This is a genomic window from Kitasatospora sp. NPDC004289, from assembly GCF_053602875.1.
The window spans coordinates 1-55,269 of sequence record NZ_JBSGEL010000042.1; the positions used below are offsets into that span (position 1 = coordinate 1).

The 55,269-nt window shown below is 74.0% G+C and carries 56 protein-coding genes (1 of these 56 only partly in view); 35 read left to right on the forward strand and 21 right to left on the reverse strand.

Features of this window, described 5'->3' with window-relative positions; translation table 11 throughout:
• The 4 genes from ACWEPF_RS25710 to ACWEPF_RS25725 all read right to left on the reverse strand — a co-directional run.
• On the reverse strand, positions 1-1,195 hold a 1,195-nt coding region (locus tag ACWEPF_RS25710), incomplete at its 3' end, for a sensor histidine kinase (protein ID WP_452174361.1).
• Between the two features lie 4 nt (positions 1,196-1,199).
• Entirely contained in the window at positions 1,200-1,988 is a 789-nt protein-coding gene (gene cseB, locus ACWEPF_RS25715; protein WP_452174362.1) for a two-component system response regulator CseB, read from the reverse strand.
• Between the two features lie 71 nt (positions 1,989-2,059).
• Entirely contained in the window at positions 2,060-3,133 is a 1,074-nt protein-coding gene (locus ACWEPF_RS25720; RefSeq protein WP_452174363.1) for an endonuclease/exonuclease/phosphatase family protein, read from the reverse strand.
• Complete coding sequence (locus ACWEPF_RS25725) at positions 3,130-4,191, reverse strand: D-alanyl-D-alanine carboxypeptidase family protein (RefSeq protein ID WP_452174364.1); 1,062 nt, start codon at positions 4,189-4,191, stop codon at positions 3,130-3,132. The genes ACWEPF_RS25720 and ACWEPF_RS25725 overlap by 4 nt, the downstream gene beginning before the upstream one ends.
• 274 nt (positions 4,192-4,465) lie before the next feature.
• Between ACWEPF_RS25725 and ACWEPF_RS25730 the strand changes: the two genes are divergently transcribed.
• The 3 genes from ACWEPF_RS25730 to ACWEPF_RS25740 all read left to right on the forward strand — a co-directional run bounded on the left by ACWEPF_RS25730 (position 4,466) and on the right by ACWEPF_RS25740 (position 6,941).
• The gene (locus tag ACWEPF_RS25730; protein ID WP_452174365.1) at positions 4,466-5,008 is read left to right on the forward strand and encodes an EF-hand domain-containing protein; all 543 of its coding nucleotides are present in this window, start codon (positions 4,466-4,468) and stop codon (positions 5,006-5,008) included.
• Between the two features lie 113 nt (positions 5,009-5,121).
• On the forward strand, positions 5,122-5,877 hold the full coding sequence (locus ACWEPF_RS25735; protein ID WP_452174415.1) for a helical backbone metal receptor: 756 nt from the start codon (positions 5,122-5,124) through the stop codon (positions 5,875-5,877).
• On the forward strand, positions 5,874-6,941 hold the full coding sequence (locus ACWEPF_RS25740; protein WP_452174366.1) for an ABC transporter substrate-binding protein: 1,068 nt from the start codon (positions 5,874-5,876) through the stop codon (positions 6,939-6,941). Before ACWEPF_RS25735 ends, ACWEPF_RS25740 begins: the two co-directional genes overlap by 4 nt.
• A gap of 7 nt (positions 6,942-6,948) precedes the next feature.
• Here ACWEPF_RS25740 and ACWEPF_RS25745 read toward each other — a convergent pair whose 3' ends face one another.
• Complete coding sequence (locus tag ACWEPF_RS25745) at positions 6,949-7,674, reverse strand: hypothetical protein (protein WP_452174367.1); 726 nt, start codon at positions 7,672-7,674, stop codon at positions 6,949-6,951.
• A 96-nt stretch (positions 7,675-7,770) separates the two neighbouring features.
• On the opposite strand from ACWEPF_RS25745, the gene ACWEPF_RS25750 reads away from it, so the two are divergent.
• On the forward strand, positions 7,771-8,397 hold the full coding sequence (locus ACWEPF_RS25750; RefSeq protein ID WP_452174368.1) for a DUF4328 domain-containing protein: 627 nt from the start codon (positions 7,771-7,773) through the stop codon (positions 8,395-8,397).
• A gap of 22 nt (positions 8,398-8,419) precedes the next feature.
• Here the strand turns inward: ACWEPF_RS25750 and ACWEPF_RS25755 are convergent, their stop codons facing one another.
• The gene (locus ACWEPF_RS25755) at positions 8,420-8,854 is read right to left on the reverse strand and encodes an SSI family serine proteinase inhibitor (protein ID WP_452174369.1); all 435 of its coding nucleotides are present in this window, start codon (positions 8,852-8,854) and stop codon (positions 8,420-8,422) included.
• A 156-nt stretch (positions 8,855-9,010) separates the two neighbouring features.
• Between ACWEPF_RS25755 and ACWEPF_RS25760 the strand changes: the two genes are divergently transcribed.
• The 3 genes from ACWEPF_RS25760 to ACWEPF_RS25770 all read left to right on the forward strand — a co-directional run bounded on the left by ACWEPF_RS25760 (position 9,011) and on the right by ACWEPF_RS25770 (position 11,840).
• The gene (locus ACWEPF_RS25760) at positions 9,011-9,877 is read left to right on the forward strand and encodes a GNAT family N-acetyltransferase (protein WP_452174370.1); all 867 of its coding nucleotides are present in this window, start codon (positions 9,011-9,013) and stop codon (positions 9,875-9,877) included.
• A gap of 348 nt (positions 9,878-10,225) precedes the next feature.
• Positions 10,226-11,245 carry a hypothetical protein gene (locus ACWEPF_RS25765; protein WP_452174371.1) on the forward strand — a complete coding sequence of 340 codons (1,020 nt, stop codon included), beginning with the start codon at positions 10,226-10,228 and terminating at the stop codon, positions 11,243-11,245.
• Positions 11,246-11,465: 220 nt separating this feature from the next.
• Complete coding sequence (locus ACWEPF_RS25770; RefSeq protein WP_452174372.1) at positions 11,466-11,840, forward strand: peptidase inhibitor family I36 protein; 375 nt, start codon at positions 11,466-11,468, stop codon at positions 11,838-11,840.
• Between the two features lie 279 nt (positions 11,841-12,119).
• On the opposite strand, the gene ACWEPF_RS25775 is transcribed toward ACWEPF_RS25770, so the two are convergent.
• The gene (locus ACWEPF_RS25775; protein ID WP_452174373.1) at positions 12,120-13,253 is read right to left on the reverse strand and encodes a hypothetical protein; all 1,134 of its coding nucleotides are present in this window, start codon (positions 13,251-13,253) and stop codon (positions 12,120-12,122) included.
• 370 nt (positions 13,254-13,623) lie between these two features.
• Here ACWEPF_RS25775 and ACWEPF_RS25780 point away from each other — a divergent pair, with 370 nt between their 5' ends.
• A complete protein-coding gene (locus ACWEPF_RS25780) occupies positions 13,624-14,025 on the forward strand; it encodes a hypothetical protein (RefSeq protein ID WP_345284517.1) in 402 nt (133 codons plus the stop codon).
• Between the two features lie 185 nt (positions 14,026-14,210).
• Here ACWEPF_RS25780 and ACWEPF_RS25785 read toward each other — a convergent pair whose 3' ends face one another.
• A complete protein-coding gene (locus ACWEPF_RS25785; RefSeq protein ID WP_452174374.1) occupies positions 14,211-14,942 on the reverse strand; it encodes a tyrosine-protein phosphatase in 732 nt (243 codons plus the stop codon).
• Between the two features lie 189 nt (positions 14,943-15,131).
• On the opposite strand from ACWEPF_RS25785, the gene ACWEPF_RS25790 reads away from it, so the two are divergent.
• The 3 genes from ACWEPF_RS25790 (at position 15,132) to ACWEPF_RS25800 (ending at position 17,606) form a co-directional block, all read left to right on the forward strand.
• A complete protein-coding gene (locus tag ACWEPF_RS25790; protein ID WP_452174375.1) occupies positions 15,132-16,649 on the forward strand; it encodes a LamG domain-containing protein in 1,518 nt (505 codons plus the stop codon).
• Between the two features lie 95 nt (positions 16,650-16,744).
• Entirely contained in the window at positions 16,745-17,242 is a 498-nt protein-coding gene (locus ACWEPF_RS25795) for an FBP domain-containing protein (RefSeq protein ID WP_452174376.1), read from the forward strand.
• A gap of 151 nt (positions 17,243-17,393) precedes the next feature.
• The gene (locus ACWEPF_RS25800; RefSeq protein WP_345284509.1) at positions 17,394-17,606 is read left to right on the forward strand and encodes an EF-hand domain-containing protein; all 213 of its coding nucleotides are present in this window, start codon (positions 17,394-17,396) and stop codon (positions 17,604-17,606) included.
• Between the two features lie 59 nt (positions 17,607-17,665).
• Here ACWEPF_RS25800 and ACWEPF_RS25805 read toward each other — a convergent pair whose 3' ends face one another.
• The 5 genes from ACWEPF_RS25805 to ACWEPF_RS25825 all read right to left on the reverse strand — a co-directional run bounded on the left by ACWEPF_RS25805 (position 17,666) and on the right by ACWEPF_RS25825 (position 22,381).
• Positions 17,666-19,297 carry a condensation domain-containing protein gene (locus tag ACWEPF_RS25805; protein WP_452174377.1) on the reverse strand — a complete coding sequence of 544 codons (1,632 nt, stop codon included), beginning with the start codon at positions 19,295-19,297 and terminating at the stop codon, positions 17,666-17,668.
• Positions 19,294-20,187, reverse strand: coding sequence for a hypothetical protein (locus ACWEPF_RS25810; protein WP_452174378.1), 894 nt, complete (start codon positions 20,185-20,187; stop codon positions 19,294-19,296). The genes ACWEPF_RS25805 and ACWEPF_RS25810 overlap by 4 nt, the downstream gene beginning before the upstream one ends.
• Positions 20,188-20,269: 82 nt before the next feature.
• On the reverse strand, positions 20,270-21,058 hold the full coding sequence (locus ACWEPF_RS25815) for a hypothetical protein (protein ID WP_452174379.1): 789 nt from the start codon (positions 21,056-21,058) through the stop codon (positions 20,270-20,272).
• 3 nt (positions 21,059-21,061) lie between these two features.
• Positions 21,062-21,349, reverse strand: a complete 288-nt coding sequence (locus tag ACWEPF_RS25820; RefSeq protein ID WP_345284502.1) for a phosphopantetheine-binding protein — start codon at positions 21,347-21,349, stop codon at positions 21,062-21,064.
• Between the two features lie 99 nt (positions 21,350-21,448).
• Positions 21,449-22,381 (reverse strand): 3-oxoacyl-[acyl-carrier-protein] synthase III C-terminal domain-containing protein, encoded by a 933-nt coding sequence (locus tag ACWEPF_RS25825; protein WP_345284500.1) that lies wholly within the window; start codon positions 22,379-22,381, stop codon positions 21,449-21,451.
• A 106-nt stretch (positions 22,382-22,487) separates the two neighbouring features.
• Between ACWEPF_RS25825 and ACWEPF_RS25830 the strand changes: the two genes are divergently transcribed.
• The 3 genes from ACWEPF_RS25830 (at position 22,488) to ACWEPF_RS25840 (ending at position 25,605) form a co-directional block, all read left to right on the forward strand.
• Positions 22,488-23,723, forward strand: a complete 1,236-nt coding sequence (locus tag ACWEPF_RS25830; RefSeq protein ID WP_452174380.1) for a glycosyltransferase — start codon at positions 22,488-22,490, stop codon at positions 23,721-23,723.
• A 147-nt stretch (positions 23,724-23,870) separates the two neighbouring features.
• On the forward strand, positions 23,871-24,809 hold the full coding sequence (locus ACWEPF_RS25835) for an ATP-binding cassette domain-containing protein (RefSeq protein ID WP_452174381.1): 939 nt from the start codon (positions 23,871-23,873) through the stop codon (positions 24,807-24,809).
• A gap of 40 nt (positions 24,810-24,849) precedes the next feature.
• Complete coding sequence (locus ACWEPF_RS25840) at positions 24,850-25,605, forward strand: ABC transporter permease (RefSeq protein WP_380150019.1); 756 nt, start codon at positions 24,850-24,852, stop codon at positions 25,603-25,605.
• 62 nt (positions 25,606-25,667) lie between these two features.
• Here the strand turns inward: ACWEPF_RS25840 and ACWEPF_RS25845 are convergent, their stop codons facing one another.
• The 3 genes from ACWEPF_RS25845 to ACWEPF_RS25855 all read right to left on the reverse strand — a co-directional run bounded on the left by ACWEPF_RS25845 (position 25,668) and on the right by ACWEPF_RS25855 (position 28,780).
• Entirely contained in the window at positions 25,668-26,954 is a 1,287-nt protein-coding gene (locus ACWEPF_RS25845) for an aminotransferase-like domain-containing protein (protein ID WP_452174382.1), read from the reverse strand.
• Positions 26,951-27,883 (reverse strand): alpha/beta hydrolase, encoded by a 933-nt coding sequence (locus ACWEPF_RS25850; protein ID WP_452174383.1) that lies wholly within the window; start codon positions 27,881-27,883, stop codon positions 26,951-26,953. The genes ACWEPF_RS25845 and ACWEPF_RS25850 overlap by 4 nt, the downstream gene beginning before the upstream one ends.
• A gap of 81 nt (positions 27,884-27,964) precedes the next feature.
• Complete coding sequence (locus ACWEPF_RS25855; protein WP_345279880.1) at positions 27,965-28,780, reverse strand: class I SAM-dependent methyltransferase; 816 nt, start codon at positions 28,778-28,780, stop codon at positions 27,965-27,967.
• A 370-nt stretch (positions 28,781-29,150) separates the two neighbouring features.
• On the opposite strand from ACWEPF_RS25855, the gene ACWEPF_RS25860 reads away from it, so the two are divergent.
• From ACWEPF_RS25860 to ACWEPF_RS25920, 13 genes are all read left to right on the forward strand, one after another.
• Positions 29,151-30,569, forward strand: coding sequence for a class I adenylate-forming enzyme family protein (locus ACWEPF_RS25860; protein WP_452174384.1), 1,419 nt, complete (start codon positions 29,151-29,153; stop codon positions 30,567-30,569).
• A 119-nt stretch (positions 30,570-30,688) separates the two neighbouring features.
• Positions 30,689-30,952 (forward strand): acyl carrier protein, encoded by a 264-nt coding sequence (locus tag ACWEPF_RS25865; protein ID WP_345279884.1) that lies wholly within the window; start codon positions 30,689-30,691, stop codon positions 30,950-30,952.
• Positions 30,949-31,191: an acyl carrier protein gene (locus ACWEPF_RS25870; protein ID WP_345279886.1), complete on the forward strand. Its 243-nt coding sequence runs from the start codon at positions 30,949-30,951 to the stop codon at positions 31,189-31,191. The genes ACWEPF_RS25865 and ACWEPF_RS25870 overlap by 4 nt, the downstream gene beginning before the upstream one ends.
• Before the next feature lie 2 nt (positions 31,192-31,193).
• Positions 31,194-32,264, forward strand: a complete 1,071-nt coding sequence (locus ACWEPF_RS25875; RefSeq protein ID WP_452174385.1) for a beta-ketoacyl-[acyl-carrier-protein] synthase family protein — start codon at positions 31,194-31,196, stop codon at positions 32,262-32,264.
• The gene (locus tag ACWEPF_RS25880) at positions 32,261-32,740 is read left to right on the forward strand and encodes a beta-ketoacyl synthase chain length factor (protein WP_452174386.1); all 480 of its coding nucleotides are present in this window, start codon (positions 32,261-32,263) and stop codon (positions 32,738-32,740) included. Before ACWEPF_RS25875 ends, ACWEPF_RS25880 begins: the two co-directional genes overlap by 4 nt.
• Positions 32,741-32,842: 102 nt before the next feature.
• On the forward strand, positions 32,843-34,498 hold the full coding sequence (locus ACWEPF_RS25885) for a class I adenylate-forming enzyme family protein (RefSeq protein WP_452174387.1): 1,656 nt from the start codon (positions 32,843-32,845) through the stop codon (positions 34,496-34,498).
• Positions 34,495-35,769 (forward strand): beta-ketoacyl-[acyl-carrier-protein] synthase family protein, encoded by a 1,275-nt coding sequence (locus ACWEPF_RS25890; RefSeq protein ID WP_452174388.1) that lies wholly within the window; start codon positions 34,495-34,497, stop codon positions 35,767-35,769. The genes ACWEPF_RS25885 and ACWEPF_RS25890 overlap by 4 nt, the downstream gene beginning before the upstream one ends.
• Positions 35,766-36,743: a 4-hydroxyphenylpyruvate dioxygenase gene (gene hppD, locus ACWEPF_RS25895; protein WP_452174389.1), complete on the forward strand. Its 978-nt coding sequence runs from the start codon at positions 35,766-35,768 to the stop codon at positions 36,741-36,743. The genes ACWEPF_RS25890 and hppD overlap by 4 nt, the downstream gene beginning before the upstream one ends.
• Before the next feature lie 15 nt (positions 36,744-36,758).
• Positions 36,759-37,679, forward strand: coding sequence for a phytanoyl-CoA dioxygenase family protein (locus tag ACWEPF_RS25900; RefSeq protein ID WP_452174390.1), 921 nt, complete (start codon positions 36,759-36,761; stop codon positions 37,677-37,679).
• A complete protein-coding gene (locus tag ACWEPF_RS25905) occupies positions 37,676-38,656 on the forward strand; it encodes a thiamine pyrophosphate-dependent dehydrogenase E1 component subunit alpha (protein WP_452174391.1) in 981 nt (326 codons plus the stop codon). Before ACWEPF_RS25900 ends, ACWEPF_RS25905 begins: the two co-directional genes overlap by 4 nt.
• Positions 38,653-39,621 (forward strand): alpha-ketoacid dehydrogenase subunit beta, encoded by a 969-nt coding sequence (locus ACWEPF_RS25910; RefSeq protein WP_452174392.1) that lies wholly within the window; start codon positions 38,653-38,655, stop codon positions 39,619-39,621. The genes ACWEPF_RS25905 and ACWEPF_RS25910 overlap by 4 nt, the downstream gene beginning before the upstream one ends.
• 46 nt (positions 39,622-39,667) lie before the next feature.
• The gene (locus tag ACWEPF_RS25915; RefSeq protein WP_452174393.1) at positions 39,668-40,471 is read left to right on the forward strand and encodes a DUF3050 domain-containing protein; all 804 of its coding nucleotides are present in this window, start codon (positions 39,668-39,670) and stop codon (positions 40,469-40,471) included.
• 194 nt (positions 40,472-40,665) lie between these two features.
• Positions 40,666-42,228 carry a M4 family metallopeptidase gene (locus ACWEPF_RS25920; protein WP_452174394.1) on the forward strand — a complete coding sequence of 521 codons (1,563 nt, stop codon included), beginning with the start codon at positions 40,666-40,668 and terminating at the stop codon, positions 42,226-42,228.
• On the opposite strand, the gene ACWEPF_RS25925 is transcribed toward ACWEPF_RS25920, so the two are convergent.
• Both ACWEPF_RS25925 and ACWEPF_RS25930 read right to left on the reverse strand, forming a co-directional pair.
• Complete coding sequence (locus ACWEPF_RS25925) at positions 42,162-42,335, reverse strand: hypothetical protein (protein WP_345279907.1); 174 nt, start codon at positions 42,333-42,335, stop codon at positions 42,162-42,164. The two genes, ACWEPF_RS25920 and ACWEPF_RS25925, sit on opposite strands and share 67 nt — an antisense overlap.
• Before the next feature lie 123 nt (positions 42,336-42,458).
• Positions 42,459-42,860: a pyridoxamine 5'-phosphate oxidase family protein gene (locus ACWEPF_RS25930; protein WP_452174395.1), complete on the reverse strand. Its 402-nt coding sequence runs from the start codon at positions 42,858-42,860 to the stop codon at positions 42,459-42,461.
• 140 nt (positions 42,861-43,000) lie between these two features.
• On the opposite strand from ACWEPF_RS25930, the gene ACWEPF_RS25935 reads away from it, so the two are divergent.
• From ACWEPF_RS25935 to ACWEPF_RS25950, 4 genes are all read left to right on the forward strand, one after another.
• A complete protein-coding gene (locus ACWEPF_RS25935; RefSeq protein ID WP_452174396.1) occupies positions 43,001-44,437 on the forward strand; it encodes a DUF2252 domain-containing protein in 1,437 nt (478 codons plus the stop codon).
• A 206-nt stretch (positions 44,438-44,643) separates the two neighbouring features.
• Positions 44,644-45,837: a cytochrome P450 gene (locus tag ACWEPF_RS25940; protein ID WP_452174397.1), complete on the forward strand. Its 1,194-nt coding sequence runs from the start codon at positions 44,644-44,646 to the stop codon at positions 45,835-45,837.
• A complete protein-coding gene (locus ACWEPF_RS25945; RefSeq protein ID WP_345279915.1) occupies positions 45,834-46,073 on the forward strand; it encodes a ferredoxin in 240 nt (79 codons plus the stop codon). Before ACWEPF_RS25940 ends, ACWEPF_RS25945 begins: the two co-directional genes overlap by 4 nt.
• Positions 46,074-46,130: 57 nt before the next feature.
• Positions 46,131-46,556, forward strand: a complete 426-nt coding sequence (locus ACWEPF_RS25950; protein WP_452174398.1) for a TIGR03618 family F420-dependent PPOX class oxidoreductase — start codon at positions 46,131-46,133, stop codon at positions 46,554-46,556.
• 22 nt (positions 46,557-46,578) lie between these two features.
• Here the strand turns inward: ACWEPF_RS25950 and ACWEPF_RS25955 are convergent, their stop codons facing one another.
• From ACWEPF_RS25955 to ACWEPF_RS25965, 3 genes are all read right to left on the reverse strand, one after another.
• Complete coding sequence (locus ACWEPF_RS25955; protein WP_452174399.1) at positions 46,579-50,868, reverse strand: nSTAND1 domain-containing NTPase; 4,290 nt, start codon at positions 50,866-50,868, stop codon at positions 46,579-46,581.
• Positions 50,869-51,007: 139 nt separating this feature from the next.
• Positions 51,008-51,772: an ATP-grasp domain-containing protein gene (locus ACWEPF_RS25960; RefSeq protein WP_452174400.1), complete on the reverse strand. Its 765-nt coding sequence runs from the start codon at positions 51,770-51,772 to the stop codon at positions 51,008-51,010.
• Complete coding sequence (locus ACWEPF_RS25965; RefSeq protein ID WP_345279922.1) at positions 51,769-52,629, reverse strand: ATP-grasp domain-containing protein; 861 nt, start codon at positions 52,627-52,629, stop codon at positions 51,769-51,771. Before ACWEPF_RS25965 ends, ACWEPF_RS25960 begins: the two co-directional genes overlap by 4 nt.
• Positions 52,630-52,901: 272 nt before the next feature.
• Between ACWEPF_RS25965 and ACWEPF_RS25970 the strand changes: the two genes are divergently transcribed.
• The 4 genes from ACWEPF_RS25970 to ACWEPF_RS25985 all read left to right on the forward strand — a co-directional run.
• Entirely contained in the window at positions 52,902-53,588 is a 687-nt protein-coding gene (locus ACWEPF_RS25970; RefSeq protein ID WP_380150023.1) for an AAA family ATPase, read from the forward strand.
• Between the two features lie 169 nt (positions 53,589-53,757).
• Complete coding sequence (locus tag ACWEPF_RS25975) at positions 53,758-54,540, forward strand: hypothetical protein (RefSeq protein WP_452174401.1); 783 nt, start codon at positions 53,758-53,760, stop codon at positions 54,538-54,540.
• 89 nt (positions 54,541-54,629) lie between these two features.
• Positions 54,630-54,755: a hypothetical protein gene (locus ACWEPF_RS25980; RefSeq protein ID WP_345279925.1), complete on the forward strand. Its 126-nt coding sequence runs from the start codon at positions 54,630-54,632 to the stop codon at positions 54,753-54,755.
• 82 nt (positions 54,756-54,837) lie between these two features.
• On the forward strand, positions 54,838-55,269 hold the beginning of the coding sequence (locus ACWEPF_RS25985; RefSeq protein WP_452174402.1) for a ketopantoate reductase family protein. The gene runs 492 nt beyond the window's last position; only the first 432 of its 924 coding nucleotides appear in the window; it begins with the start codon at positions 54,838-54,840; the stop codon falls past the right edge of the window.

A 55,269-nucleotide genomic window follows, 5' to 3' on the forward strand; every position in this document is an offset into this window, starting at 1 on the left:
CGAGGACGGCGGCCTGGCCGGTGGCGATGGTGAGGCCCAGGCCGTGGCCCTGGCCGCGTTCGGCGGCGCCGGTGCGGAAACGCTGGGGTCCTTCGGCGAGCAGGGTCTCCGGGAAGCCGGGGCCGTGGTCGCGTACGGCGATCCGGCTGCCGGTGACGCTCACCTCGACGGGGGCGCGGCCGTGGCGGCGGGCGTTGGCCACCAGGTTGGTGACGATCCGTTCGACCCGCCGCGGGTCGGTGCGGACGGTGGCGGGCTCCGTCAGGAGGAGCCGGACGTCGTCGCCACCCTGCCCGATCACCTGGGTGATGAGGTCCGCCAGTGGGACCTCGTCCAGCCGGGCACTCTCGGCGCCGGCGTCGAGGCGGGAGATCTCCAGCAGGTCCTCCACCAGGGCGCGCAGGGTGCTCACCTGGGTGCGGACCAGATCGGTCGCCTCGTCGTCGTCGGGCAGCAGCGTGGCGGCGGTGACCAGACCCATCAGCGGGGTGCGCAGTTCGTGGGCGACGTCGGCGGTGAAGCGCTTCTCGGCGGCGAGCCGTCCTTGCAGCGTGGCGGCCATCGCGTCCACGGCCGCGGACATCTCGGTGATCTCGTCACTGGCGCGGCCCCGACGGCCGATCCGGGCGTCGAGGTCGCCGTCCGCGATCCGGCGCGCGGTCCGGGAACCGTGGCGCAGGCGCCGGTTGAGCCGCCCGGTCGCCAGCGCGGTGACGGGGACGACGACGGCGAGCGCGGCGAGGGCGGCCGTGACCATGCTGCGGTCCAGCAGTTGGAGGCTGCGCACCGTGGCGCTCAGGTCGGTGCGGACGGTGAGCACCTGGCCGTCGCCGACCGGGAGGGCTGCCCACATCCAGTACCAGTTGGGCGCTTTGACGTCGTACCAGAGGGCGTACTCACCCGGGGCCCGCAGGTCCTGGACGGCCCGGGCCAGCGGCCCCGGCAGGGTGGTCGCCGGTTGCAGGGAGGCGTTGTCGGGGCGGCGGCCGGTCCGCGTGAACTCCTGCTCGGCGGCGCTCAGTTGGGCGACCGCCAGGTCGCGGCCGGTCCGGTCGCCGCGCTGCTCGGTCGCCCGGTGGACGAGCAGGCCGATCACGACGGCGACCGCGCAGCAGGCCAGCGCGACCAGCGTGGTGATCTTCCAGCGCAGGGAGCGCGGGTCGAGCAGGCGCCGGCCGGTGCGTCGGGTGGTCACCGCGTCAGTTCCGCACGAGCTTGTAGCCGAAGCCGCGGACGGTTTCGATGCGGTCCGCCCCGACCTTCTTGCGCAGCCGCACCACGCACAGGTCGACCACCCGGGTGTCGCCCTCCCAGCCGTAGTCCCACACCTCCCGCAGCAGCCGGCGGCGGTCCAGGACCGTGCCGGGGCTCTCCGCGAAGGCCAGCAGCAGGCGCAGCTCGGTGGGGGTGAGGGGCACGGCCCGGCCGTCCAGGCGGACCTCAAGGCCGTGCGGGTCGATGGTCAGGCCACCGAAGGTGAGCAGCTCCGGCTCCCCCGGCGCGACCGGCTCCTCCGGCACGGGCCGCGCGGCCTCCACGGGCTGCGCGTCCCGCTCCTGGTGGAAGGTGGCGCGGCGCAGCAGGGAGCGGATGCGGGCGACGAGGACCGTGATGTCGACGGGTTTGACCACGTAGTCGTCGGCGCCGGCCTCCAGCCCGGCCACGACGTCGAGGGCGTCGCCGCGGGCGGACATCATCAGGACGGGGGTGAGGGTCTCCTCCCGGACGCGCCGGCACAGGCTGATGCCGTCGATGCCGGGCAGCATCACGTCCAGGATCAGGACGTCGTGCGCGCCGCTGCGGACGGCGTCCAGGCCGTCGAGCCCGTCCCCGGTGACCTCGACCTCGTACCCGTAGCGCTGCAGGGCCAGTTGGACCGAGCGGCGGATGACCGCGTCGTCCTCGACGAGCAGCACGCTGACCGCGTCGGGCACTCGGGTTGCGGACAAGGGTTCTCCGATGTCGTCGTCTCGGGGTGGAAGGTCCATTCCAGCACGTCGGGGGCGGTTCCCGGTCCCCGGGGGCGGCGGCGCGGAGGCCGCGGCCGGACGGGGGCCGGTCACAGGCGCAGGGACGCCGCGACCGGGAGGTGGTCGCTGCCGGTGTCGGGCAGGGCCCACGCGGAGCGCGGGGTGACGCCCTTCACCAGGATCTGGTCGATGCGCACCACCGGGAAGGACGCGGGCCAGGTGAAGCCGAAGCCGGCGCCGGCCTCCTCCTGCGCGGACCGCAGCGGACCGGTGAGGGTGCGCAGTGCCGTGTCGTCGAAGGAGCCGTTGAGGTCGCCCAGCACGACGACCCTCGGCAGCGGCTCGCTCCCGACGGCCGCCGCGAGCCTGGCGGCCGCCCGGTTGCGGTCGGCGGTGGTGAATCCGGCGTCCAGGCGGACCCGGACCGAGGCGAGGTGCGCCGCGTAGAGGGCCACCGGGCCCTTGGGGGTCAGGACGGTCGCGCGGACGGCCCTGGTCCAGGGCATGATCTCCACCGGCTCCACGGCCTGGAGCGGGTACTTGCTCCACAGGCCGATGCCGCCGTTCACCTGCGAGTAGGGGTAGGCGGCGGCGAGCTCGCGCCGGAAGGCCTCCTGCGCGCGGCTCGCCAGTTCCTCGACCGCCACCACGTCGGCCCCCGAGCCGGCCAGGGCGCGGGCCGTCCGGCCCGGGTCGGGGTTGTCCTCGTTCACGTTGTGGCTGACGACCGTGAGGTCCCCGCCGCCCTCGCGCTTGTCGAGGAGGGCCGGTGCGAACAGGCAGGTCCACACCAGGGCGGGCAGCAGGACGGCCACCGCCGCCGGGACGGAGCGCCGCAGCGCCGCCAGGAGGAGCAGCAGTGAAATGCCCAGGCCCGACCAGGGCATGACGGTCTGCCAGAGGCTGGCCAGGTTGACCGGGCCGTTCGGCAGCCAGGGGGCCAGGGCCATCAGGGCGGCGCACACCGCGGCGGATCCCGCGATCAGCCGCCCGCCCGGCCCCAGGGCACCGCGGGCGCGGCGGAGGAGGAGGTGGCACAGACCGGCTCGGCGGCGCGGCCCGGGCCGGTCGACGGCGGCGGACCCGGCCGGGGGTGCCGTCGGAGCCGGGCCGATGCCCGCCGCGATACCGGTGCCCGTACCGGTCTCGGTGTTCGTGCTCACGCCCACTCCCGCTGGCCGCCGTCGAGCGTCGGAAGGACACCGGGCAGCTTCTGCCGCAGGGCGTCGACGAGCCGGCCACTGCTCTCCAGGGCGGCCCGGATCCCCTCGGTGGGGGTGGTTCCGGCCCGTTGGCCGAGCACCACGCCGTAGACGAGCCGGCGCCCCGAGCCGCTCCGGCCGTCGGCGACCTCCAGGGCCCACATCAGGTTCCCGCCCGCCGCGGTGGTCGAACCGGTCTTCAGGCCCACCACCCCGGGCCGGTCGAGCAGCGCGTTGGTGTTGCGCAGCGGTGCGGCGCGGCCCGGCAGCGTGGTGTCGCGCAGCGCCACGATGACCCGCAGCGCCGGGTCCTTCATCGCCTCGCGCGCCAGCTTGAGCTGGTCGGCGGCGGTGGACACGGTCGTGGCCTCCAGGCCGCTGGCCCCGGTGTAGGTGGTGCCGGACATGCCCAGCCGGGCGGCCTCCGCGTTCATCCGGGCCACGAACGCCTCCTCGTTGCCCGCGTCCCACCGGGCCAGCAGCCGGGCGACGTTGTTGGCGGAGGGCAGCAGCATCACCTCCAGCAGCTTGCGCTGGGTGAGCCGCTGCCCGGCGGTGACGGGGGCGGTCGACTCGTCCGTCGAGCCCGCCTCGGCGGCGGCCTGCGCGTCGACCGTGATCACCGGCCCGTCCTCGCCCTCCTTGAGCGGGTGGTCCCGCAGGACCACGTAGGCCGTCATCACCTTGGTGACGCTCGCGATCGGCACCGGCTGCTGCGGTCCCTTCACCCCCAGCACGCCGACCCTCGCCGCGGCGACGGCCGCCTGGCCCTCCTGCGGCCACGGGAGCCCGAGGGCTGCGACCGCCTCGGGCGCCGGCAGGAGCAGCGCCGCACCGGGCCGGCCGTCGCCGCCCGCGTGCGCGGAGCCGCCCGCCCGGGTGGCCAGCGTGCCCCCGCCGGCACCGGCGGCGGCGAGCAGGACGGCGGCCAGGGCCCACAGCGCCGTGCGGCGGGCCGGTGGGATCCGGCCGGGCGCGGTACGAGGGTCTCGGTCTTCAGGGTGCACGGGCACGGACACGACGGCTGCCTCCCGGAGCCAGAGGGACGAATCTCCCCGGCGGCCTCGGTCGCCGGGTGTGCCCACAGACTCCGCGACCGGCACTTCCGCCCGGTCGTGGCGGCGCTTCCGCCGACGCGCAGTCGTGTATCAGCCGTGTACCGGGACCGTCCGCGGGCCGGGCCGTACCACACCGGTCCCCCGCGCCGGAGGATTCCGACCGAACCCCTCTGCCGCCCCGATGGTGCGAACTAGCTTGGCCGCCAGACCGGTTCCGCACAGAGGAGGCCCGTCCATGGCCAACGACTTCCAGCGGCGCAAGCTCCGCAACGTCTTCCACGCCTTCGACGCGGACGGGGACGGCTACCTGCGGAAGGCCGACTTCGAGTCCCTGGTGGTCCGCTGGAGCCGGCTCCCCGCCGTGCGGGGGAACGCCGAACTGCAGGCCCGCGTCGAGGCCTTCCTGCTCGGCTGGTGGGACCACCTGGCCGCGGTCGCCGAGACCGACCGCGACGACCGCGTGGACATGGACGAGATGCTCGCCCTGGTCGACCGCCTCCCCGCCCTGCGCGACACCGTCCTCGCGACCGCCGACACGGTCTTCGACGCGGTGGACGAGAACGGCGACGGCCGCATCTCCCGCGAGGAGCACCGCCACCTCGTCGACCTCTGGCACGGCCGACCCGTCGAGACCGAGGACGTCTTCCCCCTGCTCGACCTCGACGGCGACGGCTACCTCGGCCGCCCCGAATTCGCCGCCCTCTGGGCCCAGTTCTGGATCAGCGACGACCCGGCCGAGCCGGGCAACCTGATGTGCGGCCGCATCCCCGACCAGTGACGGGCCGTCAGCCCCCCGGCCCCGTGCGTCTCCGCACGCTCTCCGGCTCCTCGTCGAAGGGACCCCTCGGACGGTCGTCCGGCTCGGCCCCCCGGTAGCGTGGCGGCATGACGATGCGGGTGGTGTCGCTGGTGCCGTCGCTGACCGAGGCGGTGGCGGCGACGGGGCGGGAGCTGCTGGTCGGGGTCACCGACTGGTGCAGTGAACCGGGCGACCTCCAGGTGCCGAGGATCGGGGGCACCAAGAACCCCGACGTGCCGCGGATCCTCGGCCTGCGCCCCGATCTGGTCGTCGCCAACGAGGAGGAGAACCGCGAGGCCGACCTCGCGGCGCTGCGCGCGGCCGGCGTGACGGTCCGGGTGACCGAGGTGCGGTCCGTGCCGCAGGCCTTCGTGGAGCTGCGGCGCCTGCTGACGGAGGATCTGGAGCTGCCGGAACCGGGCTGGTTGACGGCGGCCGAGGCCGCCTGGGACGGCCTGGCCCCGTCCCCGGCCCCGCTCCGTGCCGTGGTGCCGATCTGGCGGCGGCCATGGATGGTGCTGGGGCGGGACACCTTCGCCGGGGACGTCCTGCGGCGGATCGGCGTGGAGCCGGTCCACGCCGCCCACCCCGAACGCTACCCGGCCGTCCCGGTCGAGCAGCTGCGCGCCGAGCGGCCCGATCTGGTGGTCCTCCCCGACGAGCCCTACCGCTTCACCGCCACCGACGGCCCCGAGGCCTTCCCCGGAGTGCCCGCCGCCCTGGTGAGCGGCCGTCACCTCACCTGGTACGGCCCCTCCCTGGCCGAGGCACCGGCGGTCCTCTCCGCCGCGCTGCGCGACGCCCGCCCCCACCCCCACCCGGACGCCCGAGGAGGCACCACCCCGTGAGCACGCCCGCACCCATCGGCATCGGCGCCCTCGCCCCGCTCTCCCGCCCCGGCTGGGTCGAGGCCGGCCGGCACCTGCTCGCCGGGATCGAGCTGGCCGTGGGCGAGGTGAACGCGGCCGGCGGAATCCACGGCCGCCCGCTGGAGCTGACGGTCCGTGACACCGCCGGCGATCCGCAGCGGGCGGAGGCCGCCGTGGAGGAGTTGGCCGCGCTCGGGGTGGCCGCCGTGGTCGGCGAGTACCACAGCGTCGTGGCCCGCGCCGTCGCCGCCCGGGCCGAAGCCCTCGGCGTTCCGTTCCTCTGCTCCTCGGCCGTGCTGGACGCGCTCACCGAGCGGCCCGCCGACCACGTCGCCCGCATCGCACCGGCGCAGTCGCACGGCTGGCGCGTCTACGCGGACTTCCTGCTCGCCGCCGGCCACCGCACCGTCGCCGCCGCGGTCGACCCCAGCGTCTACTGGACCTCGGGCATCGCCGTCCTCCGCACCCACCTCGCGCCGCACGGCGGCACGGTCACCGAGTGGCCGGCCGCCGGGCTCGACCCGGCCGCCCTCGCCGACAGCGGTGCGACGGCGCTCCTGCTCCTGACCAGCGTCCCCGACCGGGCGGCCGAGCTGGTCCGCACCCTCCGTCATGCCCCCGGTCTCGCCGGTCTGTTGATCGGCGCCCCGGCCGGGCAGCCCGAGTTCTCCGACTGGGCGGAGCAGCTGGGCCCGGACGGCGACGCGGTCCCGTTCCTGCGCTACCTGCCGGAGCGGCCCACCCCGCTCCAGGCCGACCTCGGGGAGCGGCTCCGGGAGCACCTGGGCGCCGCCCCCTCCTTCGTGGCCTTCGAGGGCCACGACAGCGTCGCCGTCCTGGCCGAGGCGCTGCGCACCCACGGGACCGACCGCGCCCGCCTCGCCGCGGCCTGGCCGCACCTGGTGGTGGAGGGCAACCGGGGCACCGTCCGCTTCTCCCGCGTGCCGGACACCGGCCTCCACCAGTGGGCCTGGCCGCCGGTCCAGGTCGCGCAGCGGGATCCCGCCGCACCGGACGGCTTCCGCGCCCTCCACCAGGGCTGACCGCCCGTCAGGAGGCGTCCGGCCCCGCGCCGCGCCCGGCTGCCCACGCCCGCAGCCGGGCGGCGGCCTCCTCCGTCGTCAGCGGTCCGAACTCGACGTGCAGCTCCTTGAGGTGCCGGGTCGCCGCACCGACCAGCGGCCCGGGGCCCAGCCCGAGCACCTCCATGACCGCCCGGCCGTCCAGCGCCGCCGGGACGTCCCGCAGCCGCCGCTCCAGGTCCGCCTCCGCCGCGGCCCGTTCCGTCCGCTCGTGCTCCGCGTACCACTCGTCGTGGTCCGCCGCCCACCCGGCGGCCCGACCGGCCGTCAACCACCCGTCCAGGTCCCGCTCCCAGCCGAGCCCCACCTGGTGGAACAGGTCGTACCGCACCGCCTCCCCGGTCCCGGCCGGGACGACGCCGAGCCGCGCGAGCGCCGCATTGATCGGCCACTCCTGCCTCGGTCCGTCGAAGTCCCGGTCGCTGACCGGCCCCCACACCCGCCTGCCCGCCCGCCACACGGCCGCGGTCTGTTCGCCCTCCCCGCCGAAGAACTCCGCCTCCACACGGGCGAGCGGCCCCCGGTGCGACCACGCGCACAGCCTCTCCGCGGGTGCGAGGCCGCCCGGCGGCCCGGGGACGGGCAGGAGCCCCAGGCCGTGCCGGAGCGGGGCGACCACCGCTCCGTCCGTCCCGGCGGTCAGGCTCCGGAGCAGGTCGAACCCTCCGATGACGGCGTTCAGTTCGTACGACATCCCCGCAGGCTAGCCGCACAAGAACGGACTCGACCCGAGCCGACCATGATCGCTATGCTCCGGCGAGCTTTCGAACACCCCAGGGGGCGGACAGACATGACCAACGAGACCGACCGGCCGACGACGGACCAGCAGCACGCCCCTTCACCGGACCTCCGGCCGGTGGCCGACCCGCGGCGGCTCGCGCTCTGGGCACAGGGCCTGATCGCCGCAGCCTGCCTGGTCGAGCTCCTGCTGGCGGTGGCCGGTGGCACGGGGACGTGGCTGTTCCGGGCGGCCTCCCTGCCGTACGGCGCCGTCACGCTGGCGGCGGCCGTGCTGTTCCTGCGCTGGCTGTCCCGGGTCCGTCACAACGCGGAGCACCTCGCCCCCGACGCCCACCGGTACGCGCCCTCCTGGGCGGTGGGCGCCTGGTTCGTGCCGTTCATGATGTGGTGGGCGCCCCGCCGCATCGTGCTCGACGTCGACCGGGCGAGCGGCGGAGCCGGCACCCTGCTGGTGAACCTCTGGTGGGTCGCCTGGCTCGGCAAGACGGTGGGCGTGCTGATCGCCCGCCAGCTGGCACCGGACCTGCCCGTGTACACCCCGGCGGGCGAGGCCGTGAACCTGCTGGCCGGCGCCCTGGCCGTCCTGCTGGTCCACCGGATCACCGCGGCCCAGTGCGCCCGCTTCACCTCGTCCACCGCCGCGGTGGAGGGCAGCGGTGAACGGGTGGACACGTGAGGACCGCCGCCACGCGGCCCGGTCAGCCGGCCGCCGGTACCAGTGGCGCGGTCAGCCGTTCCAGGTGGCAGGGGTTCGGGTAGCCCTCCTCGAACTCCCGGAACTCCCCGTTCCAGTACCCGCTGATCTCCAGCGTGCGCGGATCGTAGTCACGCGGGCAGTCGGCGACCGGCCCGTTCCGCAGCGGGGTGAAGTCCCCCGCCAGCTCGACCAGTCGGCCGCACGCCGCCTCCTGTCCGGGATGGTTGCCCCCCGTCGGCCCGGTCGGACCACAGCGCAGCGTCCAGTGCCGGACGGTGCCGTCGATGCCGTCCCGGACGGTGATGCCGAGACCGGCGGACGGGCCCGCCTCCCGCGGCTGGGCGGCGGCGGGCAGCACGGGGACGAGCGCGGCCAGGACGGCGGCGAGGACGGCCGAGCGACGGGCGAGACGGGCAGGGCGGAGGACAGGGCGCACGGCAGGGGCTCCGTTCGATCACTGACGGATGATCACGACCATGCCGAGTATCAGGGCCTGACGGTCCGTAGCGCGGGACGACTCGCCACGGCGGACGGGCCAGGCCCGGCGCTATCGGGTTGCGGAGCCCCGGAGCACCGGTGTCAGATCCCGGACATGACGATTGTGCTGGGGACACCGACCGTCCACGCGGTCCGCGAGGCCATGGCCGCGCTGCGGGAGTGGCAGGACGACGGGGCACCGATGCAGCTCCATCCGGGGGACGTCGGCTGGAACCACCGCTTCGGGACGGCCGAGACGGCCGCCGTGGTGCGGACCTGGAGCCGGGGCGGACGGATCCTCGCCGTCGGGATGCAGGACACCCCGACGCTGCTGCGGATGACGGTCGCCCCCGACGCCTTCCAGGACGAGGAGTTGGCGCGGCGGCTGGTCGAGGACTGCTCGCTGCCCGGGCGCGGCGTGCTGCCGGAGGGCGAGGTGGCCGTCGAAGCCCCGCAGGACCTGCTCCTCCACGAGCTGCTCACCGCCGAGGGTTGGGGCGTCGACGAGCCGTGGACGCCGCTCTTCCGCGACCTCACCGAGGCTGTGCAGGATCCCGGCGTGCGGATCGAACCGATCGGCCCCGAGCGGGCGCAGGACTTCGCCGACGTCCTGCGGTCGGCCTTCGACACCCAGCGGCCCACGCCCGCGTACTGGCACGCGATGTCGACGGCGCCGTTCCACACCGACGCCCGTTCCCTGGCCGCCTACGACGACCGGGGCACCCCGGCAGCGGTGGTGACGGTCTGGTCGGCCGGCCCGGGCAGGCCGGGACTGATCGAGCCGATGGGCGTCCACGCGGACCACCGCGGCCGCGGCTACGGACGGGCCATCACCCTCGCGGGGGCGGCCGCACTACGGCAGTTGGGCTCCTCCAGCCTCCGCGTGTGCACCCCGAGCTCCAACACCGGCGCCGTCGCCACCTACCGGTCGGCCGGCCTCGTGCCGCAGCCCGCGATCGGCGACCGGATCCGCCACCCCTGACACCACGTCAGCCCGCACCGCTGCCCCCGCAACCGCTCACGGCCGGCCCGGCGTCAGCCACCACGCGAGGGAAGCTGCAGGGCCCGTCATTCCGCCGCCGTGCCGATCAACGTCCGTGCGCTGGACTGCGCGCAAAGGCGGCGCTCGATCCGCTGCCTGAGCTCCGCCGGGGTGCGGTGGTGGAGCTACTGGGGGACCCAGCCCGCTCACCGCCCCTTTCAGCTCGCCGTGTCCGTCCGGCAGAGGTCCGGTGCGGAAGTCGCGCCAGTGCCGAGAGCCCTGCCCCGGCCAGCTGCCTCGCGCCGAAATTCGATCATGCCCGTCAGTCGTCTGGGTTAGCCTCCCCGCGTGACTCTGCTGACCGCCGCCTCACGCGGATACCTGCCGCCGCTGTCCTTCGGCCCCGCCCTGGGTGACACCGCACTCGTCAAGGCCGGCGATGCGCTCGCCAAGGACGGAGACTGGCGCCCGGCCAAGGACCTGCTCGCGGCCGCCGACGGCGACTGGGCCCTGAAGGACCATCAGGTCCAGTACCTGGGCGAACGCAAGCGCTGCACCCGAGCCCTGGAGACGTGGGCGGCGGCCGAGCCCGAGAACGCGGACGTATGGACCGTACTTGCGGTGACCGAGGTGATCGCCGCCTGGAAGGCCCGCGGTGCCCGCTACGCATGGGCCGTCAGGAAGAAGGCCTGGCCGGTGTTCTTCGACCGGCTGCGCCAGGCCGACCTGCTCGCCGGCCGCGCAGCCGGGCTCGCCCCGCACGATCCCACCCCACTCGCCTTGGCCCTGCTCGTGGCACGCGGACTCCAGCACTCCCGCCGTGTCTTCGACGCACGCTGGGCGGCGCTGGCCGCCGTCGACCCCGCCCACCGCACCGGTCACCTGCACGCACTCCAGTACCTGTGCGCCAAGTGGTCCGGCTCCCACGAGGAGATGTTCGCCTTCGCCCGCGACAGAGCCCACCGCGTACCCGACGGGCACCCCCTGGTGCTGCTACCGCTCATCGCCCACCAGGAACTCCTCATCATCGACTCGCGATGGCGAACGAGCGAGCTGTTCCTCGCGGACCTCGCCCATGCCCGCCAACGGTGGTCCGACGCCCCGCCACAGCCCCACCCCCGCATCGCCGAGGACCACTCCCTGATGGCGGCCATGCTGGGCCTCGCCAAGCACCGCAGCGAGGCACACCCGCACTTCCACGCGATGGGCCGACACGCCTCCGCCTTCGGCTGGCAGTACTTCACCCGCCCCCGCCCCCTCATCCGCCGCGCCCGGGCCAACGCCGCCCTCTGCGCCCTCTTCACGGCCAGCCGGCCACGCACCGCCTTGGTGCCTTCTCCGCCGAACGAGCCGACCAGCACACCCTGAAGTCCGCACTTCCGGCCCGGAGTAGCCCCGCTTCGAACGGGGCTGGTCAGTCGTCGCCGGGCGTCATGTCGTATTCGCCGACATCCAGATCTGCGCCGGTTGCGGCGAGGAAGTCCACCACCAACGGCCGACGGGCCGTCAGCTACGCGTTGCGCGCACACCTGATGTCATGTCAGCATCAAGAGCACCAGTAGCACCACCGCTCCCGGAAGGAACTGCCATGCTCCGCCGCGCCGTTGCCGCCCTCGCCTCTTCCGCCGCCCTCGCGACCGTCCTGGTTGCCGCACCCGCGGCCTCCGCCGAGCCCAACCCGGCCGACTGCCCCAAGGGCTACTTCTGCGCCTGGGAGGGGCCGGACCAGACGGGCCGCCAGGTCGTCCGCACCGCGGGCAACTGGACGGGCTGGGCCTGGTACCAGTCCTACTTCAACAACGGGTACGTCTCCCCCGGTGCCGACCACGTCGACCTGCACTACAACTGGCAGGGCCTGGACGGCAGCTTCTGCGTCCACTACAACCCGGGCCCGGGCAACTACAAGGGCAGCGTGTCCCCCGGCGTGGTCATCACCGGGGTGGTGTGGCGCGGGGAGTGCTGAAACCCGCCCGACTACCAGGGCCGTTCCCCAACTGACGTCGGAGGAACGGCCCTTGGCGTTCGCGGGGCGTCCGGCAACCGTGTGCGGCCCAGGGACCCGTGGAGCCACCACCAACCCCCACGGCACACTGCCGGAGGCAGAAGGACGGCGCCTTCGACCAGCTCAACGGCCTCCTCCGCCGACCGGTCCGGGAAGCCGCAGGCCAGGAAGCGGAGCCGAGCGCGTGTGTCCTCGACCCGCAGAGCGTCGGCCGCAACCGAGTCGGTTACGGCCGGAGGCCTACCGCGACGGGGCAGGGGCCGGCAGGCGCAGGCCCTCCGGGTAGGTGCGCCACTTCCAGACGCCGTCGACGTCGCGCACCGCCAGCCCCGCCCCGGGGTAGTGCGCGATGACGGTGCTGCCGCGCGGACCGGCGACCGTCGCGAGTTCCATGACGGTGCCCGGGAGTTCGCGGTACCCGGCCACCGACCGCCAGACCGGGGACCAGTCCTGGTGCCCGTGGATGCTCTCCTCGACCACCCACCGGTCGACGGTCTCCTGCCCCGGTCCGAGCGTGGGCCCCTCGGTGGCCCAGCTGCCGGGGGCGCTCCGCGCGGGACGCGGGGACGTCTCACCGGGGGCCATGACGCCCGGAGCCGGCGAGCCCGGCGGTTCACCGCGGGTCAGGCGGTAGCAGCGCTCCGGCGCCTTCGGGAGGCAGACGGTCCGCCCGGGCGTTCCCTCGACCGAGGTGAACGGTGCCGCGTCCTCCGAACCCGCTTCCAGCCGCTTCCAGTTCAGGCCCCCGTCCGGGGAGGTCCAGTACCCGCCGGACGTCTCCAGGAACGCGCCGTCGGCGTCGACGCCCAGGTGGAGGGAGGTCGTCGGGGCCGGTGGTACGTAGCCGTCTCCCTCCTGCCGCCGCTCTCCGGTGGCCACCATCGCCGCGACCGCCACCGGAACGACCACCAGGCCGACGTACGGCGCCAGTCTCAGCTCCCGGCCCCGCCGCCACAGCCACCAGCTCGCCACCAGCGCGGGCAGCGCCATCAGGTCGGTCGGATCGCCGACGATCCGGCTCGGCACACCGCCCGACGACCAGACGCCGGAGGCGAGTTCGCCCCCGGCCGGGCCGGACTTGGCGACCGCGAACGAGACCGCCGTCACGGCCAGCCCGAGAACCGCCGGCCAGTGCCCGCGCAGCCGCAGCACGGGCGTGAGCAGCAGCGCCAGCACCGGCGGCGCGACCAGCATCCACGCCACGTCACTGACCTTGCCCGTCACCGGCCCCGGCCAACTCCGCTTCCCCACGTGGTCGTTGAGCAGCAGCACCAGGACCGCGAGCACCGTCCCCGGATGCCCCGCCCACCGCACCACCCTCCGCACCGACCCGCCGGCGACAACCCGTTCCCCCTGCTCCCCCTGCTGCGGCATGGCGACCAGTCTGGCGGACAGCCACCTCGGCGGGACCGCCGTCGGGGTCGGTCAAGCACGGAACCGGCCATCGCACGCACACCGGCACCGTCCGGGGCCGAACCTTCCGCCAGCATCGCGTCTGCACGAAGGGAACATGCGTAACACCGTGCTCCACATGACCAACTCCCCCTTGGACAGCGCTTTCTCCGCGTACGAGAGTTCCGGGCCTTTGTCCGGTTCGAGCGGTCTGCCGGGCGGTCGCCCCGGACTAGATTCCTCGCCGGTGAACGCCCCACCACGGGGGTGCATGGGCGGTGACGGGGAATGCCCGGCCGGCAAGTCGCGGCCGGAGCTACCCCGTTCTCACCTTTGACGAAGGGACATGGCCATGGCCACGACTTCGATGCGACGCCTGGCCGCATTCGGCGCAGCGGCGGCGATGAGCTCGGCGCTGCTGATAGCCCTGCCGACCACGGCCCACGCGGCCGGGTACTGCAACGGGGACGTCCTCATCACGAAGAACGCCAACGGCATGAGCTCCCGTCTGATCCGCTCCTACGACGGCGCCAGCCTCTGCGTGAACACCTGGAACCAGACCGGCGGTTACGCCTGGACCCGGGCCGTCATCACGAAGCAGGTCGGTGGCCCCGACGCGGCGAAGGACTACGGCTGGTACTCCCAGTACGCCTCGACCGGCTGGGTCGGCAAGGGCAACGGCTGCTGGTGGTGGGGTGGTACCCCCACCTCCCCGGGGTCGAGCACTTTCAGCCTCTGGTACGACTGCGTGTGAGTTCCGACCGGCCGGTCACGGATGGCTTGACGCTTCCCGGGTGGTCGACCACCGCACGTGCCTCGTGCGCGGTGGTCGACCACCCGGTCGGACTTCCGAACCGCCTGCCAACGGCCGTTGCTCAGCAACACAGGGACTGCGAGCACCGCCCCCGCGACGTCCTGCACTCCTCCCGACAGGGTCCGTTACGGGACCAGCAGCCGCTCCCGCAGCGCCACCACGTACGACTCACCGAGGCCCAGCTCACCCTCGACGTACCCCGCCACCGATCCGTGACGCTCCGTCAACTCCCGTAGGAAGGACCGGATCAGCGCCTCGGGGGCCTGCCCGTAGCCCGGCCAGAGCTTGCCGGGGCCGTACTTGGCCTGCCAGTCGGCGACCAGCGAGGCGGTGGCGAGGTTGGTGAGTGCGAAGTCCTCGGCCACGGTGGCCTCGGGGACGCCGAGCAGGGTGAGCACCAGGGCGCCCACGATGCCCGTCCGGTCCTTGCCGGAGGCGCAGTGGAAGACGGTGCGGCCGGCCGACGGGTCGGCGATCACCTCCATCACCCGGCGCAGCTCGGCGGTGCCGTCCTGCGCGACCTCCAGGAACTTGTCGACCAGGTAGACCGCCGGGTCCACGTCCTCGCCTAACGCGGCCTGGTCGTACGGGCGGTGCTCGATGCTCAGGTTGTGGAAGGCGAGCCCGGGCAGCTCGGGGACGCGGCCGCCGCGCTCGATCTCCCAGGGGTAGCGCAGGTCGATCACGGTGCTGACGCCCAGATCGGCGAAGCGGGCCAGGTCGGCCTCGGTGCGCAGCTTGCCGAGCGAGTCGGAGCGGTAGAGGGTGCCCGTCCTGACGTCGCGACCGTCCTCGGTGCGGTAGCCGCCGAGGTCACGGAAGTTGTGCAGCCGGTCGAACTCCAGGTGTCTGGTCATGGCCGCCACTCTAGGAGGTGACCACCGGCGCCCGGCGTCCGGTCCTGGTGGCCTCGAACGGTGACCTCGAACTGGGGGCTTGCCAGGTACACGGCAGCCCCTAGACTCTGCCGAGCGATCATGGTTCGATCTTCACAGGGGGAACACGAGATGGTGACCAGGCGTGGATTTCTGGGCGGCGCCGCCGCGTTGACGAGCACGACCGCGCTGCTGGGCGGCGGCGTGGCCGCGAGCACCGGCGTGGCCCGGGCCGCCGAGGCGCGGAACGTCCCGTTCGCACCCGTACCTCCGCCGCACCTGGTGCAGGCCGAGCAGATGGTGCAGTACCAGCGGATGCTGGCGGAGGGTCAGCTGACCACCGGTCTGGCCGGGCACTGGCCGCTCACCGCGACCACCGAGGACCGCAGCGGCAACGGCCGGGCGCTCACCAGGGGTTCGGCCACCGCCACCGGCTGGAGCGACCTGAGGGTCGGCCAGGAGCTGACCCTCAACGGCGCCGCGGACGCCGCCTACGCGGCGACCTCCTCGGTGCTGGACACCACCAGGCCGTTCACCGTCTCGGCCTGGGTCCGCCCGGCGGCGCTCACCGGGATCATGACGGCGGTGAGCCAGGACGGCGCGCAGACCAGCCGCTTCCTGCTGATGCAGGACCGCGACGCCGACACCGGCCAGACGACCTGGTCGTTCCGGGTGCGCACGGCCGACCAGGCTCAGGCCTCCAAGGTCGCCGCGGTGGCCACCACCAAGCCGGTGGCGGGGACCTGGGTGCACCTGACCGGCGTCTGGACCGGCACCGAGGTCCGGATCTACGTGAACGGGGCCAAGGAGGGCACGGCCGCCGACGCCACCACCCCGTGGGCCTCCGGCCAGGGCTTCAACGTCGGCCGGGCGAAGTGGAACGGCAATGCCGTCAACGAGTGGAACGGCCAGCTCAGCGACGTCCGCGCCTACGACCGCGCGCTGTCCGACCAGGAGATCGACCTGATCAGCGGTCAGGCCGCCGTCCGCAGCAACGTCTACCTGGTGGGCGAGGAGGCCCAGGTCGTCTTCGGGCAGCCCGCCGACCCGGCCAGCTGGGTCAACCGCTCGCGCTGCAACTCCTTCGTCACGGCGGTGCTGCGGCACACCTACCCCTGGGCGGCGGACAACAGCTACTTCGCCACCTGGTTCGGCGCCACCGACCCGCGCTTCAGCCCCACGGCGGCCCGCTACCAGTCACGGTTCAGCGGGGAGAACGGCGGCGCGGGCCCGCGCTTCAAGGCGATCACCCGGGTCACCGACCTCCGGCCCGGTGACCTGATCTCGGTCAACTACAACGGCACGGTCGCGAACAACACCGGACACATCGTCATGGTCCGCACCCTCAAGGGCGTCCGCACGGGCTTCATGGACCAGCCGGGCCTCACCCAGTACGTGGTGGAGGTGGTGGACTGCACGGCCTCGCCGCACGGGGTGTTCGGCCTCTCCACCTACTGGGACTGCCCGGACACCCGGATGGTGGACAACCTCGACAAGGCGGTCTCGCAGAACCGCCAGGGCGCGGGCATCGGCCACATGGTGTTCTACGCCAAGGCGGACGGCAGCTTCGCCGGCCACCGGTGGAGCGTGAACTCCGCCGACTTCCGCGCGGTCGCCGAGACCACCGGGACCGGCCCGGACGCGACCACCTCCTCCGGCGACGGCATCACCGCCGCCCGGGTCGTCTGAGACCGGGCCCCCGGCCCCCGGGTCCCGCCGCCCGGGTCCCGGGCCGCCGGAAATCCGGGCGACGGCACCGCGGCCGCGGTGTTAGCGTCCGAAGCATGGAGCCACTCACCGAGCCGCAGATCCGCGCCTCCTTCGTCAACTGCACCAAGGGGGAGGCCGGGCGGCTGAGCCTGCCGCGCGGTCTGGCCGAACTGCCGTGGGAGCACCTGGACTTCCTCGGCTGGCGGGACCAGGGGGCGCCCGACCGGGCGTACCTGGTCGCGCCGTCCGAGGACGGTCCGGTGGGGGTGACGCTGCGGGTGCCGACGGTGCGCCGCAGTTCGCTGAAGAGCAACCTCTGCTCGATCTGCCTGACCTCGCACACCGGCACCGGGGTGGCCCTGCTGGCCGCGCGCCGGGCCGGGGCCGCCGGGCGGGAGGGCAGCACCGTCGGCACCTACATCTGCGCGGACCTGGCCTGCTCGCTCTACGTCCGGGGCCGCAAGCGCACCGCCTCCGCGGAGCGGGTGGCGGAGTCGCTGACCGTGGAGGAGCAGATCGCCCGCACCGTGGCCAACCTCGACGCCTTCCTGGCCCAGGTCCTCCGGGGCTGACACCGGGCCCCGGCGCACCGGGCGGGGACGAACCCCCGCCCGACTCCCGGCCCGCTCCTGACCTGGGGCGTCGTGACCCGGGGGTCCGGCATCCGAGCGTCGGCCGGGCCGATAGGGTACGGGCACCACGACCCATTCAGGAGGGGCAGACATGGCTGACATCGAGAACGCCAAGAAGGTCTTCGCGCGCTTCGACGCCGACGGCGACGGCTTCATCACCGCCGCCGAGTACAGCAAGGCGATGGCCGAGCTCGGTGACCCGTACGTCACCGAGACGGTCGCCCAGGCGGTCATCAACAAGGCCGACACCAGCAAGGACGGCCAGCTGAACTTCGAGGAGTTCTGGGCCGCCCAGCAGGGCTGACGCCGAACGGCCCGGCCGTGAGGCCGAGGCCGAACGGAGCACGCCCTCGCGGCCGGCGGTCAGCCGGCCGCACCACCGTCCCGGCCGCTTCCCTCGGCCGGGACGGCCCCGTGCACCACGTAGTGCTGCGGGGCCATCGCCGTCTCCCGGCCGGGAAGGGCCGCGACCACCGCGCGGTGCACCTTCGCCGGGGTGAGCGGCCGCTCGCCCGGGTCGATCCAGGCGGTCAGCCTGCCCTCCCGGACGGCCACCGTGGCGGTGACGCCGGGGCCGAGCGCCTCGGCCAGCAGGGTGCGCACGGCCGCCAGGTCGATCCAGCTGCCGTCCACCTCCTCCCACTCCCCCACCCGCTTGCGCGGTGCCAGCCCGGTCAGTTCGGTGAGCCGCGACAGCTCGACGGGGCCCTCGGCGACTGCGGCGACCAGCTTCAGCAGACCCCGGGCGAAGAGCTCGCTCTCCTGACGGTCCAGCACCTGCGGGCAGGTGTGGAGGGAGATCTCCACCACCTCGCGGACCCGCCAGATGTTCATCATCAGCCGCACCGGCACCGGCTCGTCCGGGTACCAGCTCAGCTCCGGCTCGGCGCTGGGCACCGGCCGCGAGCGGGCGGCCGCCTCGGGGATGGTCAGGCTGAGGTCGTTGACCACCACCTGGCGGTTCCAGCGGGCCCCGCGCTGGTGCGCGGCGTCCTCGACCAGCTCCCAGATCCGCGGCGCGTCCAGGGTGCTGTGCCAGTAGCCGGCGAAGGCCGCGGCCTTGGTCCGGCCGATCACCTCGTCCAGCCCGTCCGCCCGGGCGTCCACCGCGATCAGCGCGTCCTGCGCCAAGGTGCCGATGTGGGTGGCGAGTTGGGCCCGGTGGCGGTTGGCCGAGAGCGCGGCCAGTGCCAGCCTGGGCTGGTCGGCGATGTGGGCGACCAGCGCGGCGAAGACGCCGAGCAGCACGCTCGACGGACTGGCACCGGTGCGGTGACAGGCGGCGTCCAGGCTCTCGGCGGCGGCCCGGGAGCGGATCGCCAGGGTGGCGAGCTGCTCGGCCGGCCCGGTCAGCCCGGAGTCGGCGAAGACCGCCGCCGGGCTGGTGAGCAGGATCTTCTCCCAGTGCTTGAGGGAGGCGGTGGTGCGGCGCCGCCCGGCCGCCGAGTGCTCGGCGGCCGCGATCTCCAGCGGGGTGGGCGCGCTGACCGGCGGGAGCTCGGCTCCCGAGAGCAGGGTGAACCACTCCTCGAACAGGACGGAGGTGGCCGCGCCGTCCGCCCCGGTGTGGCAGACCACCACGGCCAGCCGGGTGGGCTTCCCGTCCCGGGTGAGCAGGGTGAAGCGCAGTGGGAAGTCCACTGCCAGGTCAAACGGGCGCGGCCGGTCGAGCCGCGCCAACTCATCGGCCCTGACGTCGAGTTGGTCCTCCGGCGCGGCCTCCGTCAGGGTCACCTCGAAGGAGCCGGCGGCGTGCACCGCCTGCCGCCCGTCGACCGCGAAGGTGGTGCGCAGCGACTCGTGCCGTTCGGCCAGCCGGCGCAGCGTGGTGAGCACCTCGGGCACGGTGGCCCCGGGCGGGACGGGCCAGACCGCGTGCTTGTTGATCTGGTCGGGGTCGTCCCGGCGGATGCACAGGATCATGTTGGCCTGACCGAGCGTCACCGGCCCCTCGCCGGTGCTGCCGCCGTCGTACCGGACGGTGACCACGCTCATCGGAGGGCCCCTGCCGCGACGGCGCCGGTGAGCACCTCGCGCACCGACTGCGGCCAGTCCGCCGGGTACGGGCCGTGGGCGTGGATCAGGGCGAGCGCGATCCGCTCCAGGCCGAAGGCGGCGCAGGCGGTGTGGCCGGGTTCGCCGTCGGCGGTGAACTCGAAGACGGTGCCGAAGGTGTCCTTGTGGCAGTTGGCCGAGGCGATCGCCTGGACCAGGCCGTCGGCCACCTCCACCCGCAGCTCGTACTTCAACTCCTGGGCGCGCTGGGCGGCTTGGAAGACCTTGCGGGCCCGGCCGAAGAACGGGTCGTCGGCGACCTCGACCGAGACCTTGAGGCCCATCGCCCCCAGCCACTCGGCGACCCGGGCCAGCCAGGCGGCCCGCCAGTCCTCGCAGTGCGCCTGTGTCCCGGCGGTGACGTACTCGGACATCCGGAAGCTGCGCAGCCGGCCGGGCTCGGCGCTGCCCTCCTGGCGGAAGCAGTGGGCGGAGACCGCGAAGCGGGCGGGGCCGGTCAACTCCCGTCCCTCCAGGGTGGCGTAGACCGGGTAGCAGGCGGCGGGGAGCAGCACCAGGTCACCGATCCGCTGCTCGCGGTGCCAGTCCGGAGTGCCGGAGAGCTCGCGCCACTCGGCGGGGGTGCCGGTGAAGCTGTGCACGGTGCCGAGCAGGTGCGGGAAGGCCTTGGCGTACCCGGCCCGCTCCACCAGGGCACGGGAGATCACCGGCGGGATGGCCAGCCGCTCGAAGGGCTCGTCGGCGCCGAGCGCCTCGATGCCGAGGCGCAGGTCGGCGATCAGCCGCTCGAAGCCGCCCGAGTAGAGCACCACACCGGGGGTGTCCGTGGGCAGCAGGGTCGCGGCTTCCGCCGTCCGGAGGTCAGTCATCCGCTGTACCTGTGTTCCTGGTTGGAGTCTGGTCGGGGAAGGGTGGTGCTGGTACTGACGCCGGTGCCGGTGCGGGCGCCGGTCACGGCTGGCGCAGCTCGGCGGCGCGGCCGGTGCGGCGGTCGGTGCCGCGGACGAGCAGCGGGCCGCCGCTCCAGGCGGAGAGCGCGGCCGTCCAGGCGCCGGTGAGCGGCTGGCCGCCGGCCGCGGGGGCGGCGCCGTCGGCTCCGGACACCGGGTCCGGGAAGGGCCAGGACGGACGCCACGGCTCCTGACCGCCGCTGGTGACCGCGCGCCGCGCGGCCATAGCAGTCTGGCGGACCGTCAGGGTCCTCTCCTCCGGCGCCTGTTCGCAGAGCAGCAGGACGCCTTCGGCGTGTGCGGGCAGCTCGACCGGCCCGGGCGGCACGTGGTGCAGCGCGGGCTGCTCCAGCAGCAGCACCAGGGCGCGCTCGCAGGCGCCCGTCCGCGCGTAGCGGTCGGCGATCCGCAGGGCGGTGAACGGGCTGAGCGGCCCTTGGTCGCCGACGGCGAAGGCCATCGGCTCCCCGGGGCAGCTCCGGGCGAGCCGCAGGGTGTTGGCCAGTCCGGGCTGGACGTCGGGGACGTCGAAGGCGAGCAGCAGCAGGTCGGCCGGCCGGTCCTCGGGGAGGTCCAGCTCGGCGAGCAGTGCCTCGCCCATCTCGCCGTAGCCGTGCCCGGCTCCCTCGGTCAGCAGGTCCTCGCGCAGGGCCAGCCCGTACGGGCGGGTCTGGTCGGCGACGAAGACCCGCAGGTCCGGGTCGAGCGCGGCGGCCGAGCGGCCGGAGAAGCGGCGGTGCACCGACCTGGTGATCCGCAGTCCGCCCCGGCCGGTGGGGCGCGGCTGCACCGCTCAGGCCTCGGTGATGGTGTGGCCGGCCACGAAGTCGGCGAGGCTGGCGACCGAGCGCAGGTCGTCCTCGCCGATCTCCTCGACGTCCACCTGGATGTCGAGCGCCTCCTCGAGTTCGAGGATCAGCTCCAGGGTGCCGGCCGAGGTGAGGCCGAGGTCGTCGAACAGGCAGGCGTTCTCCGGGATCTCGGTGAGCTCGCGGCGGAGCACCCGGGGCAGCAGGGTGCCGATGCTCTCCAGCACCTGGCCGCGCAGGGCCGGATCGGGGGCAAGGGTGGTGTCGTCCATCGTGGAACATCCCATCGGGGGCAGCGCGGTGTGGTCAGCGCGGGCGGACGGTGGAGGCGCCCCTGGGGAACGGGGGCTGTCTCCCGGGGGCACGGCCGGTCAGTGCCGGACGGTCATCGCCGAGAAGGTGGCGCCGAGGCCGGAGGCCGCGATCATGTACCGGTCACCGGGACGGAGCAGGCCCCTGGTGACGGCGGTGTGAAGGTTGATGAACCCGTCTGCGGCGAAACTGTGCCCGACGGCGGGCACGTTGTCCAGCAGTACGCGCTCGATCGGGAGCTCCAACTCCCGCGAGAGGCGCCGCCAGGAGACCTGGTTGACGTTGTGCGGCAGGATCAGCGCGAGCTCGTCGAGGCCGGTCCCGGCGCGCTCCGCGGCGGTGCGGATCACCTCGGCCATGGTCTCGGGGTAGGCCCGCTGGTAGCGGGTGAGCAGCTCCGGATCCTCGGCGAAGCGGCCGTCGAACTCACCGAGTTGGCGCACGGCGTAGGACAGCACCTCGCCGGGGCCGCCGCCGGCGCGCACCAGGCAGGCGGCCGCGCCCTCGGCGAACAGCGCCGTCTCCGGGACGAGTTGGGCGTCCCGGGTGAAGGTCTTCTCGCCGGTCAGCACCAGGGCGAGCGCGTCCGGGTCCGGATCGGCGGCGAGCAGGCGCCCGGCCAGGTCGATCGCCAGCAGGCTGCCGGCGCAGGCGTGGTGGGAGAGCGAGAAGTGCTCGGCGTGGCCGAGCCCGAAGCGGTCCAGCAGGTCGGGCAGGGGGTCCAGCGGGTACGGGAGGGCCACCGGCATGCTGCGGGCGTACAGCACGTGGCGGACCAGGTGTTCCCGGCCGCGGAGTTCGGTCAGGGCGCCGAGGGCGCCGGCCAGCAGGTCGTGCAGCGTTCCGTCCGGGTCCAGGCACACCTGGTCCAGGCCGTGGAAGCGGCGGAAGAGGGAGATTTGGCGCGGGGTCAGTCCGATCCGCTGCCCGACGGCCTCGATGGGAACGGCCGAGTCGGGGAGGTGGACGGCCACTGCCTCCAGTGCGGTCACCCGGGCTAGTATTCCCACGCCCCGCGAGCCGCACAAGATGTGTCCTGACTCTTCGGCCGGAGCCCACGACCCCCCGGAGTGCTTCCTGATGGATCGTCATACCCCTGTGACCAGCAGCTTCCTGTTCGTCGTGCCGCCGCTCGCCGGCCACGTCCTGCCCACGATCGGTCTAGGCCACGAGCTGGAGCGCCGCGGCCACCGGGTGGCCTGGGCCGGTTCGGAACTGGTGCTGCGGCCGCTGCTCGGGCCGGACGCCCGGGTGCTCCGCACCGGCTCGCGGCTGTTCCGTCCGCAGGGCGGATCGGGCGAGGCGGCGCTGCGCTCGCTCTGGGACGGCTTCGTGGTCCCGTACGCCCGCTTCACCGCGAAGGCGCTGGACGCGGCGGTGCGCACCGAGCGCCCGGACGTCCTGGTCGTGGACCAGCACACCCCGGCGGGCGCCCTGACCGCGCACCGGCACCGGATCCCCTGGGCCTCGCTGGCCCCGGGGCTGATGGAGCTCGGGCGGCCGTTCCCGGAGGCGGAGCCGTGGATCGAGGAGCGGCTGCGCGAGCTGTGGCGGCGGGCCGACCTGCCCGAGGAGGCGTACGTCGACCCGCGCTTCTCGCCCGAGCTGGTCCTGGCCCTGACCAGCGAAACCCTGGCCGGCGGAGCCCTCGCCGGCGAAGCCCCGGCAGGTGGCGCCGCGGCACGGACCGCCCTGGTCGGCCCCGTGCTCGCCGAGCGGCCGCCGGAGCCCGGCTTCCCGTGGGAGCGGCTCGACCCGACCCGCCGTCACCTGCTGGTCTCCATGGGCACGCTGGCCGACGACGTCTCGGTGGACTTCCTGCGCCGGGTGGGCGCGGCGCTGCACCTGCTGGGCCCCGAGGTGCCGGCCGTGGTGGTCGCCCCGCCGGAGCTGTGGGAGGCCTTCCCGGAGTGGGCGGTCACGGTGGAGCGCGCGCCGGTGCTCGAACTGCTGGCGCGGGGGCGGGTGTCGGCCCTGCTCGGCCACGGCGGGCTGAACACCACCGGCGAGGCGCTGGCGCACGGCGTGCCGGTGGTGCTCGCCCCGATCCGGCACGACCAGCCGCTGGTGGCCGGGCGGGTGGCGGCGGCCGGAGCCGGGCTGTGCGTCGACTTCGCGGGGGCCACCGCGCAGCTCCTGGCGCAGGCGGTCCTGACGGTGCGCCAGGAGCCGTCCTACCGCGAGGCGGCGGGGCGGCTCGGCCACGAACTTCTCGCGAAGGGCGGTGCCCGCACCGCAGTTGACCACCTGGAGCGCACGGCGTCCACCAGGCGAGATCCCGCGAACGACCTGGTCCAGACCATTGTGGCGAGCCCGGCCGACCCCCTAGGGTGACGCCCGGGGAGCCACTCCCCCGGCTGCCGCACGGGTGCTTCCGTCACCCCGGCCGCCGGTGCCCGTGGCCTGCCCCGGCACCGTACGGCTCCGACCGGACGGCCCCCTCACCCCCTGTCTGCCCACCCCTGTACGGGAGTTCTGGCTTTGATCGAGACCACGGGGCTGCGCAAGTCCTACCAGTCCCGCAAGGCCGCCGCCGTCGACGCCGTACGCGGCCTCGACCTCTCCGTGGCGGCCGGCGAGATCTACGGCTTCCTCGGGCCCAACGGCGCCGGGAAGACCACCACCCTGCGCATGCTGGCCACCCTGATCCGCCCGGACGGCGGCTCCGCCGTCATCGCCGGGGCCGACCTGCGGGCCGACCCGGCCGGCGTCCGCCGCCGGATCGGCTACGTCGCCCAGGGCGGCGGCACCGCCGACACCGTCACCGGCCGCGAGGAGCTGGTGCACCAGGCCCGGCTCTACGGCAGCTCCAAGGCCGAGGCCCTGAAGCTGGCCGAAGGGGCCGTCGAGTCCTTCGAGCTGGGCGAGTTCGCGGACCGCGCCTGCCAGACCTACTCGGGCGGCCAGCGCCGCCGGGTGGACATCGCCCTCGGCGTCATCCACCAGCCGTCGGTGCTCTTCCTGGACGAGCCCACCGTCGGCCTGGACCCGGCCAGCCGGGCCGGGGTCTGGGAGGAGATCCGGCGGCTGCGGGCCGAGGGCATGACGGTCTTCGTGACCACCCACTACCTGGACGAGGCCGACGCGCTCTGCGACCGGATCGGCATCATCGACCACGGCGGCATCGTCGCCGAGGGCACCCCGGAGGAGCTCAAGCAGGAGGTCTCCGGGGACGTGGTGGTGCTCAGCGGCCTGGACGTCGAGGACGCCGCCAAGGCGCTCGCCGACGCCCCGTACCTGCACCGCACCGAGACGCCCGCCGAGGGCGGCCTGCGCCTGTACGTCCGGGACGGCGCCACCGCCATCCCCCAGCTGCTGCCCGCCCTGGCCGAGGCCGGCCTCACCCCGGCCACCGTCCAGCTCCAGCGCCCCAGCCTGGACGACGTCTTCCTGGCCCGCACCGGCCGCTCACTCAACTGATCCCACCTGGTCCACCGCACTCCCCTGGAGCCGTTCCCCGATGAAACTCGCGCGTGACACCTGGCTGGTGTTCCAGCGTCAGGTGCTGCTGATGTGGCGCACCCCGGTCTGGCTGGTCGTCGGCATCGTCCAGCCGCTCTTCTACCTGCTGCTGTTCGCCCCGCTGCTCAAGAGCGCCCTGGGGGCCGGGAGTTACCAGGAGGCCTACCGGATCTACGTGCCGGGCCTGCTCGCCGTGCTGGTCATCTTCGGCGGCCTGTTCTCCGGCTTCAGCCTGCTCGGCGAGCTCAAGGCCGGCATCGTCGAACGCTCCCGGGTGACCCCGGTCAGCCGGCTCGCCCTGCTGCTCGGCCGGGCGCTGCGCGAGGTGGTGGCGCTGCTGGCCCAGGCGGTGGTGATCACCCTGCTGGCCCTGCCGTTCGGCCTGACCGTCGGCCTGCTGGACCTGGCGCTGGCCTACCTGTTGATGGCCATGCTGGCGCTGATGACCTCGGCGGTCTCCTTCGGCATCGCCCTGCTGGTGCGCAACGACGCCGCGCTGGCCCCGGTGGTGAACACCGCGGCGCAGCCCATCGCCCTGCTCTCCGGCGTGCTGCTCCCGCTGGCGCTGGCCCCGCAGTGGCTGCGGTCGATCGCCGAGTGGAACCCCTTCTACTGGGCCGTGGAGGGGATGCGCTCGCTCTTCGCCGGCCGGATCGGCGACGCCGTGGTCTGGCAGAGCATCACGGTGGTGGCGCCGCTGGCCGCGCTGGCGGTCTGGTGGTCGGCCAGGCTCTTCGCGGAGCGCGTGCGCTGACGGCACGGACGGCACGAGGAGGGGGTGGGAGCCAGTGGCTCCCACCCCCTCCTCGTGGTGTCTCAGGCCGCCGTCTCCGCCCGGACGAAGGCGGCCAGCCGCTCGACCCCGTCGGCGATCCGATCACCCGTCAGACTGCTGATGGAGAGCCGCAGCCGGCGCTCCCCGCCGCCGTCCGGGTAGAAGTCGGCCATCGGGGTCCAGAGCACCCCGTACCGCTCGGCACACCGCGCCACAGCCGCCGCGTCGGCCGTGAACGGGACGGTGAGCACGGTGAAGTAGCCGCCCTCCGGCTGGTTCCAGCCGACCCCGAGCCGCTCCCGCTCGGCTGCCGGGAAGTGGCGGTCGAGCTCGGCCAGCAGCCGCTCCAGGTTGGCCGCGTAGTGGGCGACCGCGTCCGCGTTGGCCTCCCGCAGCCGGAAGTCGTGGCTGATCAGCAGACCGCCGATCACCGCCTGGCTGAGCGCGGGGGTGTTCACCGTGGTCATGCTCTTGAGCTTGGCCAGTTGGTCGGCCAGCAGCGAGGTGGTGCCGTCCGCGGCGCGCACCACCTGATCGGCGATCAGGTAGCCGAGCCGGGCGCCCGGGAAGCAGGTCTTGGCGAAGGAGCCGAGGTGCACCACCCGCTGCTCGCGGTCCAGCGCCTTGAGGGTGGGCCGGCGCTCACCGGTCCGGGAGAAGAAGCCGTAGGGGTCGTCCTCCAGGATCAGCAGGTCCTCCTGCCCGGCCACCGCGAGCAGCTCCTCGCGGACGGCGGTGGGCAGGCTGGCGCCGGAGGGGTTGGCGAAGTCGGGGACGACGTAGAGCGCCCGGGGACGCCGCCCCTCGGCCCTCAGCCGCCGCGCGGTGGCGGCCAGCGCGGCCGGGTCGCCCTCCGGCACGGGGACGGTGGCCACGTCCAGCAGCCGGGCAGCGCCGGTCACACCGACGTAGCAGGGCGAGCTGACCAGCAGCACGTCCTCGGGCCCGGCGCAGAGCGCGCGCAGCACCAGCAGCATGCCCTCCTGCGCGCCGACGGTGACCACCACCGAGGCCGGATCGACCGTCAGGCCCTCGTCGTTGGCCAGGGTCCGGGCGATCAGGTCGGCCACGATGCCCTTGGTCGGGCCGTACTGGAACAGCGCGCTGCGCACCTGCTCCTCCGTCAGGCCGCGGCCACGCAGGTGGTCCAGGTACACGTCCAGGTACTTCGCCACCTGGGAGGTCTCGAAGAAGCCCTCGTAGGGACGGCCCGCAGCGAAGGAGACCGCCGACGGGTAGCGCTCCGCCACCTCGTTGAGGAAGGTCATCGCGTCCAGCAGCGGGTCGGCGAGCGAGCCGTGCAGGTCGGCCAGGGACAGGGCGCTCACGCGAACGCCTCCCGCAACCGCCGGGCCGCGTACTCCTGGGCGTCCCGCCCCGCGTCCAGCGCCCCGGCCATGGCGAAGAAGCCGTGCACCATGCCGTCGTACCGCCGGGTCTCGACCTCCACGCCGGCCGCCCGCAGGGCCTCGCCGTAGGCCTCGCCCTCGTCGCGCAGCGGGTCGTACTCGGCGGTGATCACCGTGGCGGGCGGCAGTCCTGACAGGTCGTCGGCCCGCAGCGGCGAGACCAGCGGGTCGTCGCCGTCGGCCTGGTCCGCCAGGTAGTGGCCCCAGTACCAGTCCACCGAGTGCCGGTTGAAGAGCAGCGGGTCGTCGCTCTCGCGCAGCGAGGCGGTGTCGGCCCGGCGGTCGGTGTTCGGGTAGACCAGCAGCTGGTGGCGGAGCTCCGGGCCGCCGTCGCGGCGGGCCAGCAGGGTGACGGCGGCGGCCAGGTTACCGCCCGCGCTGTCGCCGCCGACGGCGATCCGCGCGCCGTCCAGGCCGAGCTCGGCGGCGTGCGCGGCCAGCCAGACCGCGGCGGCGTGGCAGTCCCGCACGGCGGCGGGGAAGGGGTGCTCGGGGGCCCGGCGGTAGCCGACGCCGACGGTGACGCAGCCGGCCGCGTTGGCCAGCCGGCGGCAGATCGCGTCGCTGGTCTCCAGCGAGCCGAGGGTCCAGCCGCCGCCGAAGAGGTAGAGCAGGGCGGGCAGTCCGGGCGCGTCGCTCGGGCGGTAGACCCGCAGGGTGAGCGGGCCGCCGGGCCCGGGGACGGTCAGCTCGCTGACCTGGTGGACGGGCTCGGGGTCGCCGCCGGCGGCCTGGATCGCGGCCAGGTCGGCGGCCCGGGCGGTGGCCAGGTCGAGCGTGTAGAGAGGGGGGGTGCCGGCTTCGGCGCGGCGGGCCCGCAGGGCCAGGACTTGCGGGTCGAGTGGCATCGCCTCGCCCAACCTTCCTTCGGGAAAAGGGAACTGATGGGGAGTGAGCGGAGATTCGTCAACGGCTTCGCCGCTTCTCCGTCAACTCCGCCGCCGCGCCTCGACATAGATGGTCTCGTCGCTGCGGAAGGCGGTGTCGAGATCGGCGATTTCCGTGTGCAGACCCACACGGTACGAGCACAAGCGGACCGCCTCCTCGTCGAAACCCGCCTCGGTGAGCACGTAGGTCAGCTCGGCCTGGTCGTAGATCCACCGGTGGCCGTAGTAGGCGAAGATCTGGTTGATCAGGAAGGCCTTGCGCTCGGGCATCGGCGGGCCGAAGCCGAGCTTGCTCAGCCGGCGCCGGTGCCGGGTCAGGAAGCCGTCCTCCTGGACGTAGCCGACCAGGTACTTGGCCAGGTCAGGGGTGGTGATCCGGATCAGCCCGCCGGGGGCGAGCACCCGGTGGCACTCCTTCAGCCAGCCCAGCGCGACGTTCAGCGGGATGTGCTCGATGAGGTGCTCGGCGTAGATCCAGTCGACCGCGCCGTCCTCGAAGGGCAGCGGGCGGGAGACGTCGAGCTGGGTGAAGCAGCGGTCGCCGTCGACCCGGTAGAGGGTGCCGGGTTCGCTGACCGCGACGGCGCTGCGCAGCGGGGTGAGGTCACTGCCGAGGCCGTTCGGATGGTCGGTGCGGAATGCGGCGAATTCGATTCCCGTGAGACCCAGCGCCTGGAATTCCGCGCGGGTGCGCGGGATTCCCTCTGGCATCGCCTCCAGTTTCTCGCAGACCGCGACCCCGGCACTGAATTCGTCCAGGGTCACGGCGAGCGTCTCGGGATTCTCCCAGTCCCATCCGGCAAATCTGTTCACGGTGCTTCGCGCCTTTCCTGTTCTCGACATGGCGTCAGCGTGCACAAGTCAATCCGTGCACGTCCGACATGAAGGGCCGATCCGGCGGGGCCGGGGTGCCGCGGGGGCTGCCCGTTCGGCAGGCCCCACCGGGGCCCGGAAGGCAGACCTGCCGCCCCGACCCGAGGCCGTGCGGCCGGAGCCGCGCAGGCCATGGCGGTCCTACGGCGTCAGGCGGGGCCCGCAGGCCCGCCACCGCACCGCCCTCGCGGCGCGCCCGCCCGCGGGCCCGCTCCAGGCTCGGCAGCGTAGGGGCCGCAAGCGGCATTGGTATAGACCTTGACCCGGTCAATCGTCCTGTGCCAGGGTCTGGGAACGCGGAATTCCATCCGCCGAAAGTGAACCGCTGCCAATCTCTGTCGCCCCGATTCATGGAGTGGCGTTGCCCGGTTTCCCCACCGATGCGCCCCCGCATTCCGAAGCCCCGGAAGGCTGGGTCGATCACTTCCTTTTGGCCGGTCCCGGTCAAGAAGTCTGTCTCCGGTTCGAAAGGCCGGTGACCCGCTCCGCCCTGCGTGCCCTGGTGGACGCGCGGCGGGCAAGCCTCGCCGCCGCCGGGCTCACGGACGGCGGCACGGTGGCCCTGCGGCTGCCGCCCTCGCTCGGGTACGTCACCGCCCTGCTCGCCGCCTGGCAGCTGGGTGCCCAAGTAGCCCTGCTGGACCACCGGCTGACGGACCACGAGACGGCGGCGGCGCTGGAGCGCCTGGCTCCCCAGGTGCTGGTCGAGGCGGACCGGCCGCCGGCGGCGGGACTGCGCGGGTTCAGCGAGGTCGAGCCGGTCGTCACCACGCGACCGGACGGCCTGCCCGCGCGGTCACCGCACGCGCTGGTCCAGTTGAGCTCCGGCTCGACCGGGCCCTCCAAGGTGATCGCCCGGACCGCCGGCGACCTGCTGCGCGAACTCGCCGTCTACCGCGCGCTGCCGGGCTTCCCGGCCGCGGGCGGCCGCACCGTGCTGCTCTCCTCCGTGGTCCACGTGCTGGGCCTGGTCGGAGGGCTGCTGCACGCCCTGCACGCCCGGGTCCAACTCACCGTCCCCGAGCGGATGACAGCGGCCGGCATCCTGGCCGCCGTCGCGGAGGAGGACCTGCCGACCACCGTGATCGGCGTCCCGTTCCACGCCGAGCTGCTGGCCGGAGTGCGCGCACCCCGGCCGCTGCCGCACCTGACCGCGATCGTGGTCGCGGGCGAGCTGACCCGGCCCGGAGTGGCCGGGGCGGTCCGCGCCCGGTACGGCGTACCGCTCGGCACCATGTACGGGATGACCGAACTCGGCGTCATCGCCACCGACCTGGACGGCACCCTGGCGCCCGCCGTCCGCCCGGTCCCCGGACTGGAGCTGCGCACCGAGGGCGGCGAGCTGCACATCCGCCGCCCCGACTCCCCCTATCTCGGGCTCACCGATCCGAGCCGCTGGTCCGACGGCTGGCTGCACACCCGGGACGCCGCGGCGTACGACACGACGAGCGGCCTGCTCACCGTGCACGGCCGCCGCGACTCCCAGGTCTCGATCGGCGGGCTCAAGGTCGACCTCACCGAGGTCGAGCACACGCTGGCCGCACTGCCCGAAGTCCGGGAGGCGGTCGTGGTGTTCGAGCACGGCGCGGTCGAGGCCTACCTGGTCCCCTCCGAGGGGGCCGGGGCCGAACAGATCCGCGCGGGCCTGGAGCAGAGGCTCGCCGGATACAAGCGCCCGCGCAGGCTGGCGCTGCTGCCGGCCCTTCCCCGCACCGCCACCGGCAAGCTGCTGCGCGACCCCGCGGGGCTGCGCGCCGCCGCCGCAGCGCTCTGACCCCGTCACCGCCCTTCCCGCCGAGGCTGGGCAGTGGCTGGGCAGCGCCTGGGCACTTCCTGTGAGTTCTCCCCGTCTGCGAATCCCCCCGTCCCTCCGACCCGTTACGGAGCCCCCCGATGCAGGACACCATCCGCGAGTTCGTGCTCGCCACCCTCACCGCGATGAACTACGACGTCTCCGAGGTCACCGGCGACACCGACCTGGGCCCGGCCGGCCTGGACCTGGAGTCCCTCGCGCTGGCCGACCTGGCCGTCCAGGTCGAGGAGGAGTACGGCGTCCGCTTCGAGCTGGACGACATGGAGGGCACCGCGCTGATGACCCTCGACGAGTTCACCGCCGACGTGGCCAAGCGCCTCGCCACCGCCGGCACCCCGGCGTGAGTGCCGCGCCGCCGCCCGGCCGGGCGGAGGTGCTGGCCGTGCTGGCGGAGTTCGGCCGGCGCGCCCCCGAGGCGGTGGAGGAGGAGCTCGGCTCGCTCGAACTCACGTGGTTGCTCGCCGAGTTCGAGCAGCGCCACGGTGAGCTGAGCTACTCCGACGAGGCACTGGACCAGGTCCGCACGGTGACCGACGCGGTGGAGCTGCTGCGGACGGCCGTCGTACCGGCGACGGGCGCGTGACCGTGACCACCACCGACGTGGCGGTCACCGGCATCGGTGTCCGCTCCGCCTTCGGGTCCGGTCTCGACCCGCTGGTCGCCGCCGCCACCCGGGGCCTGCCGGCCTTCGGACCGGTCGGCCGCTTCGACGTGACGCACCGCCAGGCCCGCCGGGCCGCGCTGGCGCCGGGAACCCCCGTCCTCGGCGAAGCGCTCCCGGCCGTCCTGCACGAGGCCGTCACCCAGGCGGGCGTCCACCCCGACGAGGCCGGCCCGCTGCTGCTGGCCCGCCACGGCGACCCCGTGACGGCCGAGGCCTGCCGGCCGGTGCACGAGCGCTGGGGCGACGGCCGGGTCTACACCGGGGCCTGCACGGCCGCCGGCTCGGCGGTGGCGGACGCCGCCGCACTGATCTCCTCCGGCCGGGCCGAACGGGTCCTGGTCGCGGCCGGGTACCTGGTCGAGCCGGACACCTTCGCGGTCTTCGACGCCGGCCGGGCCCTGGCCCGCGACGGCGTGGCGCGGCCGTTCAGCGCCGGGCGCAGCGGACTGCTGCTCGGCGACGGCGTGGTCGCGGTGGTGCTGGAGTCGGCCGCCGCGGCGGAGCACCGCGGCGCCGAGGTGCTGGCCCGGATCGCGGGCTGGGGCCGGGCGGGCGACGCGTACCACGTCTGCCGTCCGGCGCCGGACGGTTCGGGCCTGGCCCGGGCCGTGCGGTCCGCGCTGGACCGGGCCGGGCTGACGCCCGACCAGGTCGGCTACGTCAACGCCAACGCCACCGGCTCGCCGCTGGCGGACCAGGCCGAGGCCCGGGCGCTGGAGAGCGTCTTCGGCAGCGGCGGGCCGCCCGTCAGCTCCAGCAAGTCGGTGCACGGCCACGCGCTGGAGGCCTCCGCGCTGCTCGAACTCGCCGTCACCATCGGCGCGTTGCGGGCAGGGGTGCTCCCGGTCAACGCGGGTCTGCTCGGGCCCGACCCGGAGTGCGCGCTGGACCTGGTCACCGAGGACGCCCCGCGGGCGGCGCCCGCCCACGCGCTCACCCTCAACTCCGCCTTCGGCGGCGCCAACACCGCACTCCTGGTGGCCGCCGCGTGAAGCAGCTCGCCGAGGGGCGCTGGCCCGAGCCGCAGGACGAGGCACTCCCCCGTCTGCCCGGCTTCGCCGACTCCCCGTTCAACCCCCTGGTGGTGGCCGCCGCCGACCGCTGCCTCCAGCAGCACCGAGCGGCACCCCGGACCGCCCTGCTCCTCGTCAGCCACAGCGGGGACCTGGGCACCGCCGAGGCGATCGCCCGCGCGGCGGAGGGAGAGCGACGGGTACCCCCGCTGCTCTTCTTCCAGTCCAACCCCAACGCGGTGCTCGGCCACCTGGCCGCCCGCTGGGGCCTCACCGGTCCGGTGCTGGCGGTCAGCCCGCCGAACGCCACGCCCGGTGAAGTACCGCAGGACGCCTACGAGTTGGCCGACCTGCTGCTGCTCGACGGCGACGCCGACGAAGTCCTGGTGATCGCCGCCGAACAGGCGCACCCGAGCGACCCCGGCCGCGCGGTGGCCGTCCTGCTCGCCCCCTGACCCACCTCCCGACCCCCATCCGACGCCGCCCGAGCGGGCGGCGCCGCGCCCCGTGCTCTCCCCGTGCGCCCCGGTGCGGCCTCCAGAAGGGAACCCCTACCCGTGAGCATTCGCAGCATCCGTGCCCGGCTGGCCGCCGATCCGGCCCTCGGCGCCGGGAACGTGCTCACCACCCGGATCGCCCTCGGCGAGGGTCTCGACGAGCCGCTGCTCACCTTCGACACCCCGGTGGACGACCACGCCGCCTGGCAGCCCTTCACCCTGCGCGAGCTGGACCTGGCGGTCCGCTCCCGGGCCGCCGCCCTGCACGAGCTGGGGATCGGCCGCCGCGACCCGGTGGTGGTCTGGTCGACCGCCGCCGCCGACCACGTGCTGACCTTCCTGGCCGCCGCCCGCCTCGGCGCCATCCCGGCCCTGCTCAACCCCAACCTGGACGGCGAGAAGGCCGCGCTCTACATCCACCGCCTGCGCGCCTCCGGCATCCTGACCGACGCCGAGCACCGCGAGCGGCTGGCCGGCTACGACCCGGGCGCCCCGCTGCTGCCGGACGTGGCCACCCTGGGCCTGGGCGACCCGGCCAAGGCGCCCGAGCCGTACCGGCACTGGGGCGGCGACCCGGTGGCCATCACCCACTCCTCCGGCACCACCGGCCTGCCCAAGGCCGTGGTCCACTCGCACGACAGCCTCTACGCGGCGATCCGCTACCGGCTCGCGCTGCCCCGCCCGCAGGGCTCCGAGCGGATGCTCTCCGCGCTGCCCGCCCCGCACGCGGCCACCCTGATCATCTCCAACCTGGTGATGAGCCAGCACGCCCAGCTCGCGGTGCTCTCCAGCCAGACCGGCGCCGGGGTGCTGGACGCCATCGAGCGCTGGCAGCCGGGCGGCGTGATCGGCTTCGCCGCCACCTGGGCCGACCTGGCCCGGCACGACCTGAGCGAGCGTCAGCTCCAGTCGGTGGCGCTGTGGTGGAACACCGGCGACTGCGCGCACGAGGCGCACATCCGCCGCCTGATCGCGGTCGGCTCGCGCGAGTCGGTCTCCCGCGAGGGCCGCGTCCGCACCCCCGGCTCGGTCTTCGTGGACGGCCTGGGCTCCACCGAGATGGGCCACTCGCACTTCTTCATCAGCCACAGCCAGGGCAGCGACCGCTACGGCCGCTGCGTCGGCCGCCCGCACGCCTTCGTGGACTGCGCGGTGCTGGCCCCCGACGGCTCCGAGCTCGGCCCGCACGAGATCGGCGAGCTGGGCACCAAGTCCCCCACCCTGGCGCTCGGTTACTGGAACGACTCGGTCACCACCTACCGCACCCGGGTGCGCGGCTACTTCCTCACCGGCGACCTGATGTACCGGGACGAGGAGGGCTACTACTACCACGTGGACCGCGCGGTGGACTCGGTCGACCTCGGCAACGGCCACCGGCTGCTCACCGCGATGAGCGAGGAGCGGGTGCTGGCGGCCTGCCCGGACGTGCTGGACTGCACCGTGGTCGCGGTCCGCGAGAACGGCGCCGTGGTCACCGACGTGCTGCTCCAGCTCGCCCCGCAGGCCGACCAACTGGCCGACCGCAGCAAGGAGGTGACGGCCGCGCTGGACGAGTGGACGGCCGCCACCGTGCGTCGGGTGCTGGTGGTGCCGGACGAGCGCATCCCGCTCGGCCCGACCGGCAAGGTCCGCAAGATCCTGCTGCGCGAGCGGCACCTCGCCGAGTCCGAGGCCGCTGAGTCCGAGGCCGCCGCGCTCGCCGGGAACCCCGAGTGAGCGCGCCGGTCAGCGCCGTCGTCACCGGCCTCGGCCTGGTCACCCCGCTCGGCCGCAAGGTGGAGGAGGTGTTCGAGGCGCTCACCTCCGGCCGCTCGGGCATCACCGCCGTCCCCGACGGCCACGCCGCGCACGGCTGGCTGCCGTTCGCCGGGATCGCCCCGCACGTCGACGGCACCGAGGTGCTGCCGCCCACCGAGACCCGCTGCGTGGACCGCTTCGTCCTGCTGGCCCTGGCCGCCGCCGATGACGCCCTCGCCGAGGCCGGGCTGGTGGTCGGCCGCGACGTGGAGCCGGACCGGATCGCCGTGGTGATCGGTACCGGCGGCGGCGGTCTGGAGACCTTCGAGCAGCAGTCGCACCGCCGGCTGGAGCGCGGCCGGCCGGCCGTCAGCCCGTACCTGCTGCCGGGCATGCTGTCCAACATGGCGGCCGCCCGGATCGCCATCAAGTACGGGATGCGCGGCTACAGTTCGGCTCCCGTCACGGCCTGCGCGGCCGGTGCCCAGGCGATCGCCGAGGGCCTGCGGCTGATCCGGGCCGGCGAGGCCGACGTGGTGGTCTGCGGCGGCACCGAGTCCTCGCTGCACCCGACCATCGCCGCCGCCTTCACCAACGCCCGTGCCCTGGCCCAGGGTTGGGAGGACCCGGCGCAGGCCAGCCGCCCGTTCGACCGGCGCCGCAACGGCTTCGTGCTGGGCGAGGGCGCCGGGGTGCTGGTGCTGGAGCGGGCCGAGCACGCGGCCGCCCGGGGCGCCACCGTCCGGGCCGAGCTGCTCGGCTGGGGCGGCAGCACCGACGCCCACCACCCGACCATGCCCCGCCCGGACGGCGCCGGGGCGGCCGACTCCATGCGGGCCGCGCTGCGCAGCGCCGGCCTGGCCCCGTCCGACATCGGCTACGTGAACGCCCACGGCACCGGCACCAAGCTCGGCGACACGGCCGAATCCTCGGCGCTGAACGCCGTGTTCGGCGAGGACGGGCCCGCCGTCAGCTCCACCAAGGGCGCCACCGGCCACCTGCTGGGCGCGGCCGGGGCGGTGGAGGCGATCGTCTCGGTGCTCGCCGTGCAGCGCGGCCAGCTCCCGCCCACCGTCAACCTGGAGGACCCGGACCCGGCCTGCGCGCTGGACCACGTCCGGCAGGCGCGCCACACCCCGGTGCGGGCCGCGCTCTCCAACTCCTTCGCCTTCGGCGGGCACAACCTCAGCCTGATCTTCGGCCAGCCGTCCACCACCGGCGGGCCTCACCAGCCTGGAGAGATCCGTTGACCGTCCAGAGCATCGCCCACGTCGAGTTCCACTGCGCGGACGCCGACCGCTTCGCCGCCGACCTGGCCACCGCCTTCGACTTCACCGTCACCCCGGCCCCGGCCGAGCCGGGGGTGCGCCGGATCTGGCTGACCCAGGGCACCATCCGCTTCCTGCTGGCCTCGGCCGAGCAGCCGGACCACCCGATCGCCCGCTACGTGGAGCGGCACGGCGACGGGGTCGCGGTCTTCGCCCTGGCCTGCGCCGACCCGGCCGCCGCGCTGGATCGGGCGCTGCGCGGCGGGGCCCGTCCGCTCGCCCCCGGGCTGGTCGCGGGCTTCGGTGACGTGGCCCTGCGCTTCGTCCCGGAGAGCGACCAACCGGCCGACGAGCACGGGCTGCTGGGCTTCCTGGACCACGCGGCGCTCTGCGTGCCGGCCGGCGAGCTGGGCGCGGCGGTGCGGTTCTGCGAGGAGGCGCTGGGCTTCCGCCGGATCTACGAGGAGTACATCGAGGTCGGCCGCCAGGCGATGGACTCCAGCGTGGTGCAGAGCCCCTCGGGCCGGGTGACCTTCACCCTGATCGAGCCGGACGCGGCCCGCGAGCCCGGCCAGATCGACACCTTCCTGCGCAACCACGAGGGCGCGGGCGTCCAGCACCTGGCCTTCCACACCGCCGACATCGCCACCGCGGTCCGGGAGTTCACCGCGCGCGGGGTCAACTTCCTGTCCACCCCGGACGCCTACTACGAGCTGCTGCCGTCCCGGGTCGGCCCGACCAGCGTGCCGGTGGAGACGCTGCGCGAGCTGGCGGTGCTGGTGGACCAGGACCACGGCGGCCAGCTGTACCAGATCTTCACCCGCTCGGTGCACGAGCGGCGCACCTTCTTCCTGGAGCTGATCGAGCGTCAGGGGGCGGAGACCTTCGGCTCCGCCAACATCAAGGCCCTCTACGAGGCCGTCGAACGCCAGCACGCCACCACCGCGGCCAACTGAGAGGAGCCGGAACCCATGACCGACGCCATCGCGAACGAGTTCAGCCTGACCGAGGCGGAGCGCGCCCTGCTCCCCACCCAGCAGGAGCTGGACCACTACGCCGAGCACGGCTGGTACCTGTCGAAGAAGCTGTTCACCGACGAGGAGCTGGACCTCCTCCAGGACGCCACCGACAAGTACTACGAGGGCCACCGGGACCGCACCCTGCCGGTCCGCCCGCCCCGGCTCGCCTCCTGGCAGCCCTCGGACGGCCCCGTCCAGCGGCACAACGACTACATCCACTACGAGAGCGAGGCGGCCGGGCGCATCCTGCGCAAGCCGCTGCTCGGCGCGGTGGCGGCGCTGCTGGCCCGCACCGAGGAGATCCGGGTCTTCCAGGGCACCCTGATCTACAAGCCCCCGGTGGCCGGCGAGCCGAGCAACCTGGTGCCCTGGCACTTCGACAAGCACTACTGGCAGACCAGCACCTCGGACCGGATGCTGACCGCCTTCATCCCCTTCCACGACTGCGGGGTGGAGAACGGCACCATCACCATGGTGGACGGCAGCCACCGCTGGCGGGAGCTGCCGGCCGGCGAGGACTCCAGCCGGCACTTCGCCGAGCGCGACAACTCCGAGCTGGACGACCTGCTCGCCGCCAACGCCGCGTTCAACGGCGTCGAGGTGGTCAAGGTCCCGGTCGAGATCCCGCGCGGGCACGTCTCCTTCCACCACTGCCGGACCTACCACGGCAGCGGTCCGAACCTGGCCGCCACCCCGCGCCGGGCCGTCTCACTGCACCTGCAGGACGGCGCCAACGAGTACCGCCCGTGGGCGAAGGCCGACGGCACGCCAGTGGTCTACAACCACGACGTGCTGGTGCGCCGCACCCCGGACGGGCGCCCCGACTACGCCGACCCGGACTTCTGCCCGGTCGTCTGGCAGGGCGCGGTATGACCTCCCCCCACGGCCTGGACACCGTCCGGGACCGCTACCGGATGGTCCGGCTGATCCGCGGCTTCGAGGAGCTGGCGCTGGAGCTGGTCCGCAGCGGCGACATCGTCGGCGGCACCCACCCGTACATCGGCCAGGAGGCGGTGGCGGTCGGGGTCTGCTCGGCGCTGGCCCCGGGCGACCAGCTCACCTCCACCCATCGGGGCCACGGCCACGTCCTGGCCAAGGGCGCAGACCCGGCCCGGCTGCTCGCCGAACTCACCGGCCGCTCCACGGGGTTGAACCGGGGACGGGGCGGGTCGATGCACGCCGCCGACCTCTCGCTGGGCATCCTGGGCGCCAACGGCATCGTCGGTGCGGGCGCCCCGATCGCGGTCGGCGCGGCCTGGGCCGCCCGGCTGGCCGGGCAGCCCCGGGTGGTGGCCAGCTTCTTCGGCGACGGCGCGCTCAACCAGGGCGTGGTGCTGGAGGCCTTCAACCTGGCCGCGATGTGGCAGGTGCCGGTGGTCTTCGTCTGCGAGAACAACGGCTACGCCACCACCCTGCCCGCCTCGGTGGCGGTGGCCGGCAGCGCGCTGGGCCGGGCCGAGGCCTTCGGCATCAGGGCGGTGTCGGTGGACGGCATGGACACCGAGGCGGTCCGGGAGGCCGCGCTGGAGGCGGTCGAGCACGCCCGCTCCGGCGAGGGCCCGGTCTTCCTGGAGTGCGTGACCTACCGCTTCGAGGGCCACCACACCATGGAGCGGCGGCTCAGGCCGACCTACCGCACCGAGGAGGAGCTGGACGGCTGGCGGCTGCGGGACCCGCTCCAGCAGGCCGCCGCACTGGTCGGGGACACCGCCGACCTGGACCGCGAGGTCACCGAACTCCTTTCGGCAGCACGGGAGTTCGCCCTGAACTCCCCCGCGCCGGAGGTCTCCGGCGCGGCCGACCACCTGTACGCGAGCGGCCTGCGGCCCCGGGCGGGGGCGCTGGGATGAGCTGGCTCTCCTACACCAAGGCGCTCAACCGGGCGCTCACCGACGCGATGGCCGAGGACCCCTCGGTGGTGGTGCTCGGCGAGGACATCGGTGCCGGGCTGGCCGGGCCGACGCTCGGGCTGCAGAAGCGCTTCGGCGCCGAGCGGGTGGTGGACACCCCGCTCTCCGAGCAGGGCTTCACCGGCATGGCGGTGGGCGCGGCACTGGCCGGGCTGCGGCCGGTGGTGGAGTTCCAGATCCCCGCGCTGCTCTTCCTGGTCTTCGAGCAACTGACCAACCAGGCGCACAAGTTCTCCCTGATGACGGGGGGTCAGGCCGCCGTGCCGCTGACCTGCCTGGTGCCGGGCTCCGGCTCCCGCGACGGCTGGGCCGGCCAGCACTCGGACCACCCGTACAGCCTGTTCGCCCACATGGGCGTGAAGACCGTGGTGCCGGCCACCCCGACCGACGCCTACGGCCTGCTCCGCTCGGCCGTCGCCGACCCGGACCCGGTCGTCGTCTTCGCCCCGGCCGCCGCGCTGGCCGTCCGGGACGACGTGACGGCGCCGCTGCCGGCGATCCCGCTCGGCCGGGCCCGGATCCACCGCGAGGGCACCGACGTCACGGTGGTGGCGGTCGGCCACCTGGTGCACGAAGCCCTGGCGGTGGCCGAGGAGTTGGCCGAGGAGGGGATCTCGGTGGAGGTCTTCGACCCCCGCACCCTGTACCCCTTCGACTGGGACGCGCTCGGCGCCTCGCTGGAGCGCACCGGCCGCCTGGTGGTGGTCGACGACTCCAACCGCAGCTGCGGCATCGGCGGCGAGGTGCTGGCCACCGCGGCCGAGCAGTTCCGCCTGGTGGCCCCGCCCCGACGCGTCACCCGCCCGGACGGCACCGTCCTGCCGTTCGCCCGAGACTTGGACCGCGCCCTGCAACCGGGCCGGGACCAACTGCGCCACGCCGTACGGACCGTGGCCAAGCACTGACCGCAATCACTGTCCCCCTCCCGTTTCCACTTCCTGAGGAGCAGTCATGTCCAACCGTTACCACTGGGACCGTTCGCACCCCGGTCTGACCAGCCTGCAGGCGGCGATCGACCCGCTGCGCCGCGAGGTCGTCGGCCACACCATCTACGGTGAGCTGAACAGCCACGAGCGGGTCACCGCCTTCCTGGAGCGCCACGTCTTCGCGGTCTGGGACTTCATGTCCCTGCTGAAGAGCCTGCAGCGCGAGCTGACCAGCGTGGACGTCCCGTGGGTGCCCTCCGGCCCGACCGCCAGCCGCCGCCTGATCAACGAGATCGTGCTGGTGGAGGAGAGCGACGAGCTGGGCGAGGGCTTCATCAGCCACTTCGAGCTCTACCTCGGCGGCATGGCCCAGGCCGGCGCCGACACCACCGCGGTGGAGGCCTTCCTGGCCGAGCTGGGCCGGGGCACCGCCGTGCCGGAGGCGCTGAAGCTGGCCGGCGTGCCCGAGGCCGCGGTCGACTTCACCTCCACCACCTGGGAGATCATCGAGAACGCGCCGGTGCACTGCCGGGCCGCCGCCTTCGCCTTCGGCCGGGAGGACCTGATCCCGGAGATGTTCGAGCAGGTCATCAGGATCGAGGACCCGGACGGCAAGCTGACCACCTTCAAGGACTACCTGGCCCGCCACATCGAGGTGGACGGCGAGCAGCACACCCCGATGGCGATGCAGATGCTGATCGACCTCAACGGCGACGACCAGGCCAAGTGGGACGCCTGCGCCGAGACGGTCCGTCAGGCGCTGGCGGCCCGGGTCCGGCTCTGGACGGGCATTCAGGAGGCCTTCCCGGCGGTGCCGCTGACGGTCTGACGACCTGACGGACGGTAGGGGGCGGACGCGTCCGCACTCTGGACAGATACTGACGGGTACATGTACAAAAGCTGTCCCGGCAGCGTCCGCCCCCTCTCGCCCTCACACGTTCAGCGCGCCCTCGTACCGCCCGTGTCCTCGTACCGCCGGCCGCCGCCGAAGCCGCATCTGCCCCCGCCCCTCCGAGGAGCATCATGCACTTCCGCACGCGCACCGCCGCCGTCGCCACCGTGGTCGCCCTGGCAGCGGGGACGGTGGCCGCCGCCGCGCCCGCGCCCGCCGCCGCCCCGGACCGCAACGGGGCCCGTACCGTCCGCGACGTGGTCACCGACCAGGACGGCAGCCGGCACGTCCGCTACGACCGCACCTACGCCGGACTCCCGGTGCTGGGCGGCGACCTGATCGAGCACCTGGCGCCGGGCGGCGCCCTGCGCGGCACCGACCGCGCGGCCGACGGCCCGGTCGCGGTCGCCTCCACCACGCCGAAGGTCTCCGGCGAGCGTGCCGGCGCCCAGGCCGTCCAGGAGCTCTCCCGGGCCGCCGGTGCCGACGGCAAGTCCGTCCAACGGGCCCAGGCCAAGCCGCAGTTGGTGATCGACGCGCTGCACGGCGCGCCCCGCCTCGCCTGGCAGACCACCGCCACCGGCCAGGACTCGCTGGGCAACCCGGTCTCCCGGACCGTCCTGCTGGACGCCCGCACCGGCGCGCAGATCGACGCCTGGGACGCGATCGAGACCGCCACCGGCGACGGCCAGTCGCTCTACGGCGGCACCGTCCCGCTGGAGACCACCGTCTCCGGCTCGACCAACCAGCTCAAGGACCCGACCCGGGGCAACACCTACACCGGCGACGCGGCCAACAAGACCGACCTCTGCTTCGGTTCGATCTGCTTCAGCCGGGCGCCCGCGACGCTGTTCACCGACGCGGACAACCACTGGGGCAACGGCACCACCACCGACCGGGCCTCGGCCGCGGTGGACGCCCAGTACGGCACCAACGTCACCTGGGACTACTACAAGAACGTCCACAGCCGCAACGGCATCGCCGGCGACGGCAAGGGCGCCTACAACCGGGTGCACTACGGCAGCAACTACAACAACGCCTTCTGGGACGACAGCTGCTTCTGCATGACCTACGGCGACGGGGACGGCAACGTCTTCGGCCCGCTGGTCGCGCTGGACGTCGCCGGGCACGAGATGTCCCACGGCGTCACCTCGCGCACCGCCAAGCTGGTCTACTCCGGCGAGTCGGGCGGCCTCAACGAGGCCACCTCCGACATCATGGGCACCCTGGTGGAGTTCTACGCCGCCAACCCCAACGACCCGGGTGACTACCTGATCGGCGAGGAGATCGTGAAGCCCGGCTTCGGCAAGGCCGCGCTGCGCTTCATGGACAAGCCCTCCAAGGACACCAAGTCGGCCGACTGCTGGAGCTCCTCGGTCGGCAACCTGGACGTGCACTACTCCTCGGGCGTGGCCAACCACTTCGCCTTCCTGCTCGCCGAGGGCAGCGGCGCGCGCGTGGTCAACGGCGTCTCCTACGACAGCCCGACCTGCAACGGCTCGACCGTCAACGGCATCGGCCGGGACAAGCTCGGCAAGGTCTGGTACCGGGCCCTGAGCACCTACATGACCTCCAGCACCAACTACGCGGGCGCCCGCACCGCCACCCTCAAGGCCGCCACCGACCTCTACGGGGCCGGCAGCACCGAGTACGCGGCGGTGGCCGCCGCCTGGTCGGCGGTCGCGGTCAACTGACCCTGCCTCGGCACCCGATCGGCCCGGACCGGCTCACGGTCCGGGCCGAAGTGCTCGGTGAGGCGGTCCAGCAGACGCTGGAAGTTGGCGGTGTCCTGCTCGTTCAAGGTATCGGTCCGCAATCCTGAGGGTTCGTTCGTTCGACCCTGCGATGCTCTCCCGAACGGCTCAACAGCCGATAAACGACACGCCGTTCGAACCGGAACCGATCGAACCCGTGCGACGGGTCATCAGAACCGTCCGAGCACCCGGTCGACCGCGATCTCGATCGCCACCCGGGCCGGGTTCTCCCGCGGCGCCCGGTAGCGGGCGGTGTAGCGGGCCACCGCCTCCGCCACCGCCCCGGGCTCGTCCCGCACCACGGCCCGGCCCTCCAGCGTGCACCAGCGCGCGCCGTCCACCTGGCAGACCGCCACCCGCAGGCCCTCGGGCCCGGCGGCCAGCACGTTGCGCACCTTGCGGCTGGAACCGCTGCTGATCACCCGGGCCGTGCGGGTCGCCGGGTCGTAGGTGACGCCCACCGGTGCGACGTGCGGGGTGCCGTCGGGGCGCAGCGTGGTGAAGGTGGCGAGGTGCCGCTCGGTCCAGAAGGTGAGGAAGGAGTCGCCCAGCGCGGCGAGATCGTGAGACATGCTCCGCATGCTACGGGGCCGGACGCGGCAAGGCCGTGACACCCCTGTGGCAGCTCCGTGGCAGCTCAGAGCTGCTTCCCGGGCCCGCGGCGCGGTAGCGTCAGCTCCGTCGCCCGCGTGGTGCGGGCGGCACGGGCGCCGTGCGGCGTCACGGGGAGCCGGGCGCGGGAGCGCCACGGGGAGGAGACACGGTGCGGGAGTTCGCGGTCGAGGGGTTCGCGGCCTGGCCGCCGCAGGGCGGGGCGAAGCGGCGCGGCAAGGACCTGCGGGCGAAGACGCCCCGCGAGGCGCACGCCTGGTTCGAGCCGCCGGTGGACCGGCCCACGGTGGTGGAGTCGGTGGAGTCGGCCAACGCCGGCCGGCTGCAGTCGCTGGTGCCGATCCGGGTCGGCCGGATGGCCGCCTCGCCGTTCGCCTTCCTGCGCGGCTCGGCCGGGCTGATGGCGGCGGACCTGGTCACCACCCCGACCAGCGGTCTGACCGCCCAGCTGTGCGGCGACGCGCACGCGGCCAACTTCGGCCTGTACGGCGACGCCAGGGGCCGGTTGGTGATGGACATCAACGACTTCGACGAGACGGTGCCCGGCCCCTGGGAGTGGGACCTCAAGCGGCTGGCCGCCAGCCTGGTGCTGGCGGGCCGTCAGGCCGGCGCGGACGAGGACGCGTGCCGCCGGGCCGCCTTCGACGCCGCCGGCTCCTACCGGCGCACCATGCGCCTGCTGGCGGGGCTGCCGGCCATAGACGCCTGGAACGCGGTGGCCGACGAGCACCTGGTGACCTTCGCCGAGGCGCAGGACCTGCGGGTGATCATCGAGGGGGTGGCGGAGAAGGCGCTGCGCAACACCAGCGCGCGCTTCGCCTCGAAGTCCACCGTCCAGGAGTCGGACGGGCATTCGCGCTTCGTCCCGGCGCCGCCGGTGCTCCGGGCGGTCGAGGACTCCACCGCCGAGGCGGTGGCCGCCTCGCTCACCGCCTACCGCGAGAGCGTCCCGGTGGAGCTGCACCCCCTGCTGTCCCGCTACAGCGTGCAGGACGTGGCCTTCCGGGTGGTGGGCACCGGCAGCGTCGGCACCCGCTCCTACGTGGTGCTGCTGCTGGACCAGCGCTCGGAGCCGCTGGTGCTCCAGGTGAAGGAGGCCCGCCCCTCCGTGCTGCTGCCCCAACTCGCCCGCGCCGGCTACCCGGTGAGCGCGCCCGTGGCGCACGAGGGCCAGCGGGTGGTGCTCGGCCAGAAGCGCATGCAGGTGGTCACCGACGTGCTGATCGGCTGGACCACGGTGGACGGACTCCCTTACCAGGTGCGGCAGTTCCGCAACCGCAAGGGCAGCGTGGACCCGGCGGCGCTGCAGCCCGCCCAGCTGGACGACTACGGCCGGCTGACCGGCGCGCTGCTGGCCCGGGCGCACGCGCACACCCTGGACGCCGCGGTGGCCTCGGGCTACTGCGGCAAGAGCGAGGCGCTGGACGAGGCGGTGGCCGCCTTCGCGGTGGCGTACGCCGACCGGACCGAGGCCGACCACGAGGAGCTGGTGGCCGCCGTCCGCTCCGGCCGCCTCCCGGCCGAGTCCGGAGTCTGACGACCCGTCTCCTCCCCTCTCCTCCCCTGCTGCTCACCGCCGGGGCGCATCCGTTCGAGGGTGCGCCCCGGTTGCTCGGGCGGCGGCTCGAACGGTGGCTTGAACCCGGCGCGCGCTTGGCCGGTTCGCCCCCTACCTGACAAGGTCTGCGGGGCCTACGGTCAGTGGTGGCCCGGACCCGCTCCGTATCAGGGAGTACACCCCCCATGACCACTGCCCCCCTCATCCCGCTGCACTGCCTGCGCCAGCTCGAACCGGGGCCGCCGCGCCAGGCCGCCCTGCCGACCGGCACCCCCGTCTGGCTCTGCACCCGGCACGCGGACGTCCGCCAGGCGCTCACCGACCCCCGTCTCGGCCGCGCCACCCTCTACGCCGAGGACGCCCCGCCGGTCACCCTGACGCCGAACATCCTCGACGTGCCCGACACCCTGATCAACCTGGACGGCCCCGAGCACCAGCGGCTGCGCCGCACCGTGCAGCGCGCCTTCACGCCCCGGGCGATCGAGCGCTGGCGGCCCTGGGTCTCCTCCGTCATCGAGGAGCTGCTCGACGAACTCGCCGCCCAGGAAGGGCCGGTGGACGTCATCGGCGCCTTCACCCGCCCGCTGCCGGTCGCGGTGATCAGCCGGCTGATGGGCCTGGACGGCCTGGACATGAGCCGCCTCGGGCACTGGAGCGACCACGCGCTCTCCACCTCCGCCTACACGGCCGAGGAGATCGGTACCGCCATGGGCGAATTCGCGGGTTTCTGCCACCAGTTGGTGGTCGACCGGCGCAAGAACCCGGGCGAGGACCTGGTCAGCAGCCTGGTGCAGGCCGCCGACGAGACCGAAGGCGTCACCGACGAGCAGGTCATCATGCTGGTGCTCGGCCTGGTGGTGGCCGGCCACGAGACCACCATGACCACGCTGGGCAACGCGCTGGTCTACCTGCTCGGCGAGGACCGCGCCGCCTGGGCCCGGATCGCCGAGAGCAAGGAGGCGGCGGGCGCGGCGGCCGAGCAGGTGCTGCGCACCATCCCGCTGGGCGACCGCGAGGCCTTCCCCGGGCTGCTCCGCCGGGCCACCGAGGAGCTGGAGATCGGCGGCGTGACCATCCCGGCCGGCGCCATCGTGGCCGCCGACACCGGCGCGGCCAACAACGACCCCGAGGTCTACTCCCCCGTCCCCGAAGGCGAGTTGCGCGACCTCTTCGCTCCGCTCGGCACCCCGAGCCTGACCTTCGGCGCCGGCCCGCACCACTGCCTCGGCGCCTGGCTGGCCCGGATGGAGCTGGAGGACGGCCTCAACCGCCTCGCCGCCCGCTTCCCCGAGCTCGCGCTGGCCGTCCCCGCCGAGTCCATCGACTGGCGCACCGGCCTGCTCACCCGCAGCCCCAACACCCTCCCGGTCACCTGGTGACCGCCGCCCCCGGCCCGCTCGAGACCCGCGTCGACCGCACCCGCTGCGTCGGCACCGGCGCCTGCGCCGCCACCGCCCCCGACGACCTCACCCTCACCCCCGACGGCCGCGCCCACCCCCTGCGCACCACCCCCAGCGACCTCGACCTCCTCACCGAGGCCGCCGAACTCTGCCCCGTCGAGGCCCTCACCATCCACCGCACCGACACCGGCGAACAGATCGCCCCGTCCTACTGAGCACCGGGGCCGCCCGTCCCGCGCGGCGGCACGGGCGGCCCCGCCCTGGAGAGCACCTTGCCGTTCGAAGACGCCGTCCGGGCCCGGCTGCTGGCCCCCAACTTCTGGTACGTCGGCACCGTCAACGCCGACGGCTCGCCCCAGGTGAGCCCGATGTGGGTGGACCTGGAGGGTGATGCCGAGCTCGTGTTCAACTCCTCGGTGGGCCGCGTCAAGGAGGAGAACCTCCGCCGCGACCCGCGCGTCTACCTCTCCCACGCGGACCCGGCCGACCCGTACGACCGGGTGCAGATCAGCGGGGTGGTGAGCCGCTTCGTCGAGGGCCCCGAGGCCGTCGAGCGGATGGACCGCCTCGCCCGCAAGTACCTCGGCACCGAGCGCTACGAGTGGCTGGTCCCCGGCGAGCACCGCGTCGCCGTCGTCGTCCGCCCCGTGAAGGTCCGTCACATCGTCGGCGTGGAGCCCTTCCGCACCCGGCCCTAGCCGCAGCGGCCCGGCACGGTCATCAGTGGTCGGTGCAGAGGGGCTCCGTCGGGACGCGCGCCGGAAGGCTGGCGCGCTCCTCCTCGGTGAACTGGCGGTTCCCGATGATCCTGCACAGGTCTCGTTGCCACAGCGCCGGATCGAGCCGGAGCGGTCCGCCGTGGTCCTTCGGGCCGATGTAGATCACGGTGCCGGCGTCCCTCGAGAGCGCCGGGAAGCTGTAGTAGGGGCGGGTGAAGGAGTCGGACTCCGGGCCGAACTCGTAGGACTCCTCCGGCACTTGCCTGCCGACCCGGTAGATCCGGATCGAGTTGTTGGACGCGACCATGAAACGGCCCTCGTCGTCGATGAACTGCGTGATCGTCGCGTTCCTCGGAAACCCTTCGCTGATGCTGCGCAGCGGGCCGAGCTCCCTGCGGAGGGGGTGGCGCCGCCACAGCTCGACGATCGAGCCCCGGCGCATCAACGCCAAGTAGCGGCCACTGGGTTCGAACTGCACCGCGAGGACGTCGTCGGTGGTCTTCACCGTCTCGGTGACGGCTCCCGTGGTGACGTCGATGACGCGGACGTTGGGGTCGCCCCACACGACCAGGGTCACCTTGTTCTCGTCGTAGAAGCCGGTCGAGATGCTCGGCGCCCCTTCGGAACCCTCGGCGGGGAGCAGGGTCTTCAGGTCGAACCGCGCGAGTTCCCCACCGGTCCGCGGGTCCCACTGCTGGACCACCGTCCCGGATGTCGTGAGCACCTTCGTACCGACGAAGTGGTAGCCGAAGTCCCACTTGTCCGCCGGATCGACGCCCCAGACCAGCGCCGAGAGCTTGTCCTCCGCCTTGGCAGGAGGTTCGACGGCCGTGATGACGGACACCTGGCCGAGGGTCGAGGCATCGCGGACCACGATCACGTTCCGCCCTTCCCTGGTGGCGAGCAGGGCCCCGGTCCGGTCGAACTTCATCAGGTCGGTCTGCTCCGACGGCTCCCAGTAGGGCTCGCGGCGCTTGGCCTCGGCGAGCAGGACGCCGTTGTCCCCGATCGCGGGTCGCAGCTGGATCGCGGATCCGTCGGCGAGGATGGAGACGGTCCGCGCCCCGTCGTTGGTGAGCGCCTGCTGCCCGACGTTGAGCACGCCGCCGTCCGACAGGTCGGTGAAGGTGATGAACGAGTCTTCCCTGGTCGCGTGGAAGAGTTTGCCGTTCGCGGAGACCAGTGGGTCCCAGTAGTGGCTCGGCCTCATCGGAGTACGTGAGAGCTCCTTCCCGTGGAGGAGGTCCACCATGATGAGGTTGTTGCCGTGCACGATCCCGGTGGTGGTCCCGGTCTCGGTGACGACCCCGGTGGAGCAGGGCGCGGTCTCGGTGTCCTGGTCGTCGCGGGACTCTCCGATCTGCCCACCGTCGGACACCCGCAGGAGGCGGAGCACCGCTTGCGTGGGCTGCGGTCGGTGGCAGACCACGGCCGCGGTCCGGTCGCCGGAGAGCGTGATCGCGTCCATTCCGCTGACGACCGTACGTGCCGTGCCGGTCGTCGTGTCCCAGGCGAGCAGGGACTCGTTGTTCCTGGTCCCCTGCCCGTTGCGGAGCTCCAGCAGGCTCCGGTTGTCCGGGCCGATCTGGATGCGGTAGTACTCCTGCTCCCGGTCCGCGGGTGCGGGGGTCGAACGGTCGATGGCGTCGCGGTCCAGGTCCCACCAGATCAGCTCGTCCTCGACCCTGCTGACGATCACCCGCCCGTCGAGCGACATCGAGGGGTGGACGTAGTGGTTCGCCTTGGTGGAGGTCCCCGGTGCCGAGGGCAGTCCGTGCAGGTCGCCCATCGGCCTGCCCGCGTCCTGGTCGACGGTGAACCAGGCTGCCTTCCCGTCCTCCTGGACGTAGCCGGCCCGTTTCCCGTCGGCCGAGACCAGCGGGTACAGCACCTGCCCGACAGAGGGCACTTGGATGATGCGGACGTCTCCGGTGAGTGCGTGGACGAAGAGTGTCGCCCTGCCGAGCCGTGAGACGGCCAGCACCACGTTCCCGTCACGGCTGGTCTGGAAGTCCTGGACCGTTCCCAGCAGTCCGGAGAGCATGCGGTTCTTCTCGGAGTGCGCCAGGTAGGTCCGCATCAGCTGGCTGCGGGCCTCCTGGGTCGGCGCCGTCCGGTACGCCGCGAGGGCCAGCATCACCGAACGGGCGGGGTCCAGGGACGTGTCGTCCTGGGACGCCTGGGTGAGGGCCCGTGAGGTGGCGAGCGCCTCGCTCTCCTGACTCTGCCGACGCGCATAGGCGAACAGCGCGGCGAAGGTGACCACCGCGACCACGACGCAGGCGATCGCCGACCGCAGCACACGGGCGCGGCGTCGCCGGGACCGCCGGTGCGCCGACCCGATGGCCAGGTAGGAGCGTTCGGCCGGATTCAGGTCAGCCTCGTGCTCGGCCAGCCAAGCCCCGGCCGTCTCCAGGGCCGTGGCGGTCGGCAGGAACTCCGGCGATCGGTTCCCGTGTTCCCAGCGGTCCATGTCGTGGCGCAGCGTCTCGCGCCACTCCAGGAAGGACCGGTCCTCCGCCGCCCATGCGGCCAACCGCTCCCAGCCGGCGATCAGGGCCTCGTGTGCGAGCTCGACCGTCTCGGCGCCTTCGACGTCGAGGCTCGTCACCAACAGTCGCGTGCCCGCGAGGCGTTGGGCGATCCGCCACTCCCGCTTCCCCAGGTCGCCGCGCAGGGCCGGGCGGCGGGTCACGGCCGGAGAGCCGAGCGGCACCCGGACGAGCTGGGTGAACAGCCGCCGCGCCGCGGCGAGGTCCTCGTCCGGAACGTGGGCGTCCCAGGCCTTCCCCGCGTACTCGCTGAGCGCGCCGGTGACGCCGCCGAGGTCCCGGTACGCCTGATGGCTCAGCAGACCGCCGCGCTGGCGCTGCCAGAGCAGGTCGAGGGTGAACCCCAGCAGCGGAAGGGTACCCGGCTCGGCTCCGGCGTCCGCGAGGATCCGGTCGACCAGGGCGGGTTCGTACCGCACACCGGGAACGGCGTCGACGGGAGCGGTCACCACCTCCCGCAGGCGCGCGGCACTCAGCGGTCCGAGTGCCTGGACCCGACGGCTGAGGGCCGGCCCGAGGACGGGGTGGGCGAGTGCGGCCTCCAGGAAGTCCGCCCGAAGGGTCGTCAGGACCCGGACCGTGGACGGGAGGGCATCGGTGAAGAGGACGGCGGCCAGTTCGTCCGCCGCCCGCGGCGCCAGCGCGAGCAGTTCCTCGAACTGGTCGACCACGACCACCAGCCGGTGGCGGTCCTGCACGTCCAGCAGCCGGGGGACCAGGTCGGGCAGGCCGCCCTGCCGCAGGACGGCCGTCAACTCGGCCAGCCGCAGCAGGCGTTGCGTCTCCGACAGCTCGGGCTCCAGCAGTGGCAGCAGCGCGGCCGCCAGGACCGCCAGCGGACTGCTCCCGGCGGTCGGACGGACCACCACGGCCGCCGCGCCCTCCGCCCGGAAGCGCGGCACGACCCCGGCCAGCGCGAGGGAGGACTTGCCGGCTCCGGAGCCGCCCACCAGGGTCACCCACTGGTCGCGGTCCAGGGCCCGCGCCAGCTCCTCGCTCTCCTCCTGCCGGCCGTGGAAGAGTGCGGCGTCGGCCTCCTGGAACGCCGTCAGGCTGCGGAACGGCGACGGCGGCAGCGCCAGCTCGCGCAGGCCGGGCGACGAGGCCAGGAGCCGGGAGGCGGGGATCAGGTAGCTGGCCGACGGCTTCCCCGGCTCGGCGACCGCCATCATCCCGACGACCCCGCCGAGGTGTTCGTCCCACACCGGAGTCCCGCTGAAGCCCCGGGAGACGGGATACCCCTCGCCCGTCAGGTCGACCTGCACGAGCCCCTGGCTCTGCCCGGCCCGCAGGACTCCCGCGTGCCACACCCCACCGGGGCGCCCGGCCGGGAAGCCGAAGGCCCGCACGGGGTGGCCCCACACCGTGTCGTCCTCGACCAGCCGCACGGGGGCGGCCCCGGGCAGCGCGGCGTCCAGCCGCAGGACGGCCACGTCGCCCCCGCCCGACTCCAGCGGCGGCAGCCATGCCTCGACGCTCGCGGTCGCGGCCGGCCGGTCCGTTCCCGAGGCGGCCGACAACGGCAGGTCGACGTGCAGCCGCGCGCCGGGCGCCGGCTCCTGGTCGTCCGGCGTACCGAGGACCGCGGACACCACGTGCGCACACGTCAGGGCCAACTGCGGGGAGACCAGGAATCCCAGGCCCACCGCCTCTCCCCGCAGGTCCCGGATCCGCAGCACCGCCGCGTTCAGGGCGTGCGGTCCGGGCGCCCCGACGGGCGGCTCTCCGTGGAACGCCATGGTCTCCCCCTCGGAATCGCCCGGCCACGCCGTCGCCTGTTCCGCGCACGGCCCGTACAAGACTTCCCCGGTACGAACCATCCAGTCATCGGAAGGGGTGAAGGCAGCACGGATCGGGCGGGCGCCTGACGGGGCGCCATCAGGGCCGGGCGCCGCCGAAGCCGCCTGCGGAGCCGCCCGCCGGTCCCGCCGCTCCGACCAGCTCCGCCAGCGCCCGCGGGGCACCGGCCTGGCCGCGGATGCCCGGGAAGGCGTTGACGTCCACGATGACCGGTTCGCCGGCCACCTCGAGGACGTCGACGCCGTACACCGTCAGGCCGAAGGCCTCGCCGCAGCGCAGTGCCAACTCCGGGTAGCGCGGCCGGTGGTCGACGGACCGCCTTTGCCCGTCGGCGAGTTCGGAGCGGCGCAGTTCGCCGAAGACCTGCTCCCCGACCACCCAGAGCTTGTGGTCCCAGCCGTCCCCGGGCAGGAACGGCTGGTGCACCAGCGGCTCCCCCGGCCAACGGGCCGTCAGCTCCGCCAGCTCCCGCTCGTTCCGGACCGCCGCGACCAGGTCGTCCTTCCGGCTGTGGCGGCTCTTCACCACCCCCGGGTAGCCCTGCGGCCCGGCCGTGGTCGGCACGAACGGCAGCCCGGCCGCCAGGGCAGTGGCGGCCATCCACGCGCGGTCCTGGCAGTTCCCGGTCGCCCCGGCGGAGTTGACCACCACGGCGCCGCGCAGCTCCAGCGCCCGGGCCAGCCCGAGTGCCGCCGGGGTACGGGCCTTGAGCAGGTAGACGTCGGCCGGGTCGGCCAGGTCCGGCTCGCCCCACTCCACCCGGTGCCCGGCCGCACCGAGCTCCCGCGCCGCACCGACCAGCAGCGGATGGCCCGGGTCGCGGCAGATCACCCCGACCCTCACCAGACCGCCCCCGCCACCGGGACCACCGACCGCGGTGCGGGTACGGAGGAGCCGCGCCGGGCCAGGTTGAGCACCGCCCGGGCCACCCGCGGCACCGCATCCGGCACCTGACGGAAGCTCGGGAAGTCGTTGACGTCCACCACCACCGGCCCGTCGGGCCCGAAGACCACGTCCACGCCGAACAGGTCCAGCCCGTAGAGCTCGCCGATCCGGTGCACGATGTCGGCGACCTCGCGGCCCAGCGGCACCGCCCGCTCCGTCCGCTCCCCCGCCACCAGCGGGGAGGTCCGCTCGGTGGCGAAGAGCTCGCCGTCCGCGCTGTAGACCTTGAGGTCGATCCCGGAGTTGCGCACCCAGGGCTGCGCGATCAGCATCCCCTCTCCCGCGAACTCCGCTTCCAGTGAGGCGAGTTGGTCGATCGAGTCGACCCGGCGGACGGCCCGGCCCCGGCTGCCCTCGGCGGGCTTCACCACCAGCGGGTAGTAGTCCCCGGGGATGCCGGCCAGGTCGGACGGCCGGGCCGCCGCCCAGGTGGGCGGAACCGGAAGGCCCTGCCCGGCGGCCCGGATGGCGGCCGACACCTTGTCCCGCACCACCCGGATCGCGCGGGCGTCGTTCACCGTGGTCAGGCCGGCCGCCGAGGCCGCCTCCAGCAGGCCGAGCCCCGGCCCGCCGGAGACCGTCTTCAGCACCCACACGTCGTGGCTGCCCGCCCGCACCAGCCCGTCCAGGGCCAGCAGCGAGCCGCTGGGCCGCAGCACGTCCACCCGGTGCCCCCAGTCCGCGAGCTGCCGGACCACGTCCCGGGGGATGCCGTCGTTCCGGTACAGCTCCTCCACCAGGAAGCAGATCCTCATCCGCCTTCGCCCCCTACCCGCCAGCCGTCTCGTCGTCAGAGACCGCCCAGCTTGCCATGAATCGGGCACCACAAGATCATTCGCCCCGTAAGGAATCGGCCACAGACCTGCCACAGTCCGACGGCCGATGTCACGGCTTCGTCCCGAGCCCGCCGCGGAACGGGCAGGTCAGGGACGGCTGTCCGCCTCTCCCATTACCCTTTCTTGGGAAAAGGCCCACCCGGGCACCGGCCCGCCGGCCGGGGCGAGGGGAGGGCCGTTGAGGAGGGGCAGTGCGCGACACCGTAACCCCGGACCACGTCAGGCCCGAGGAGGCCCGGCCGGCCGGGCACCGAGTACCGACGCAGCACCGGGGAGGCTGCGGGCACACCGCGGCCCGCCCCACCCTGCGCCCGCGCGACCTGCACGACCTGCGCGCCCTGCCCGTCCCCGGCACCCTGGCCTACCCCGCAGGTGACCTGCTGGTGGTCTCCGGCCTGCCCGGAAGCGGCAAGTCCACGCTGATGGGCCGCTGTTCCACGGCCCCCGTGATCGACTCCCAGCACAGCCGCGAGCACTGGGCCGCCCGGCTCCCCGCCGCCCTCCCCTACGCGCTCTACCGTCCCCTGGTCCGGGCCCACCACTACCTCCGGCTGCGGCGCGCCCTGCTGGCGGGCGGCCCGCTGGTGGTGCACGACTGCGGCACCCTCCCCTGGGTCCGCGCCTGGCTCTCCCGCACCGCAGCCGCCCAGGGCCGCAGGCTGCACCTGCTGGTGCTCGACTCCACCCCCCAGCAGGCCCGGCAGGGCCAGCTCGCCCGGGGCCGCCGGGTCTCCGCCTACGCCTTCACCCGCCACCGCCGGGCCACCGGCCGCCTGCACGCCGCGCTCTCCGGCGGCCCGCTGCCCGGCTGCGCCAGCACCGTCGTCCTCTCCCGCCCGGGCGCGCTCGACCTGGAGCGGATCACCTTCACCGGCTGAACCGGCACCCGTTCCGGCTCACCGTCCGTCAACTCCGCGCCCGTACTGTCCCGACTGCACCCGGGCGGGGTGCGGCAGGACGGAGTGCGGCAGGACGGGGTGCGGCAGGACGGGTGAGCCCGGCGGCGGGTCGCCGGTGGGGCGCGGCACCGCTGGCTAGGGTGCGGTCATGACGGACACTGCCATGAGTGACACCGCGCGCGAGGCACGTCTGCGCCGGCTCGCCGAGCGCCTCGGCGCGGAGCACCGGACACCGGTCGAGCCGCTGTACGACCCGGAGCGGCGCAGTTGGACGCTCCGCTGGTACGACGGCCCCTCGGTGGCCGAGGTCCGCGCCGCGCTGCGGCACGAGGGCGCCGACCACGAGCAGGTGCTGCTCCGGCGGGACCTGACGCCGCGCGCGGTGGTGCTGGCCGCGATCCGGGAGACCAGGTCCGGCTCGCTGCGCCGCTGGGTGGGCAGCTGGGGCCAGCGCTACCACCTGGAGCAGATGATCGGCGACCGCCCCTACCCGGAGCGCACCACCGGCCCCCGCGAGGAGGCCATGCTCGACCGCCTCCTCACCGCCGCCACCACCGGTGCGACCGGCACCGGCCGCTGGGCCGTCCCCGACGAGCACCGCGCCTTCGAACTCATCGCCCGCGACGGCGTCGCCTGGCTGCTCCCCTCCCACGAGCCCGCCCGCCCCGGCGAGACCGACGGCCTGGGCCTGGACCCGCTGGAGTACCTCACCTCCCGCTACGCCACCGGCGAGCACCGCACCGCCTGGGAGACCACCCTCGCCCCCATGCCGCTGCGCGCCGCCGTCACCGCCGTGCACACCGACCGCTCCCCGTCCCCCGAGGCGGCCACGGCCGCCCTCGCCCTGCTGCCCACGCTGCGCGCCGAGCTCACCGCCCACCTCGACCACGCCGAGGCCGCCCTCCGCCGCGCCGCCGCCCCCGGCCGCTGAGCCCGACCGCTGAGCCCGACCTCACAGTTCCCGTCCCAACTCCACCATCACTCTTGACTGTTCGTTGACCACCCCGCTGGGATGGGCCCGTGAGCGAGAAGCGGAACCTCCGACTCGGCGGCCTCTCCGGCTGCCTGGCCCTCCTCGTGCTGTCGGCCGGCCTGGTCGCCCTCCTGGTCTGGGCCCTCGGCAGCACCAGCGGCACCATGCACTGACCCTTCCCGGCCACCGGGAATCACCGGACCGCGCCGTTCGCTGTCCCTGGCGGATTCCCCAGGACAGGAAGGGCAGTACCTGATGAAGACCCTGGTCGTCGGCGCCGGTGCCACCGGCGGATTCTTCGGTGCCCGGCTCGCCCGGGCCGGGCACGACGTGACCTTCCTGGTCCGGCCCGCCCGCGCCGCCCGGCTGCGCGAGCACGGCCTGCGGATCACCGGCCTGACCGAACTCCACCTGCCCGAGCCGCAGTTGGTCACCGCCGGCGAGCTCAAGGAGGACGGCTACCAGCTGGTCCTGCTCTCGGTGAAGGCCACCGCGCTCCAGACCGCCCTGGACGACCTCGCCCCGGCCGTCGGCCCCGGTACCGCGATCGTCCCGCTGCTCAACGGTCTGGCCCACCTCGACGCGCTGAACGCCCGCTTCGGCCCCCCGGCCGTGCTCGGCGGCGTGGCCAAGGTGGTCACCACGCTCGGCCCCGAGGGCGAGATCGTCCAACTCGCCCCGCCCGTC

What these genes read in the sequence shown, in the direction of transcription:
- ACWEPF_RS25800 (WP_345284509.1), top strand. Translation starts at nt 17,394, where the DNA reads ATGGCTGACATCGAGAACGCCAAGAAGGTCTTCGCGCGCTTCGACGCC.
- cseB (WP_452174362.1), bottom strand. Translation starts at nt 1,988, where the DNA reads ATGGACCTTCCACCCCGAGACGACGACATCGGAGAACCCTTGTCCGCA.
- ACWEPF_RS25940 (WP_452174397.1), top strand. Translation starts at nt 44,644, where the DNA reads ATGACCACTGCCCCCCTCATCCCGCTGCACTGCCTGCGCCAGCTCGAA.
- ACWEPF_RS25780 (WP_345284517.1), top strand. Translation starts at nt 13,624, where the DNA reads ATGGCCACGACTTCGATGCGACGCCTGGCCGCATTCGGCGCAGCGGCG.
- ACWEPF_RS25915 (WP_452174393.1), top strand. Translation starts at nt 39,668, where the DNA reads ATGTCCAACCGTTACCACTGGGACCGTTCGCACCCCGGTCTGACCAGC.
- ACWEPF_RS25805 (WP_452174377.1), bottom strand. Translation starts at nt 19,297, where the DNA reads ATGAGCGTGGTCACCGTCCGGTACGACGGCGGCAGCACCGGCGAGGGG.
- ACWEPF_RS25930 (WP_452174395.1), bottom strand. Translation starts at nt 42,860, where the DNA reads ATGTCTCACGATCTCGCCGCGCTGGGCGACTCCTTCCTCACCTTCTGG.
- ACWEPF_RS25955 (WP_452174399.1), bottom strand. Translation starts at nt 50,868, where the DNA reads ATGGCGTTCCACGGAGAGCCGCCCGTCGGGGCGCCCGGACCGCACGCC.
- ACWEPF_RS25905 (WP_452174391.1), top strand. Translation starts at nt 37,676, where the DNA reads ATGACCTCCCCCCACGGCCTGGACACCGTCCGGGACCGCTACCGGATG.
- ACWEPF_RS25965 (WP_345279922.1), bottom strand. Translation starts at nt 52,629, where the DNA reads ATGAGGATCTGCTTCCTGGTGGAGGAGCTGTACCGGAACGACGGCATC.
- ACWEPF_RS25785 (WP_452174374.1), bottom strand. Translation starts at nt 14,942, where the DNA reads ATGACCAGACACCTGGAGTTCGACCGGCTGCACAACTTCCGTGACCTC.
- ACWEPF_RS25820 (WP_345284502.1), bottom strand. Translation starts at nt 21,349, where the DNA reads ATGGACGACACCACCCTTGCCCCCGATCCGGCCCTGCGCGGCCAGGTG.
- ACWEPF_RS25760 (WP_452174370.1), top strand. Translation starts at nt 9,011, where the DNA reads ATGACGATTGTGCTGGGGACACCGACCGTCCACGCGGTCCGCGAGGCC.
- ACWEPF_RS25735 (WP_452174415.1), top strand. Translation starts at nt 5,122, where the DNA reads ATGCGGGTGGTGTCGCTGGTGCCGTCGCTGACCGAGGCGGTGGCGGCG.
- ACWEPF_RS25975 (WP_452174401.1), top strand. Translation starts at nt 53,758, where the DNA reads ATGACGGACACTGCCATGAGTGACACCGCGCGCGAGGCACGTCTGCGC.
- ACWEPF_RS25745 (WP_452174367.1), bottom strand. Translation starts at nt 7,674, where the DNA reads ATGTCGTACGAACTGAACGCCGTCATCGGAGGGTTCGACCTGCTCCGG.
- ACWEPF_RS25730 (WP_452174365.1), top strand. Translation starts at nt 4,466, where the DNA reads ATGGCCAACGACTTCCAGCGGCGCAAGCTCCGCAACGTCTTCCACGCC.
- ACWEPF_RS25920 (WP_452174394.1), top strand. Translation starts at nt 40,666, where the DNA reads ATGCACTTCCGCACGCGCACCGCCGCCGTCGCCACCGTGGTCGCCCTG.
- ACWEPF_RS25795 (WP_452174376.1), top strand. Translation starts at nt 16,745, where the DNA reads ATGGAGCCACTCACCGAGCCGCAGATCCGCGCCTCCTTCGTCAACTGC.
- ACWEPF_RS25900 (WP_452174390.1), top strand. Translation starts at nt 36,759, where the DNA reads ATGACCGACGCCATCGCGAACGAGTTCAGCCTGACCGAGGCGGAGCGC.
- ACWEPF_RS25775 (WP_452174373.1), bottom strand. Translation starts at nt 13,253, where the DNA reads ATGCCGCAGCAGGGGGAGCAGGGGGAACGGGTTGTCGCCGGCGGGTCG.
- ACWEPF_RS25750 (WP_452174368.1), top strand. Translation starts at nt 7,771, where the DNA reads ATGACCAACGAGACCGACCGGCCGACGACGGACCAGCAGCACGCCCCT.
- ACWEPF_RS25770 (WP_452174372.1), top strand. Translation starts at nt 11,466, where the DNA reads ATGCTCCGCCGCGCCGTTGCCGCCCTCGCCTCTTCCGCCGCCCTCGCG.
- ACWEPF_RS25810 (WP_452174378.1), bottom strand. Translation starts at nt 20,187, where the DNA reads ATGACTGACCTCCGGACGGCGGAAGCCGCGACCCTGCTGCCCACGGAC.
- ACWEPF_RS25865 (WP_345279884.1), top strand. Translation starts at nt 30,689, where the DNA reads ATGCAGGACACCATCCGCGAGTTCGTGCTCGCCACCCTCACCGCGATG.
- ACWEPF_RS25850 (WP_452174383.1), bottom strand. Translation starts at nt 27,883, where the DNA reads ATGCCACTCGACCCGCAAGTCCTGGCCCTGCGGGCCCGCCGCGCCGAA.
- ACWEPF_RS25840 (WP_380150019.1), top strand. Translation starts at nt 24,850, where the DNA reads ATGAAACTCGCGCGTGACACCTGGCTGGTGTTCCAGCGTCAGGTGCTG.
- ACWEPF_RS25910 (WP_452174392.1), top strand. Translation starts at nt 38,653, where the DNA reads ATGAGCTGGCTCTCCTACACCAAGGCGCTCAACCGGGCGCTCACCGAC.